This window comes from Pseudomonas sp. zbq_18, assembly GCF_043102245.1.
In the GTDB taxonomy this organism is placed as follows: Bacteria; Pseudomonadota; Gammaproteobacteria; order Pseudomonadales; family Pseudomonadaceae; genus Aquipseudomonas.
Genome location: NZ_JBICIT010000022.1, coordinates 222848 through 278104, shown reverse-complemented (window position 1 = coordinate 278104; position 55257 = coordinate 222848). Strand labels below are relative to the sequence as shown.

The following is a 55257-nucleotide window of genomic DNA, read 5'->3' as shown; positions in this document are numbered from 1 at the left end:
CGTGGCGGTCTTTACCCAGACCGGCGAACTGCAGCGCCGTCGCCGCGTGGGCAAGGTCGCCGAACTGGAGCAGGCCCTGACCGACGAGCCGCTGACCGGTCACCTGGGCATCGCCCACACCCGCTGGGCCACCCACGGCGCACCGAGTGAGCGCAACGCCCATCCGCACTTCTCCGGTGAAGAATTGGCCGTGGTGCACAACGGCATCATCGAGAACCACGAGGAACTGCGCGAGCGTCTCAAGGGCCTGGGCTACGTTTTCACCTCCGACACCGACACCGAGACCATCGTCCACCTGCTGCAGCACAAGCTGCAGCAGCTCGGCGACCTCACCGCCGCGCTCAAGGCCGCCATTCCCGAGTTGCACGGCGCCTATGGCCTGGCCGTGATCAGCGCCAAGCAGCCGGATCGCATCCTCGCCGCCCGCAGCGGCAGCCCGCTGGTGATCGGCCTGGGCCTCGGCGAGAACTTCCTCGCCTCCGACCAGCTCGCGCTGCGCCAAGTCACCGACCGCTTCGTCTATCTGGAAGAGGGCGATATCGCCGAAATTCGCCGCGACAGCCTGCAGATCTGGGACGTCGCCGGACAGGCCGTACAGCGCGAAGCGGTGCAGTACCACGAGGGTGCCGAGGCTGCCGACAAAGGCGAGTACCGCCACTTCATGCTCAAGGAGATCCACGAGCAGCCCAAGGTCGTGCAGCGCACCCTGGAAGGCCGCTTGGGCAGCGATCATGTGCTGGTCCAGGCCTTCGGCCCGCAGGCCGCCGAGCTGTTCGCCAAGGTGCGCAATGTGCAGATCGTCGCCTGCGGCACCAGCTACCACGCCGGCATGGTCGCCCGATACTGGCTGGAGGCGCTGACCGGCATTCCCTGCCAGATCGAAGTCGCCAGCGAGTTCCGCTACCGCAAGGTCGCCGTGCAGCCGGACAGCCTGTTCGTCACCATCTCCCAGTCCGGCGAAACCGCCGACACCCTGGCCGCCCTGCGTAATGCCAAGCAATCCGGCTATCTGGCCAGCCTGACCATCTGCAACGTCGGCACCAGCTCCCTGGTGCGCGAGTCCGACCTCTGCCTGCTGACCCAGGCCGGCCCGGAAATCGGCGTGGCCTCGACCAAGGCTTTCACCACCCAGCTGGTTTCCCTGCTGCTGCTGACCCTGGCCCTCGGCCAGGTACGTGGCACTCTGCAGGCCTGCGTCGCCGCCGAGCTGGTGGAAGAACTGCGCCGCCTGCCGACTCGCCTGGGCGAAGCGCTGGCCATGGACAAGACCGTGGAGAAGGTCGCCGAACTGTTCGCCGAGAAGCACCACACCCTGTTCCTCGGCCGTGGCGCCCAGTTCCCGGTAGCCATGGAGGGTGCGCTCAAGCTCAAGGAAATCTCCTACATCCACGCCGAAGCCTACCCGGCCGGCGAGCTCAAGCACGGCCCACTGGCCCTGGTCGACGCCGACATGCCGGTAGTCACCGTGGCGCCGAACAACGAGCTGCTGGAAAAGCTCAAGTCCAACCTGCAGGAAGTCCGCGCCCGCGGCGGCGAACTGATTGTCTTCGCTGACGAAGCAGCCGGTATGAGCAACGGCGAAGGCACACAGGTGATCAACATGCCGCACATCCACGACGTGCTGGCGCCGATCCTCTACACCGTGCCGCTGCAGCTGCTGTCCTACTACGTGGCCGTGCTCAAGGGGACGGATGTAGACCAGCCGCGCAACCTAGCCAAAAGTGTCACAGTGGAATAAGCCGAGGGTGGAATGAAAAAACGGGCCAATGGCCCGTTTTTCTTTGCCCACTGTTGATGAGTGACCGGCACTATGGATTGATAGAGTACCTTCTCTGTCCATCACTTTCTTGCCATTACTCGCTGCGGGATTCTGGCCTGCTTCTGGTCGTTCACCATTCTCTCGTAGTACTGGTTGTAGGCTTTCCGGGCTTTTTCCTGCTCGCCCATTGCCCAGTACGCATCGGCTAGGTTGAGGTAGGCAACGACTCTGTCTGGATGTTTTTGGGTGATGTGTTTCAGCAGTTCGACTGCCTCCGGATAATGACCAGCCTGTTCGAACAGGAAGCCGAGATCGTTCGACCAGCCTATCTTCTGCGGGAAATAGTATTTCTCGACGATGTAGTTTCCGGGGGCGCAGGTGCCGTCTTCGTCGCCAGAGAGGAAGTAGCTGACAAGGGTCTTCAACTGCTCCTCGTTACCGGCTTTGTAGGCCTTCAGGGCGTTGTCGAAATTGCTGACGGCTACCTCCGGCATCAATTTCTCAGCTGTGGTTGCCGATGTCTGATGTGCGAGGCGCAGCCCTCTCAATGTACTGAAAGCGCGGGTACCGTCGAAGTTGGTGATCGATGTGATGCCAAGGGCTTTCTTGTCGATTACATAGGTGCTCAGCAATGACTGGTCACACTCGGCATTGTTTTCGTTCAGCAGAATCTGGGTCAGATCGAAGGATTTCGAGGTGTTGTCGTATCTGAACTTTAGATTGAAGTTATAGGCACCATTACCCTCTTCTCGGGTGATGAGTAGCAGGTAATCACCCGCCTGGCTGATTGGGAAAAGCAGGGTATGGCGTTCACCTTGCAGATCGGTCACTGCCGATTTTCCCTGACGTTCGGCGACTAGATCCGCCATGTAGCCGTCGTAGCTGTCGGGCGAGTATGCGTTCTCAATGCGTGGCAGGGCCTTGTCCGTATCGACCACCGCCGTCCCTGTGCGGTCGGTAATCAGCAGGCGTTGCGCATGTGCGCCGTCATCGTCTGCAATGCGTAGCTCCTGCAGAGAGGATAGACCTTCGGGGCGTACTGTTCCGGCGTGGGCAGTGATGCTAGACAAGGCTAAGGCGAGTGCAAAATGTCGCTTACTGAGTTTACTCATGCCAATCTCAGTATTCGTAAAATTAGAGAATTACTCGCAATCTAACTATTAGGAAATAGTTAAATTCTTAATATATATGCGTGATGGTGATATTTTCTATGTGTGGTGGATTGTTAATAATGTTAGTCGCAATATTCTATATCCTCACATTTAAGCCAGGCATTAATGTGCTTACCCTTTTTTGTTGTGTAGCGAATTTTGAACCAAAAGTGCGACTCGTCCGAACTGTCGTCAGTAAGAAGCACCTCATCGCCGCTTATCAAATACATTTTAGTGGCATACTTGATAGTTGGTTCGCTGTATAAAACAGCTTTCTTTGTAGTAATGGTTGTTGAAATTGGGGTGCGCAATAAATAGTTAGGATTGTCTGTAACAAGTATATTTTCGGTTTTGGCATCATCTGAATAAACTATTCTTTTGATGTATTCGCATCCTATGCAGCTGTCAGAAAACGCTAGGTGTATACTGTTGTTATCTGTCTTATATATGTCTTCATGCCATTTTGCACCATCCTTGTAAGTGCTAATTAGATTGTTTTCGTTTATGGAGTAGTTGCAAATCTGCTTTTTTAAGGTAGTCAGATTTTGTAGTTTTTTTGATTCGTTATTGTATTGGAATACCTTTGAGCAAATGTTCACATTTCCTTCCGCACTATGCGTAAGAATAATTTCATTTACTCCATCCAATGTAAGATCTTCTAAAGAAATCTGGCTATATCCATCGTCCATTGCATCTAACATTTCTGCAGGTGTTTTAATAGTCTTGCATGAGCTCTCATGGCATAGCTTTATTGAAATGGTAGCTCCGGAGCCATTAACGAAAATGTTCGCAGATTGATCGGCTTTAGTCTCCGCATAAGTTGCTGTAGCTGCAAAAAATAGCGTACTTGCAACGAAATTTAAGATATAGGGTTTAAAAAAATATTTAAGTGATTTTTTTTCTATCATGTCAGATCCCATTCCTTCTTGATGGCGAAAAATATCTTTTTCCGCTCAGCTAATCCGTTATATCCACCATTGACGGCTAAGGTAACCAGTTCGACATTGTTTTTCTCATTTTCGATTAGTACGTTAATGTCACCCTTGGCATTGTATTTTTTGTATATTCCGCCGATGTTTCTCCAGAACCAGCACGATGCGTCTACTGCGTTATACATATCTGTTGCTATTAGGTCCGGAGAGTCTAGAAAATTTATTCCACGATACTTGGAGTAAGCTGCATAGTTGTTCTTCCAAGTAAGTTGAATTAATCCTTTGCCTTTGTATTTTGGTCCATCTCCCATTTCTGTATTTCCTCTGCTTATTGCATCAGGGTGCCGGCCAGGGTTGTATCCTTCTCCTGACGCAAACTCAACTGTTGTCTCAAAGTGTGCCGATTCATGAAAGCACTGAGCTAGGAAATGGGCTTTTTGGTAGCTTGTATTGATTCCGTGTCTTTTCAATGCGGCATTCAATATGTTTACAAACTCTTCCTTATCTATTTTGTAAATGGCAGGGTAGTTTTCTTGGAAGCTCGCTACGAAGTTTCTAGGTCCGCCGCGGCCGGTGAACCAATCACCTGTTTTTTTGAGAATTTTTTCTAGAAAAGGGACTGTGATTTCTTCGGCTGGCTGTGATGATAAGTTTGCCAGAAGCCCCAAAGGCTGCAGATGCCAGGCCTTACCCGCCGCATCGAGCTTCAGACTTCCGGCCACATCGCTCCACCAGCTCAGGGTCTTGATGCGCTTCTTCTCTTCGACCCAGTCCAAGTTAGGGTCATCGGGAGCGTGCCCCATCAGGTCATCGAGTTCGTCCCAGTGCGCGGCATTCCAGAACCACTCGCTTTCATGCCGTGTAACCAGCTGCGAGATGGATTGTGCGTGCCAGGGCTTCTCCAGCGCTGTTCGGATCTCTTCCGAGGTCATCTTGCCGTCGCGGTTGGTATCGATGATGTCGTACAAGCGACTACGTACAGGGCCTTTGTCGGACTGGTCGATGGCGCCCTGATAGCTGGCCTTTTCGTCGTTGGACAAGCGCAGTGCCGCGTTGAGGTAGTAAGCCAAGCTCGAGCTGGGGGTATCGGTATCTTCGAGAAAATCGAAGCCTTCCCATTCCCACGGGCTATGGCGAGTGGTGATGAGTTCTTGCTCCGACAGCCAGCCGTTGATGGGTTGGCCGTCTTTGTCGGCTAACAGATCATCAAGGCGCCACCAGTTGCTCTCGGGTGAGCAGCCGGTTGCCGTATTGCTGGCCGGAATTTTGATCTTGGCTTCGGCGGGCAGTGCATTCAGCAGGTTTTGCGGCAGGATCAGGTCGACACCTATCTGAGCGCCTTCATCACTCAGCTTCGGCGGATTATCGTTTTTGATGTCATCGCGGTGTGGGATCAGCTTGCTGGCCCCTGCGTGAATCTTGAGCAGAGTCTTTTCCTCGGCCGGCCGGTCCTGCGCCCAGGATCGGCTTTCTCTGATGAACGCCGGGACATCCTCACAACTGAATACCTCCAGGTGCAGCAATTCCTGAGGGGAGCTGTCGCTTTGATTCTGATACTTGCCTACATGACCGATCAGATCGCCCGCCTTGATCGGCATGGGTGGATCGATCAGCACCACGGAGCCCGTGGCCTTGGGTTCCGACTGGGCTGTCAGGAAGGGCGAAGCAACATAGCCAGGCAGACTACCGTTTTCCCCCAGGGTTAATGGTGGCTCGTTGTTACCGCTGACTACTTGCTCAAGTTTGAGGAATTCACCTTCGCCCGACGCTCGAACTTGGGCGCCCTTGCTGAGCTTGCCGATGATCGGCGCATTCTTGCGGGCTTCGGATCTGACATTAAGTTCGCCGTTGCGGGTATTAACGATATACACGCCGGAACCCCAGAACGCCGGCCGGGCAAGCTTTTCGTCTCGACGGTAGTCGCTCCAGCACTTGAGGTGCATATACAGGCTGTAAAAAATCAGCGCGGGTGGCTTGGGGGTCGACTCGTCAGCGGTTGTGGGTACCTTGGGCTGCAGTACGTGTCGCACTAGGACGAAGCCAGTGGAGAACGGGGCCCTTATCTGAAGCGGAGGCTTACCGGCGTATGTGCTGACAGGGTGTTCTTCGTCAATCCGATAAGCGACTACTTCGCCGTGGGTCAAGCAGTTAACGCGGCTTTGGTCGAAGGCTTCGGACGTGCCTTTGTCCAGATGAATGCCGCCATGCCACAGGCCGTTTTTGCCTATGGGGTAGAACCCGGCCTTGGCTTTGCTCAAGGAGGTTAGATGCTGCAGAGCATGGCCTGCGGATGGCGTGTAGGGGTAACACCAGTCCCTCTTGGCTGTGTTTCCGTTGCTACTGGCGACGCTCGGTTTTTCCTCGTCCGGGTTGAGGGTGCCGCTGACCATATCTGCGATATAGCGTTTGAAATCACCTTCCGCGAGTTCGGCATGGACGTGGATGGGATAGCTCTGTCCTCCTGATCGGTTTGTTCCAGCCTGCAGACCGATGTGCTGGCCATAGGTGATGGCGTCGCCATCCTTGACCTTGAAGGTGGGATGAAGATGGAGGATTTGACCTATCAACTTGCCATTGATGGGCGCGTCGAAAATCTTCAATGCGCCGTACGAACGGCTGGTTTTGGCATAGCCTGCCAGTGGGCTGGGAACCGGGATGGATTGGTTGCTGCCATCGACCAGAAGTACAAAATCCTTCTTGATCAACGTAGGGCCGTCAGTATGACGAACCTCTTCGAGCTGCCCGCTGATGGTCTCGTAGTCCCGGTCTGGCTCACGCCCTGCGGAAGGATGGTGCTTGGCGAGGTCTTCGTAGCGGTTTACGTCTTCAATGCGGCTTCCAACACTTTCAACGATTTTGTAGCGACGCCTTGTCATGTTCTGTCCTGGTTTTTAATCGTGCTGAGCAGTCAGAGGCCGCAGGCCGCTCCAAAGGTCTTGTAAGTCTTTGCCTTGCCGCTCGACGCAAAGGCAAGATCCACGTGCCGATCATTCGACTCGTTGTACTCCGAGGGATTGAGCTGCTTAACCGTAGTGAGCGTTGCCCTCATGTCGGAGTGGGAATAGACCGCGTGGGTCTCGCTGATATCGGTTTGCTGTAGTTCCCGAACGGCGCCTTCGATTTTGACGAACAGCACTTCATCGATTTCCACGGCGATCGGCTGGGTGTCGCTCAGGGCCTGATATTGCTCGTCGGCAGGAACCAGCGTGCAACGGTAGTTCTCGATACCACCGCTCTCCTGGTACTGGGTTACGGCTTCACGGTAGGTGATAGGTTCGAGCTCCAGGGCGGCGCAACCCGCCAGATACCCGAAGGACAGGATGAACAGCATTGCCTGGCCTGGGCCTCGTTGCGTGGGGCGTTTCTTGATCCTGGTATTCATCGTCTGCTTCATCCCGAAAAGTTCATGGTTCTTTTCACTTGGTTCCTGGTATTGAGCAGGGCACCCGCTTGTGCCTGATCCAACAGATTCCCCGCCCTGTCCTTGTCCGCCATCCCCGGCTGCAACGGCTGTTTGATGGCAATCCCACTACCCGACCCCGGCGCGCCACCGGCGTTGAGTTTGGCCAGGGGGCCGACCAGGGTGATGCCGCCGGGGTCGAGTTTGATGAAGCTGCCGCCGGCCTTGAGGGTGAGCTCGACGCCGGCCTCGATGACCATCTTCTGCCCGGCCTTGAGGTGGATCTCTCGGCCGGCCTTGGTCAGCTGGGCGGTGCCGAGCTTGATGTGCTGGTTCTGGGCGATGGTCAGGTGGTCTTCGGATTTCACCTCCACCTTGCGCTCGGCGTGGGTGGTGTGGTGTTCCTCGGCCTTGAGCTCGGTGTAGCTGTTGGCTTCCACCTTGTCGTGACGTTCGTGGCCGATACGGATCTTCTGGTCGTGCTCGACGTTCTCGTCCCAGTCCTTTTGGGCGTGGATGTAGATCTGCTCCTGGCCTTTCCTGTCCTCGATGCGCAGTTCGTTGTAGCCGCCTCCGCCCGGTGAGCTGAGGGTCTTGAACACCGTGCGGGTCTTGTTCGCCGGCAGGTCGTAGGGCACCACGTGCTCGGCGTGGTACAGGCAGCCGCTGACCAGCGGCTGATCGGGATCACCCTCGAGGAAGGTGACCAGCACCTCCATGCCGATGCGCGGGATGGCGATGCCGCCGTAGCGGTCGCCGGCCCAGCTGGAGGACACGCGCAGCCAGCAGCTGGTGGTGTCGTCGGCCTGGCCTTCGCGGTCCCAGTGGAACTGGACTTTTACCCGGCCGTATTCATCGCAGTGGATCTCTTCGCCTTTCGGGCCGGTGACCACGGCGCTCTGGCTGCCCAGTACCTTGGGTTTAGGATGGCGCAGGGCGGGGCGGTGTAGCACGTCCCAGGGGGTGGCGGTGAAGCGGTTGCGGTAGCCCTGCTGGAAGTTCTCCGAGTGGCCTATCGCACCCTCACCCCCGGCCCCTCTGGACTCGCCACGTCCCTGTGGCTTGGCCTGCGACCAGCTAGCGCTGCCCAAATCGGCTGTCCTGCCGATTTGTCCGGGGGGAGAGGGGAGAGAGCCGCCGAGGAAGCTGGTGACGGACTCTTCCAGCACCTGCGGTTGCTTGCCCTCGTGCAGTACTTCCTGCAGCAGCCACAGGTCGTTCCATTCGTGGCGCGGGTGGTCGGAGATTTCCAGCAGGTGGCCGGTCACCAGGCGCGGTTGGTCGCTTTCACCCTGGGCCAGGCGGTAGTCGGCGCGGTGGCGTTCCAGGCTGCGCTGGCTGAGGTGCTTGCCGCGCGCGCGCTCGGTGAAGCGGCCGGGGTAGTCGTAGTCTTCCAGGCGCGGTTGGAACTCGACTTTGGCGCCTGCCTCCAAGAGCAGGCGTGGCTGTTCGAAGTCGTAATCGCGGCGGCTGACCTGATTGGTGCGGGTGGCCAGACGCAGGGCGAAGCGCTTGATCACTGGCTCGTCGGCGACCAGGCCGCTGTCCTGCACATAGGCGGTGGGCTGGCCGAGTTTGGGGAAGCCGGTCTGGTCGTCACCGAACACCAGTACGTGTTGTTCGGGCGCATGCTCGAAGTGGTAGTGGATGCCTTCTTCCTCGCACAAGCGCTGGATGAAGTGCAGGTCCGTCTCGTCGTACTGCACGCAGTAGTCGCGCTCGGGGTAGACGGTCGAACCGAGCTGGAAGCGGTAGGCGCCGCCGAGGATGCCGTGCTCCTCCAGGACCTGCGCGATGATCTGCGGCACCGTTCGGTGCTGGTAGATGCGCTGGTTAGTGCGATAGCCGAGCCAGGTGAGTTTTGGCATCAGGGTCAGGCGATAGCGGGTCAGGCGCTTGCCGGATTCGCCCTGCCCGGCATCGTGGATCAGGCCGTGGATGCCGCTGCCGTCGGGGGCGAAGGCGAGGAAGGCCGGCTTGCCGAGCAGCTCGGCGAGGTCCAGATCGGGCTGCTCGCTGACCAGTTCGACCTCGAAGCGGTAGGGCTGGTCGAGGGCTTCGCGGCCGTTGAATTCGAGCACCTGCAGGTCGTGTTCGAGGCCGTCGATAGTCAGGCTGAAATGGGTCTGGTTGGCGGGGTTGAACATGACTCGTCCTTGTAGTGTTCAGGCCGGGCGGCGCAGCAGGCGCGCGAGCAGCGAAGTGGCCGGTTGCTGGGCGCGGAAGGCGTGAAGCAGCTCAGTCAGATTGCCGCGCTGGCTTGGCTCGAAGGCCAGGGCGCGGCGCAGTGTCGGCCACAGTGCGCGCGGCAAATCTGTGGGAGCTTCCAGCGGCAGTTCCATTGCCTGCGCCTGTTTAGCACTTTGCCGGCGGAAAGGATGCTGGCCGCTGCACAGTTCGTAGATCACGCAGGCCACCGAGTACAGATCGGCGCCGGCGCTGAGGGCGGCGCCGTCGAGCAGTTCGGGGGCGGCGTAGCGTGGCGTCCAGGCGGCGAAGCGGCTGCGCGCCAGGCGCGGCAGGCCCTTGAGGAAACCCTCGCGGGCCTGGCCGAGGCCGAAGTCGAACAGGCGCAGATCGCTGTCGCCGAGCATCAGGTTGCTTGGCTTGAGGTCGCCATGCAGCACGCCCTGGTCGTGGGCGTAGTGCAGGGCCTCGAGCAGATCGACGGCGATGCGCTGCGCCTCGCTCCAGGGCAGGCCGCTGGGGTACTGGTGCAGTACGTGGTCGAGGGTGTTGCCGGCGAGCAGCTCCATGGTGATGAAGGCGCGCTGGCAGGCCGGGTCCACCTCGAAGCTGTAGAAGCGCACCAGGTTGCGGTGGCTGAGGCGGGCGGTGAGGGCGAATTCGCTGTAGAGCAGGGCGCTGGCATCCGGGTACTCGGCGAAGTCTTCGCTGAGGGTCTTCAGCGCGACCCAGGGTTGCGGCTCGCCGAACTGCTCGCGCAGCAGGTCGCGGGCACGGTACACCGCGCCCATGCCGCCGACGCCGAGCAGGCGTTCGATCTGGTAGCGGCCGCCGAGCAGTTGTGGCAGTCCTTCTGGCAACGGTCGGGCGATGCGCTTCGGGCTGGCCCCGGCCATGACGGTGAGGTCGGCGCTGCAGGCCTGGGCTTCGGCATTCATCGGTTGATCACCACGGCACTGAGGTTGTCGCGGGCCGGACCGGCCAGGGCCAGTTCGAACAGGCGCTGCAGGGCCAGCTGTGGACTCGGACGCAGCAGCGCGGCGGTCAGCAGGTCATGGTCGAGGTCCTGGTAGAGGCCGTCGCTGCACAGCAGGAACACGTCGCCGGGCAGGCTTTCCAGTTCGAGGATATCCAGCTGCAGCTCCTCGGCCGCGCCCACCGCGCGGGTCAAGGCGTGCGCTCCGGGCTGGCATGCGGCTTCCTCCGGCCGCATGCCGCGCTCGGCGACCAGTTGCTGCAGCAACGAATGATCGCGGGTCAGCTGGAACAGCTGGCGCCCGCGCAGCAGATAGCAGCGGCTGTCGCCGGCCCACAGGCAGGCCACCTGGCTGCCCTCGGCAAGCAGCGCCACCACGGTGCTGCCGACCAGCAGGTCCTGGGTTTCGCCGGTCAGGGTCAGGCCCAGGCTGAGGTGGCGGTTGATGCGGTGCAGGCAGTCGCGCACGGCGTCCAGGCGGTCTTCGAAGTCCAGGCCGGTGGGCAACTCGGCCAGGCTCTCGACGATCAGGCGGCTGGCCAGGTCGCCGGCCTGGTGGCCGCCCATGCCGTCCGCGACCACCCACAGGCCCTGCTGTGGCTGGTCGAGGAAGGCATCCTCGTTGCGTGCGCGCACCTTGCCGGTGTCGCTGCGCCCGGCGCTGCTCCAGAGGCGTTGGGCAACCTTCATCAGAGGGTCGCCGGCAGCTTGAACTGGCGCAGCAGGCTGGCATCGAAGGGGTTCGGCGAGCGCTGGCTGTGCAGCAGGTACTTGGCCTGCAGGCCATCCAGGTTGGCCTTGAGCAGCAGCACGTCGCGGCCGCTGTGCTGCTCCACCTGCATCATGTCGATCAGGCGGAACAGGGCCCAGGGCCCACTGTTCTTCTCGATGCCGACACGGCGTCCACCCTGTTCTTCCAGTACCAGGCTGGTGCGCTCGTTGGCACCTTCGGCCGGCCAACGGAAGGCGCTGGCGACGATCGGGCCGTGGCGATATTCCAGTTGCTGGCCGCCGAACTTGAAGTCGGCGCGGTTGAGGCTGTAGTCCAGAGCGAAGGGTTCCAGCTTGAATAGCACGGTCGGTTCGGCCGGATTCTCGGCGAAGAAGCTGCGGCGGATTACCTGGGTGCGGTTCATCTGGCTGAGGAACACCGGCGATAGCGGCAGGCCCTGGCCGTCCATGCGGCGTAGCTGGTACTTGCCGTCGCTGTCGCTGACGAAGGCCTTGAGGTAGCGGTCGACGAAGGCATCGGCCACGCCATCGGCCTTGAAGAACTCGCGGAAGTCGGCGATGGCCACATCGCTCTCGCTCTTGGCGCTGAACGGGTAGCGCTTGAGCAGCGACTCCTTGTAGAAGCCGTACAGCTCGCTGCGGTAGCGCTTGTTCAGGTAGCCGTAGGCGTCGTTCAGCACCAGTTGCCAGCTGTCGTCGGCCACCAGGGTCAGCCAGTTGGCCACCGGTTGCGGCAGGCGGGCGGCGCTGCCGCGCACCTGGTTGATCGCGTCCGGACGGCCCTGCATACGCGCCTTGGCCATCTCGAAGGCGGCCTGTTCTGGCGAACTGGCATGGGCGAGGCTGCTCAGCTGCAGTTGCAGAGCGTCCAGCGCCTGCAGGGTGGCGGCCAGTTCGGGGCCGGCGCCGCTGTTGCTGTCGAGCAGGCGGTGCAGCGGCTCGAAGCGGCGTTGCAGGGCCTTGCGCGCGGTGTCCGGCAGGCTCTTGGCGACGGCGTCCAGGCCCTTGCCGGCGGCAGCCGCGGCCAGCTTGCCCTTTTTGCCTAGCTTGGCTTGGGCCGCCAGGTCGTCCACCTGGTCGGCGGCGGCCGGTAGGTCGAAGCGGGTGTTGTCGCGCACCTCCACCAGCACCTGCAGCAGCGGCGAGTTGGCTGCGGTCAGGGCGGTGAGGGTGACGATACCCTGGGCGGTGTTGCCGATCGGCTCCAGGCCCAGCTGGGCCACGGCCTCGCCCCAGTAGTTGGCGTAGTCGCGGAAGTACAGCTGCTCCAGCTCGACCATCAGGCGCCCGAGGTCGCGGTCGCTGAGCTGGTTGCCTTCGCCCAGTACCCAGTTGTCTTCGAGTATGTCGCGCACCAGGCCGAGGCCCTGGGCGACGAAGTACTGCTGGTAGCCTTTCTGCGTGTACAGGCCGGGGATGGCATAGTCGCTGCCCAGCAGCAGCGGCGCCTGGGCTCCGAGGGCCTGGGCGATGCGGTACTCGGGCAGGCTGCGGGCCTGGTCGCGGAGCATGCGGTAGACCACCTTGGCCAGCGACTCGCTGCGCAGGATCTGCCGCGCCTCGGCCACCAGATTGTCGTTCAGCGGGTAGGCGCTGAACGGCTCGGCCAGCAGGCGCTGGAAGTGCGCGTTGAGGCCTTTCTGGGTCGGCTCGTCGCCGGCGTAGCGCAGCGACCAGTCGGCGGCCAGCCAGTCCTGCATGAACGGCGCTTCGCGGCGCTCCTCCAGGTTGAGCATCAGGTAGGCGCGCAGGCTGCCGAGCAGCAGCTCGCGGTCGTCGCGGTTGGCGCGGATCTGCCCTTCCAGCTGACGAGCCACCCGTGGCAGTAGCTCGCTTTCCAGCTGACGGCGGTAGGCGGCATGCACTTCGGGCTGCACGCTGGGGCCCTGGTATAGGCCGCCGCGCTCCAGCAGGCGGGCGTCGGTGGGGAATACCTGGGTGGCGGCGTAGCTGCTGTCGAGCAGCGGCAGCACCTGCTTGGCCTCGTCCTGGGCGCTCAGGCTTTCGCCGTCGCGGCCCAGCTGCAGGGCCAGTTCGCGCAGCTGCTCCAGGCGACCGTGGTTGGCCGAGTAGCTGGTGCCCCAGAACAGACCGAACAGCAGCAGGCAGCAGGCGGCGCCGGCGTACAGGGCGCGCTGGCGCCAGTCGATGCGGCGGATTTCCTTGTCGTCCAGGCCGGCCAGCTCGGCCTCGGGGAAGATCACCCGGCTCAGCAACTGGTGGATAAAACGCGCGCGGCCGCTGCGGTAGGTCGGCAGGCTGCTGCCGGCCAGGCCGAGGTTGCGGCCGATGCCGGTGGTGCTCGGGTCGAGCAGTTCCTGCAGCTGCGGCGCGCTGGTCAGGTAGAAGCCGCGCAGGTGGCTGGCGCGCTGGTAGCGGTTGCCGCTGAAGGCCAGTTCCACCAGCAGGCACAGGCGCTCGCCGAGCTGGCCGAGCTGGTGCGGGAAGTCGAGGATATGGCCGCGGCGCTGGGTGTCGCGCTCCTGGTGCAGGCGCATGATCACCTGGCTGTTGAGGCGACGCAGCAGCTCCTCGAACTCCTGGCGCACCACGTTGGCGTCGGTGGCCACCTGGCCCTTGCGGAAGCTGGCGCCGAGCACCTGGTCGCTTTCCTCGCGGCTCAGCTGGTCGAAGAACTCGTCGAAGCCCATGACCTTGTCGGCCTTGCTCAGCACCAGGTACACCGGCACCTCGGCGCGCAGCTCGGCGTGCAACTCGTGCAGGCGCTGGCGCAACTGGCGGGCGAAGTTCTCCAGCTCCAGCTCGCTGGCATACAGCAGGGTGTCGACCGGCACAGCCACCAGCACGCCATTCAGTGGGCGGGCGCGGCGCTTGCGCAGCAGGCTGAGCAGGGTGTGCCAGGCGCGGCTGTCCACGGCCACGTCGGGCTGGGTCAGGTAGCGGCCGGCGGTGTCGAGCAGCACGGCGTGGTCGGCGAAGTACCAGTCGCAGTAGCGGGTGCCGCCGACATCCTTGGTCAGGCGGCGCTCGTCACCCTTGTTCAGCGGGAAGTCCAGGCCGGAGAACTCCAGCAGGCTGGTCTTGCCGCTGCCCTCGGCGCCGAGCAGCAGGTACCAGGGCAGCTCGTTGCGCCACTTGTCGCTACGGCCGCGGTACAGGCTGGAAGTCTTCAGGGTGTGCAGGGCCTGCTTGAAGCGGCTCTTCAGCTCGACCTGCTCCTCGCTGATCAGGCCTTCGCGGCGCAGGCGCTCCTGGGCGTCGACGTCGTCCGCCTCGGCCTTCTTGCGCACATTGGCGCGCCAGCTGATGAACACGACGAACAGGCCCCAGGCGAGGAACAGCAGGCTGATGCTGACCAGACGACTGGCGGCCGACTCCCAGAACTTGGAGTCGGCCACCGCCAGCAGCGGGCCGACGAACCAGATCAGCAGGGCCAGCAACAGCACCAGGCACAGGCTCCAGACCCAGGTCTTGCGGAAGAACGCCGCGGTTTTCTTGAGAAAGTCCTTCATCTCAGATCATCCCTGATTGCTTGGTACGGGGGCCGGGGCAACCTCGGCCGCCTGATAGGGTTGCAGCACGGTGCCGCGCTGCTCGTGCAGCACCCAGCTGAAGCCGGCGTAGAGCAGCGCCAGGCCAGCGACGGTGGCCACCGCCACCAGCCAGCCGGGGACGATGCGCACCAGCCGGCGGCGGCCTTCCTTGAGGCCTTCCCAGTGTGGTGACAGCTCGCGCGGGATGTCGCCGCGCAGCTGGCGGATCTGCCGGTACAGGCTGTCGCGGATCGCCTCCAGTTCGAGCATGCCGCGCGGCAGCACGCGGTATTTGCCCTCGAAGCCGAGCGACAGGCAGATGTACATCAGCTCGAGCATGGGCAGGTGCTTGACCGGGTTGCGCGACAGGTGCTCGAGCAGCTGGAAGAACTTCTCGCCGCCGAAGGTCTCGTTGTGGAAGGTCGACAGCAGGCTCATCTGCGACCAGGCACTCTCGTTGCCCCAGGGTGTGGTCACCACCGCCTCGTCGACCACGGTGCACAGCACGTAGCGCGCGGCCATGACCTGGCCGCCGTCGACGCCTTCCTGCAGGGCGCGGTGTTCGAACAGTTTGATCGCCACGTTGAGGCGCTCGTTGAGCGCGTCGAAGTTTTCCGGGTTGGCGTTGGTCTTCAGCCGCACCACTTCCGAGAGCAGCAGCGCGCTGGCCGCCACCAGCGGGTTGAAGCTGATGTTGAAGACTTCTGCCGGGCGCATGCGTGCGGCATAGACCATGCGCTCTTCGAGCTGCTCGAAGCGCGGCGCGTTGAAGTCGGTGAGCGGGCCGCGCGGGGCGGCGCCTTCTCCCTGGCGGCTGAGGACGACGGTGGTGTCCTGTGCTTCCCTGATCATGTTCAGCTCCTGATCGCCCAGAATTTCAGTTCAAGCCCGGCGAAGTCGCCGGACACGTGGAAGGCAAAGCCGCCGGAGCTTTCCAGCTGCGCCAGTTCCTCGGCGCTGAACTCCAGGGCGAAGTAGGTCTTGCCGGCGTGGAACGGGATCTGCCGTGGCGCCACCGGCAGCGGTTTGACCTTGATCCCCGGCAGGTGCAGGTTGACCAGCTGGCGGATGCGTTCCACCGCGCCGATCTTCAGGTGCGCCGGCAGGCGCTTGCGCAGCTCCTCGGACTCGCACTGGGCATTGGCGGCGAGGATGAAGGTGGCGCTGCCGAGCAGCTTGTGATCCTGCAGCGGTGAGACCTGGATGCCGTACTGGCGCTGCTGCAGCGGCAGCTCGATGGCGTGCTGTTCCAGCACCATGGACAGCACCTGGCGCAACGCCTCCATCAGCTTGCGGAAGCTGCCGGCCTGGTCGTTGTGCAGGTAGCGGCCGTCCAGGCGCGGGCGCTTGTGGTCGGCGGCGAAGGTGGCCAGCTCGCCGAGCAGACCGACCAGCTCGCGGTACAGCAACTCGGGGTGCATCTGCTCCAGCGACAGGTAGTGGCGCAGCTGCGGCTCGTAGCGGTTGACCAGCTGCAGCATGAGGAAATCGCCCACCTCGGTATTGCCCAGCTTGCCGGCGGCGCGCACCCGTTCGGCGAGGATGTCGCCACGATGGCCGAGCAGGCTGATCACTTCCTTGAGGCAGGACAGCAGATAGCTCGACGCCTGGGTGTGCAGAAAGGTCGGCGTGAAATCCTGGTCGAGGCTGATCACTCCGTCCGGGCTGGTGTCGAAGATTTCCGCGACCTTGAGGCTGACGAAGGCCTGGTCGTTCTGTTGCTCGCCGAGCAGCAGGCGGAAGTCCGGACGACCGCAGCTGACCTGGCTGACGGTGGCGTCGCCGGCGTTGGAGTCGGCCACTTCCAGATCATGGGCGCGGTAGCGCGCCAGCACGTCCTGCTGCTCGCTGCGGCGGCTCTCGATATGGTTGCCGGTGACCAGCGGCAGGGCCAGGTACACCGGGGTGGCCGCGGTGTTCGGCGGCACGTCCAGGGCCAGCGGTTCGCGGCTGGCGTCCAGCTCGAACAGGCTGCCGTCGGGCAGCACGCCGCTGGCCTGGCTGAGCACCAGCTTGCCCATGCCGAGGAACTGGCGGTCGATCTCCAGGCTGAAGAAGCCCCAGGGATAGATGTCCTGCAGGCGCGAGCGCGACTTGAGCTGGTGCTCGAAGTAGCGATCGTTCTGCTGGAAGTGCTGCGGGCGCAGGAGCATCCCTTCCTGCCAGACAACCTTGAGCATTTCCATTGCTCAGTCCTCTTGCTTGAGCGGCGCGATGCCGTGTTTGTCCAGGCGCAGGCCGGCCCGGTTGATTTCGCTGGGTTGCAGGCTGACGACGAAGCGCCAGCTGGCTTCCGGCAGGTCGCGGTAGGCGGCGATGACGCCGACGTAGCGGCTGCCCGGCTGCACCGAGAGCTTCAGCTCGCGCTCCTCGCCGGGGCGTACTTCCAGCTCCTCGAAGCTGACCAGATCCGGCATCAGCGATTCCTTGGGGCGCTGGTAGAGGGAAAAGAAGTCGCTGTTGCTGAACGACGAGGGGTTCTTCAGCTCCAGCAGGCGCACCACGATGGGCGAGGGGCGGCCGTGCAGGTCCGGATTGAGGTCTTCGCTGGCCTGCAGTTTCAGGTCGAGCTTGGTGGTGTCGGAGTAGGGCGACAGGCTGGAGCAGCCGCCGAGTACGGCGAGCAAACTGAGCAGGCTAAGGCTGATAAGACGGCGCATGGCATTCATCCTTGCTTCTTAGGAAGGCTGGTAATCGGTGTTGAGGGTGGCGATCAGGCGTACCTGTTCTTCGTAGGTCTTGGCGAAGTCGCGGGCGAACAGGCGCTGGCTCCAGTCGTCGTCCTTCTCCAGCGCGCGGAAATGGCGCTGGTAGGCGCGCCAGCGGCTACCGGCAGTGGCCAGCAGTGGCTTGCGATCCTGTTCGAAGCGCAGGGTCAGCTGCTCGGGGGCGAACTGCTCGAACAGGCCTTGCACTGCCGTGCGGCTGGCGGCGTACAGCGCCACCTGGTGCGCCTGCAGGTCGCGGAAGGCGCGGCCGACGGCCTGCTCGGCCGGCAGCTGGCCGGGCTTGTTGCCGCGCAGCAGGGCGCCGAGGGTTTCGCCGGCATCGCCGACCTGCTTGAGCGGGTTGTTGCCGGCGCTCTGCACGGTGGTCAGGGCCAGGCGCAGTTCGTTCTTCAGCTCGCTGCGGGTGCGCAGGCTCTGCTGCAGGCCGGCCACGCTCTGCTTGAGCAGGCGCGCGGCCTGCACGGCAAGGGCCTCGCGGGCCTCGGCGTCGAGGTCGTCGACCTTCACCCCCAGGGCTTCGCCGAAGCGTTGCCAGAAGCCCTCGGCCAGCGGCTCGGCGGGCGGGGTGGCGGGGCGCGCTTGCGGGCGCGGCGGCGCCACCGGTTCCGGCGCTGCTTCGGCGATCAGTTCCGGCACCAGCAGGCTTTCCATGTCGATGCGCGCGTACTGGGTGCGCGCCTGCTCTTCCTCGGGCGCCTGCACCAGGCCGGCGAACTCGTCCAGCTGGCTGTAGCCGCGCGGGCGCTGTTCCAGGGCGGCGATGGGGTCGAGGTCGAGGAAGGCGTCGTCGGGGATGATGCTGCCGGCGTGCTGGCGCTGGCCGATGCTGTCCTCGAACTGCGCCGGGTCCTGCAGCACGCGGGCGCGGATCTCCAGCTCGCCCAGGCAGTACACGCTGCCGTGCTCGATGCGCTGCGGCTCGCCCTTGGGCAGGCGTGCGCCGCTGTCCTTGAGGGTCACGCCGTTGCTGCTGGTGTCGGTCAGGTAGAAGTGACCGTCGGCGTAGCTGACCTGGGCATGGCGGTTGGAGAGGATGCGCTTGCTGTCCGGGATGGCCCAGTCGCAGTCCTCGCCCCGGCCGATCACCCCGCCGGCCTTGAGGAAGCTCTTGCTGGTCAGCAGGCCCGGGGCGTACTGCTGGGCGCTGACGATGTCGAATACCAGTTCCATGGTAGGGCTCCTTGCGCTCAGTCGTCGCGCTGTTGCACTTGCGAGTCGCCCAGCGGGCGATAGTCGTCGTCGCTGGACTTGTAGTTGCCGTTGCAGCCGGCCAGGCCGAGCAGGGCGGCGAGCAGGGTGGCGGTCAGAAGGCGGTGGGACATCGCGGGTTCTCCACAGGCTGTGATTGGGGAAATAAGGTTCAAGCGGTCGCCGGCGATAACCGGGGGCCGTAGCGGTTGTTTCTGGGCTGCCCCGGCCAAAGCAGCAGCAACGGCCAGATGATGCCTACGAGCACCACCAGTACCCCGCTGGTGCCCATGTCGTGCAGGCGGCGGATGCCCAGGCAGAGGGCTGTGGCGAAGATGTAGAACAGAGCCGCAGCGGCAAGTAGCTCGCCGCCGATGTCCGTCCAGGACTGTGGAAGAAGCTGGGCGAGTAGGATTGCGAAAACCAGTGCCCACCAGCTCCAGATCGAGAGCAGCAGATACTTGAGGCGGCCAATGCGCCCACTGGAAACCAGCGGCTCCAGGGTCAGCAGAAACAGAATGTCCTTGGCTTTGTTCATGGTGTTCTTCCTTAAACATCGGCCGGGCTGATGTTCAGCCGGTCCATGCGGTACAGCAGGGTGCGGCGCGGCAGGCCCAGCTCGCGGGCGGCCTGGCTCTGGTTGCCGCGGTTCTTGCGCAGGCAGTCGAGCAGCAGGTTGCGTTCGACCTGTTCGAGGCGTTCGCGCAGGTTCATGCCGCTGTCCTCGAGCTGATGGTTCGGCTGCAGGTTGAAGTGCTCGGGCAGCAGCTCGCCGCCTTCGCACAGCAGTACGGCGCGGGCGATCAGCCCCTTCAGCTCGCGTACGTTGCCGGGGAAGGCGTAGCCGGCCAGGTGATCCAGCGCCGCCTCGGACCAGCGATAGGGATCGCGCTGCAGGAAACAGGCGGCTTCGGTGGCGAAGTGCCGGGCCAGTTGCAGGATGTCCTCGGCGCGGGCGCGCAGCGGCGGCAGCTCGATGGGAAAGTGCGACAGGCGATAGAACAGGTCCTCGCGGAAGCGGCCTTCTTCGACCAGGGCGCGCAGGTCGCGGTGGGTGGCGGCGATGATGCGCACGTCGACCTTGTGCGTCTGCGTGCTGCCGAGCGGGCGGACTTCGCCTTCCTGCAGCACGCGCAGCAGCTTGGCCTGCAGGGCCAGCGGCATGTCGCCGATTTCGTCGAGGAACAGGGTGCCACCGTCGGCGGCGTCGAACAGACCCTTGCGGTCGCGGTCGGCGCCGGTGAAGGCGCCCTTGCGGTAGCCAAACAGCTCGCTCTCCAGCAGGTTCTCCGGCAGCGAGGCGCAGTTCTGCACGATGAATGCCTGGCTGCGGCGGAAGCCGCAGTCATGGATGGCACGGGCGACCAGTTCCTTGCCGGTGCCGGTCTCACCGGTCAGCAGCACGCTGGTGGGGTTGTGCAACACCTTGCTGATCAGCTGATACACGCCGCGCATGGCCGGGCTGCTGCCGATCAGGCCGTAGTCGCTGGGCAGCGCCGGGCTCGGTTCTGGCTGGCTCGCCTGGGGCGCGCGCAGGCGCTGCAGCAGCTGGTGCTGGGCCAGGGCGAAGGTGCCCAGATTGGCCAGCGAGGCGGCGAAACCTTCCAGGTCGCGGGTGCCGCTGCTGGCCACCAGCAGCAGCCCGGCGACCCGAGCCTGCTCATCCTGCAGCGGCAGGCACAGCAGGCTGCGCCAGGGTTTGTCGATCACCGGTAGGAAGCTGCTCTCGTGCAGGCTGGGGTCGAGGCTGGCCAGGCTCAGCGGGCGGTTCTGGCACAGGCAGTATTGCAGCAGCTGCTCGCCGTCGTAGTCGCTGGGCAGGCTGGCTTCGTGCTCGGCGAGCTGGCCGTCCAGCCACTCGGCGGCCAGGGTCAGGCGCGTGTGGGTGCTGTCGAGCAGGTACAGCTGGGCCAGGCGGCAGCCGCTGAGCTGCGCCGCCGCTTCGGTCAGGACTGCCGGCAGCCGCTCGGCGCTGGCCAGCCGGGCCAGGCGGGTGAACTGTTGCAGCAGCTGCTCGGCATAGGCCAGCGGCTGGGAGATCTGCCCCAGCAGCGGCGCGGCCTCGGGGATGCGTTCAGGCAAACTCACAGCTCAGCGCTCCTTCGCCGTCCAGGGTGGCGTGCACGCGGGTGATGTGGCTGCCGCTGGCCATGGCGTCCAGCAGGCGGTCGGCGATCTGCGGCAGCAGGCTCTGCTCCAGCAGCTGGTCGATCAGCCGCGCGCCGCTGTCGCTGCGGGTGCAGCGCTCGGCCAGGTGCTCGATCAGCGCCGGGCTGTGGCTGAACTCCAGGCGACGTTTGCCCAGGCGCTGGCCGAGGCGCTGCAGCTTGAGCTCGATCAGCTCGCGCAGCACCGCACCGGCCACCGGGTAGTAGGGCACCACGCGCATGCGTGCCAGCAGCGCCGGCTTGAAGTGGCGGCTGAGGGTCGGGCGGATCGCCTCTTCCAGCTGCTCGACCGGCGGCCGTTGCTCGCCGGCGCAGTGCGCCTCGATCTGCTCGCTGGCCAGATTGGAGGTGAGCAGGATCAGGCAGTTGCGGAAGTTGATCTCGCGGCCCTCGCCGTCGTTGGCCACGCCCTTGTCGAAGATCTGATAGAAGACGTTCATCACGTCCGGGTCGGCCTTCTCCACCTCGTCGAGGAGGATCACCGAGTAGGGTTTCTGCCGCACCGCCTCGGTGAGCATGCCGCCCTCGCCGTAGCCGACGTAGCCGGGCGGCGCGCCGATCAGGCGCGACACGGTGTGCTTCTCCTGGAACTCGGACATGTTGATGGTAGTGAGGAAGCGCTCGCCGCCATACAGCAGGTCGGCCAGGGCCAGGGCCGTCTCGGTCTTGCCCACGCCGCTGGGGCCGACCAGGAGGAACACGCCGGCCGGCGCGTCTTCCTTGTTCAGCCCGGCGGCGCTGGCGCGCATGGCGCGGTCGAGCACCTGCACCGCCTGCTCCTGGCCGCGCACGCGGGCACGCAGGTCGCTGGCGAAGCTGGCCACCTTGGCATTGTGCTCGCGGGCCAGCTGGCTCAGTGGCACGCCGGTCCAGTGGCTGATCACCTCGGCCACCAGGCGCGGGCAGACTTCGAAGCTGACCAGGCGTTCGGCGGTCTGGGCATCGCCGAGTTCGGCCTGCACGTCGCGCAGCTCGCACTCCAGGGCGGTCAGCTCGTCCTGGTTGTCGCTCGCGCGTGCTTCGGCGCATTGCTGGCGCAGTTCGAGCAGACGCTCGGCCAACTGGCGCTGGGCACTCCAGCGCGCGTCGATCTGCTCCAGCTCCACGGAGGCTTCGGCCAGGCGTTGTTCCAGCGCGGCCAGCGCCGCTTCGTCGATATTCAGGCCGGCCTGCAGGTCGCGACGCAGGGCCAGGCGCTGGCGCTCGCCTTCGGCCAGCTCGCCGCGCAGACGCTCCAGGGCCTGCGGCGCGGCGGCCAGGCTGATGCGTACACGGGCGCAGGCGGTGTCCAGCACATCTACTGCCTTGTCCGGCAGCTGGCGCCCGGCCAGGTAACGGGCGGACAGCTCGGCGGCGGCCACCACCGCATCGTCGCGCAGGTAGATACCGTGGCTCTTCTCGTACACGGGAGCCAGGCCACGCAGGATGGTCACCGCTTCCTCGACCGTCGGCTCGTGCAGCTGCACCGGCTGGAAACGCCGGGCCAGGGCCGGGTCCTTCTCGAAGTATTTCTTGTACTCGCTCCAGGTGGTGGCGGCGATGGTGCGCAGCTCGCCGCGGGCCAGGGCCGGTTTGAGCAGGTTGGCGGCGTCCGAGGCGCCGGCCTGGGCGCCGGCGCCGATCAGGGTGTGGGCCTCGTCGATAAACAGAATTGTCGGCTTGGCCGCGCCCTTCACTTCGTCGATCACCCCCTGCAGGCGGCGTTCGAACTCGCCCTTCACGCTGGCGCCGGCCTGCAGCAGGCCCATGTCCAGGCACAGCAGCTCGACGCCCTTGAGCACGTCCGGCACTTCGCCGGCGGCGATGCGCAGGGCCAGGCCTTCGACGATGGCGCTTTTACCGACGCCCGCCTCGCCGACCACGATCGGGTTGTTCTTTCGGCGGCGAGCGAGGATGTCGATCATCTGGCGGATCGCGTCGTCGCGGCATAGCACCGGGTCGAGCTTGCCGTCGCGGGCGCGCTGGGTGAAGTTGTGGGTGAAGCGCTGCAGATTGGATTCGCCCGGCGCCACCGGCTTGCCGGCGGCGGCCTGCGGTTGCTGGCTGAGGGCGAAGTCGCGCAGGCGCTCGGCGTCAATCTTCGCCAGCAGCGGTTGGTAGCGCGTGCCGGCATAGCGCATGGGGTTGCGCAGCAGGGCCAGGAGCAGCGCCGCCTGTTCGATCTGGCTCTGGCCCAGCTCCAGGTTGGCCACCAGAAGGGCGTCCTGCAGCCACTGCACCAGTTCGGCGGAGAACACCGGGTTGCGCGACTCGCTGGCCTCGCCGCGTGGCTGCAGGGTGGCAGCCAGTTCGCCGGCGTCCACCTCGGCGTCCTGTAGGGCACGGGCCAGCAGGCCGTCGCGACGTTCGAGCAGGCCGAGCAGCAGGTCTTCGACCAGGATCTTGCTGCCACCGCGCTGCAGGCAGCGTTCGGCGGCGGCTTCCAGTTCGCGGCGGGTCTCGGCGTCCAGTGCCTGGACCAGCTGTTGAAGGTCGACGTTGATCATCGTTCTCTCTTTCCCTAGTGAGTCTTGCTGCCGATGGTGACGACACCATCGGCCTGTTCGTGGCCCAGCCAGCTGGTCCAGCCCAGGTGGCAGGGGTTGTCTGCGCCGATGCGCAGCTCGCGGATTTCCTCGTGGCGCAGGGCCAGGCGGATGTCGTAGTCGAGCGGGTCGCGCAGGGTGAAGCGCACCAGCGCGCAGAGCGGCTGGTAACCGCTGCCGATGGGCAGGAATTCGTGGAAGCGCTCCCAGCTCAGCTGGCGGATGTGGATGCGGAACTTGCCGCCGCGGTCGCGCACCGCTTCACCCAGCACCAGGCTCTCGCCCAGCTGGCTGTTGGCCAGGCCGAGGCGGTTGCGCTGCTCATTGATGATCTCGACGCGGCGCTCGACGCACTGTTCGATGCGCAGGTCGGCGTGCTTGAAGTAGTAGCGCAGCACCGACTCGACCAGCGCCGCCGAGTGGGCGCGCAGGCTGAGCAGGCCGAGGTAGGGCAGCAGGCGCCGCCAGTTGAGGTCCTCGGCGGCGCGCAGGCGCTCACCGCCGAGGCCGATCAGGGCGAACAGCCTGGCAGAGAAGGCGTCGCGGGCGCCGGCTTCGTAGTGCGCGTGATAGCGGTATTTGCGCCAGATCGGCAGGAGCAGGCGCTGCAAACGGTCATTGAACAGGTCGAGGAAGTCGCGGGTGGTGTTGCCGTCCGGACCGTCACCGAGCGCCTGCTCGCTGTAGAAGGCGGGCAGCGGCGAGCCGGCACCGAACAGGCCGACCAGGTTGATGCGCAGGCGCGCGCGCAGCTCGCCGTGCTCCTCGAAGAACTCCAGGCGATCGCTGTCGCTGCCGGGGAAGCCCAGGCTGGGGTTGGCCTGGAACTCCAGGCGCTCGTACAGCGCCTCCTCATCCAGTTCGGGATGAGCGGCGCGCAGGCGTTCCAGTACCCGCAATACGCCTTGAAAGAGGCTGTATTCGCGGATGCCGGAGCTGAACTTGGTCAGAGCAGGGGCTGTTGCCCCATGCGCGGCGTCCATTGGTACACCTCTCCCTGTGTGCTCTGTACGCGCAGCTCGTGGTAGCTGTTGAGGCTGGCGTAGAGGGCGAAAAACTCATTGAGTACCGAGGCGAACAGGAACAGGTCCCCTTCTCCCAGGTAGCCATCCGGATCCATGGTCAGTTCGGTGCGCACGCCGCGAATCGGCAGGCCGCGATGCAGGCGGTCGACGTGCTGATGGGCGATCTTCTTCAGGCCGCCGAGCATGCGCTGGCTGACCTTGAGCGCGTGCTGGTCGTAGTGGCGCGGCAGGTCGTAGGTCTCCAGGATGACCTTGAGCGCCTCGACGTCGGCCAGCGACAGGTAGTTCAGCGACATGTTGGAGATCAGCTTCCACAGGTAGTCGCGGTGCAGCGGCGGCGCATAGCTCGGGGTGACGGCGCCGATATTGCGGAAGGTGAGGAACTCCGGTGTGTCCTCGCTGGGCAGGCAGATATCACCCGGCTTGAGCTGGCGCGCCAGGCTCTGGTTGGTACAGGTCAGCTCGATGGACAGGGTCTCCTGCACTTCGCCGTTGCGCGCGCCGAAGCTCAGCCAGGTTTCCAGGCCGTCGCCGAGCAGCGAGGGCTGCTGGCGCACGCTGTAGTGCGGGCGGGCGCGCGGCTGATCGAAGCTGGTGTCGTGCTCGAACGACTCGAACGGCACGTATTCCTCGTAGCCCATGCCGCCGGGTTTCCAGCCGGTCACCCGGTCCACCGAGAACACCCCGCAGTGCTGCGGGTCGAGCTCGGCCGGCAGCAGCAGGTACTGGTCCTGCTTGCCGTCCAGGCGGATCGGGATGGCGTCGTGGGCAAACAGGTTGACCACCGGGGTGCAGTACAGACGTACGTTGTCCAGGCTCGGGCGGATGCGCTGCAAGCCGCTCTTGCGGATATCGAAGCGCAGCTCCAGGCCGCGGGCGCGCTCCAGCACTTCTTCTGGCTGGCGGGCAATGGCTTCCAGGCCCTTGAGGTCGACGAACAGGAACTTGTCCTGGAAGGCGAAGTATTCCTGCAGGTGGCGATAGCCGCGGAAGGTGTTGTGCGGGTAGGGGATCAGTGCCTGATCTTCGTGAAAGCCCACCGCTTCGATCTGATTGGCCGCCAGGCCGATGCTCGGCAGCGGCAGGCCATAGCTGTCGGTCAGCGCCTGACCCTGTTCGTCCAGCAACACCAATTGAATGCCGCCCAGGTGGCGCAGCAGACCGAGGTAGAGCAGCTGGGCGATATAGCGCTCACCGGCCAGATGCAGGCGCAGCTGTTTCAGACCGATCTCACCCAAGTGGCCATCGGTGCTCATCGCCAGACGCAGGCTGAGCAGGGCGCCGTCACCTTTTACCGAATAATCCAGCGCGTTCAGTGCCAGCGGCAGTACTTCGGTCGCATAGGCGGTGCGAAAACGACAGGTCACGCCTTCGACGGCCTTGGCTTCCACCGGCGTATGCCGTGGCACCTGCAGCGCCGGGCCGGGGCGCTTGAGCGGGTCGAACTGCAACATGCTGAAGGCAGGCAGCGGGCGCATGTAGTTGGGCCAAAGCAGGTGCATCAGCGAATGGGTCAGCTCCGGCAGTTCGTCGTCGAGCTTCTGCCGCAGGCGCCCGGTGAGAAAGGCGAAGCCTTCCAGCAGGCGCTCCACATCCGGATCGCGCCCGGCCTGGCCAAGAAACGGCGCCAGCGCCGGGCTGCGCTCGGAGAAGCGCTTACCCAGTTGGCGCAGGGCGGAGAGTTCGCTCTGGTAGTGGTGGTTGAAGGACATGGATAAAACCTCGGCGAACCCTAGAAAATCTCGCTGAACACCCAGCTGTTGAAGCTGATCAGTGCACAGAGTGGAAACACTGCAAACAGCAGCAGCGCCCAGAGCGTCGAGGCTTTACGTGTCTTGAGAAAAGACACGCCGTAGCGGATCAGCATCACCACGCTGATCCCTAGCAGGGGTATGAAGGCCACTAGGCAGACCGTAAAAAGCCAGCCAAAGACATTGCCTTGGAGCGAGTAGCCGAACAGCTGCAGATCTATGGGCCAGTCGCTGCCGGGCTCATTGAATGTGATCGCGAGCATCAGCACGGAGAGGGTGAGGGCTATGTAACGCAACATGTTCAACGAAGCCCCTTTTCATACAGCGAGTTGGCAAGCTGGCGGCGGCGTGCCCGTCCAGCAGGGTTATCGCCCGAGTAATAGAAATGCCCTTCGGCGGTGGGCATTTGGTTGGCCAGCTTTAGAGCTGAATCAACGATCTGTTGGTCGCTCATGCCCGCAAAAATTGGATCACCGTGACTCATCAAGTCGACGATGTGGGTGTTGAGGATCCGGGGGTGGATACTGACCGCTTCTTTCAGGCTGGCGTTGATGGGGGCTCCGATCAGGACCAGATGGTTCACAGTGACCCCTTGGCGAGCATGGAAGATCGCAGTACGTGCAGCGATCACTGCACCCCATGAATAGCCAATGATGTTGAACTGCCCTATTGAAGGTAGGGACTTGCTGATACCGATGTTGGCAAGAGAAAAATCAGTGCTCTTTATGGCCTTCAGATCCCGGCCGAGTTTGATTGCTAGTAGATCGCTGGTGGGGGTGCACTCGACCTTGTTGTATTCGCGGACGGTTATGAGTCCGAACAGGTATTTCTTCTCGACATATTCATTGCCATAGCGACATTTCTGAAGCTCTCCATACTCGAATACCACTGGGTCGGTTTCGTCCTGGTTATAGAGGGCGACTGCAGAAGCATCGCCCAGCATGTCGACGATGGAAGGTACGTAGCTATCTAACCCGGTGATAAGGGATGAGTAGTTCCCATAGACAGGATTGGCTATCCCGACTTCCTTGAGTGCGGAAACCATATCTTCGTTGTAGGAGCCAACCATGCCAGCACCGCCAAGAAAGATGGTTAGTCCGCGTTCGACAACCAGTGCTTTAGGCGTCGCATCTGATGCAGGAGTACTTTGCCGCGATGCAATCTTCTTGTACGTGCCGGACTGATGGTTGATTACTTCCTGGGTCATGGGGATCAGCCTTCCGTGGCTACATATATGTCGATCTTTTCCGCTTTAGCGTGATGAGCTATGCGGTGTGTCTGGCCCTGGGCGTCAGTAATGCCAGACTCTTGGCCACCGCTTTCCCGAATGAGCAAATAGGGTTGATTGGCTATGGGTGAGCCCTGCTCATCCGTGAGCACGAATTGCTCGTCGAATCCGGGGATACTCACGGGGGTGGGCGATACAAACGAAGCGCCACCCCCACTGGCCCCAATCAACACAGTCCCCGACCCCGCCACCACCACATTGCCGTGGCTGCCCACTGTGCCGATGGTGGTCGCCGGCTTGCCGTTGATCAGCACGGTCGGGATCACATTGCCGGACAGCGCACCGCCGCAGGCGGAGGCGTCGCCCTGGCGGGCGGCCGGCAGGCTGTCGAACAGCACATTGGGCGAGCCGACGGCGATGGGGTTGGTGCCGTGGCCGGGAACCGGGCAGGCGGTGGGGTCGCCCAGGCGGGCGGCGGGTTTACCGGACATCCATGCTCTCCTTTGAACAGGCCCTTACCTGACCTTCACTTGCCCGCTGCCATCCAGCTGCGCGGCGAAACTGACCTGGCGCTTGATGCCCTCGACCTGCAGCAGCCCTTCGATGGCGAAGTTGAGGCTGAGGGGGTCGTGCTCGCGCGGCAGGGAAATGACCCGCACCTGTTTCAGGCGCGGCTCGTATTGTTCAATGAAGCGTTCGATCGCCATGCGCGCCTGCTGCAACGCGTCGTGCAGCGACAGGCGCATGTCGTTGAGATCGGGCAACCCGTAGTCGGGCAGCGTCTGCACGCTGCCCGCCCGGGTGCTGAGCATCTTGGCCAGATGGGCAGCCACCGAGGCCATCACGGCCACCTCGTGGTCGAGGCGGGCGCGACTGGCGGTATCCCCACCAAGGCGCTCGAACAGGCTGCCGTAGGCCACGTGCTTACTCCTTGTCCAGCTTGCCGACCAAGGACAGGGTGAAGTCGGCACCCATGTACTTGAAGTGCGGGCGCACGTTGAGGCTAACGCGGTACCAGCCCGGCTCGCCTTCCACGTCGCTGACGATCACCTGCGCAGCGCGCAGCGGACGACGGCTGCGGACTTCGGAGCTGGGGTTCTCCTGGTCGGCGACGAACTGGCGGATCCACTTGTTCAGTTCCAGCTCCAGGTCGGTGCGCTCCTTCCAGGCGCCGATCTGCTCGCGCTGCAGCACCTTCAGGTAGTGCGCCAGGCGGTTGACGATGAACAGGTAGGGCAGCTGGGTGCCGAGCTTGTAGTTCAGCTCGGCGGTCTTGCCTTCCTCGCTGATGCCAAAGAACTTCGGCTTCTGGGTGGAGTTGGCGGAGAAGAACGCGGCGTTGTCGCTGCCCTTGCGCATGGTCAGGGCGATGAAGCCTTCCTCGGCCAGTTCATACTCGCGACGGTCGGAGACCAGCACCTCGGTGGGGATCTTGGTCTCGATCTCGCCCATGCTCTCGAAGTGGTGCAGCGGCAGGTCTTCCACCGCGCCACCGCTCTGCGGGCCGATGATGTTCGGGCACCAGCGGAACTTGGCGAAGCTGTCGGTCAGCTTGGAGGCGAAGGTGTAGGCGGTGTTGCCCCACAGGTAGTGCTCGTGGCTGGCCGACACGCTCTCCTTGTAGACGAATGTCTTCACCGGGTTTTCTTCCGGATCGTAGGGGTTGCGCAGCAGGAAGCGCGGCAGGGTCAGGCCGACATAGCGCGCGTCTTCGCGCTCGCGGAAGCTCTGCCACTTGGCGAACTGCGGGCCCTCGAAGTGATCCTTGAGATCCTTCAGGTTGGGCAGGCCGGTGAAGCTTTCCAGACCGAAGAACTTCGGGCCGGCGGCGGCGATGAAGGGCGCGTGCGACATGCAGGCCACCGAGGCGACGTGCTGCATGCACTTGATGTCCGGCGAGCTGGGGTCGAAGAAGTAGTTGGCGACGATGGCGCCGACCGGCTGGCCGCCGAACTGGCCGTACTCGGCGGTGTAGATGTGCTTGTACAGGCCGGACTGGGTGATTTCCGGGCTGTCCTCGAAGTCGTCCAGCAGGTCCTGCTTGGAGGCGTTGAGGATTTCCAGCTTGGTGTTTTCGCGGAAGTCGGTGCGATCGACCAGCAGCTTGAGGCCGCGCCAGGCCGACTCCAGCGACTGGAACTGCGGGTTATGGAGGATCTCGTCCATCTGCCGGCTGAGCTTGGCGTCGATCTCCGCGATCATGCGGTCGACCATGGCCTTCTTCACCGGCTCGTTCTGGTTGTGCGGCTTCAGCAGCTCTTCGATAAAGGCGGACACGCCACGCTTGGCGATGTCGTAGGCCTCGTCGTCCGGGGTCAGGCGGGTTTCCGCGATGATGCGGTCGAGAATGCCGGCGTCGGCGACATTCCGGGTACTTTCCATTACTGCACTGGTGCTCATGCTCGGGCTTCCTTGTCGAGAAATCAGGCGTCTTGCGGGGCTTGGGCGGCGAGACCCAGCTCACCCAGTACGCGGTCGCGGGAGTCGTCGTCGGAGAGGACGCTTTCGATGGCCTTGCGGAAGGCCGGGGCGTTGCCCAGCGGGCCTTTCAGGGCGACCAGGGCGTCGCGCAGCTCCATCAGTTTCTTCAGCTCCGGCACCTGCTCGACCACGGCGGCCGGGTTGAAGTCCTTCAGCGAGTTGATCTTCAGCTCGACCGGCAGTTCGTCGTCGGTTTCTTCGTCCTGCAGGCGGTTGGGCACGGCGAAGGTCAGGCTCAGCTCCTGCTTGCCCAGCACTTCGTCGAAGTTGTTCTTGTCGATGCTGATCGGCTTGCGATCCTCGATCTTGCGCTCGTCGGCGCGCTGGGTGAAATCGCCCAGCACCATCAGCTTCAGCGGCAGTTCGATCTCTTCCTGAGCGTTGCCGGTCGCCGGTTTGAAGGTGACGTTGATGCGTTCCTTGGGTGCTACCGAGCCTTCTTTGGCCATGGTTGTTCTCCTTTACGTTCGGAGGCCTGGCGGCCTCAATCCAGCACCACTTCGAGATCGAGGTGGCACAGCCTGCGGTGGATCTCTTCCTTGCGCTCGCGGATCGCATGGTTCTGCGGCAGCAGCTCGTAGCAGTTGTGCAGCAGACGCAGCACTTCCAGGGCGAGATCGGGTTCCCACTCGCCGAGGCCGGAGGCCTGCAGCGTCTGGTCGAGGGATTCGAGTTGGGTCTTGGCCAGTTCGTGCTTCTTCGCCGCACTGCACAGGCGCGCCAGAGCCAGCTGCCAGAAGAAGCGTGCCCGCCCGCCCTGGGCCTGGGCCATGCCCTGCTTGAGCTGCTGCACGGCGGGTTTCAGGCCGTCCTTGCGCAGGCGCGGCAGGGCGGCCTGCAGGGCCAGTTCCCAGGCCGGCAGTTCGCCGCCTGCGCCGGTCTGCACCGCCGGTTCGGCGCTGGGCGCCTGCAGGTGGGGCATGACCTGGCCACCGATCCAGGCACGGGTTTCGGCGTCGGCGAAGGGCGCGCCGTCGTGAAAGCGCAGCTCATCCAGGCCCGGTACGCGCTGGAGGAACAGCGCCAGCTGCATCTCCACTTCGCACATGGCGGCCTCGGCGCCCAGTTCCTGCAGGCATTCCCAGGCCAGGCGCTGGCCGTCCAGCCAGAACGGTGCGCGGGCGATACTGGCTTCCAGCTCCACCAGCAGGTCGGCGTACTGGCCGGCGGCGAAGCGTTCGGCGAAGCTGGCCAGCTTGTCCGCTGGCAGGCCACGCAGGGTGGTGATGTGTTCGGCATTGGCCTGCGGCAGGCCGTCGATCGGCAGCCACAGCAGGGTACGGGACAGGCGCAGGGCGCGCAGGTCGCTGGCCTTCTGCTTCAGCCACCAGGCGCACAGCGGTCGGGCGCCGTCCTGCAGGGCGCGCAGCGACTTGTGCGCGTCGCGCTCGTTGTCCAGCGGGGTGGCCGGGTTGAACACCTGGGCGGCGGCCTGCTTGACCTGGGCCAGAGCGGCGCCGACCGCACCGGGTTCACTGTGGCCCTGGGCGGCGCGGGCAATCTGCTCGTCCAGGCGCCGGCACAGCGGCAACAGCAGCGGGGCGTCTTCGCCGAGGCGTTCGCCCAGGCAGCTTTCCAGGCCACGCAGCAGCTCGGCCAGGTTGCGGAACAACGGCAGTTGCGCGGCGACCGGGATGTCTTCGCCGAGCACTTTCTCCACGCGCGGCATGAGCCAGGTGAGGGCGGCGGCGCGGGTGCGGTCCTTGCGCGGGTGCAGGTCGTTCCAGCGCTGCTGGCACAGTTCCAGCAGCAGGCCCAGGCCAGCCTGCAGGCCATGCAGGCCCTCGCGCTGGTGCAGGCTCCAGACCAGCCAGCAGGCGGCACGCAGATCCTTGGACTGGTGGCGCAGCAGGGCCTCGCTCAGGTCGCGGATTTTTTGCCAGTCGATGGCCTCGGTCTGGTGCAGCGCGCCGGCCTTTTCCAGTTCGCTTTCGAGGGCTTCGTATTCACTGGAATAACGCATATCGGCACCGGCGAAGTTACCCTCTTCAACAGGGTTTTTCGCCAATTGCAGATAATGTTCGGCCAGTGGGGTAGAGGCAGTCATTCCTTGACTCTATATAGGCAGAGAGCAACTTGCGGACGCTTTCATATATATGAGGAGTGCCGCTGGCTCATTTGCTATGCGCAACTTCTTGCGCAGTTTCCATGCGCAACAAATTGCGCAAAGTCCTTATGGGGTGGGCATCCTAGTCCCGGAGGAAGGGATCGACAAGGCAAGAAATGTGATGAGTTCGGCAAGCGGAGCGATTAGCAAGATGCAATGTCGCGAATGGCAAGTTGCAATTATGGCGTCAATAAAAAGTGTACTAGTTTGGCGTGGTAAAGCTCGTCGATATATGTAAGTAATGACTTACCACTTAGTAAGTTGCAGTTCACAAAAGTGTGACGACGAATACCTTGTAGTGTGAACCTGTAGTGATTCTGGTGTGCGCGGCCGAACATTCCGGGCGGCCTCTTCGTCGGCGCCCTTGCAGTCGCTCGGCCTGCGGGCGCCTTTGCTACCATGCCGGCTCTGCGTCGGTGCGAGCCCCTGCATGTCTTCCGTCCTTCCACGTCATCGCCTTTGGGTCGTCATCGGCATCCTTGCCGGACTGGCGCTGTGTGTCTGGCTGGCCGGTCTGCTGGCAGAGCGGCGGGCCTGGAGCCAGCGCAGCGAGGAGGCGGCCGCCCAGCTGGAGCTGTATGCGCAGTCGGTGCACACCCTGGTCGAGCGCTTTCGCTCGGTGCCGGCGCTGCTGGCGCAGGATGGGGCGATTCGCGACCTGCTGAACGCACCCGGCGACCCTTTGCTGCGCCAGGCGATCAATCGTCGCCTGGAGTCGCTCAATGGAGCTGCCGGCTCCGCGGTGCTGTACCTGCTGGACAGTTCCGGCGAAGCCATCGCCGCCAGCAACTGGCGCGAGTGGAGCAGCTTCGTCGGTAACAACTATGCGTTTCGCCCCTATTTTCAGGACGCCTTGCGCGAGGATTCTGGTCGCTACTTTGCCGTCGGCGTGACCACCGGGGTTCCCGGCTATTTCCTTTCCCATGCGGTCAAGGACGGCAACGGCCAGGTGCTCGGCGTGCTGGTGGTCAAGCTGGAACTGGAAGAACTGCAGCGTGAGTGGGTCGGCCAGACCGATGTGCTGCTGGTCAGTGACCGGCATGGCGTGGTGATTCTCAGCAACCGACCGGCCTGGCGCTTTCGCCAGCTGCGGCCGCTGGCCGAGGCGCAGCGGCTTGAGCTGGAGCAGGCGCGCAAGTTCGCCCGGCAAAACCTGCAGCCGCTGCCCAGCACCACCTTGCGACAGATCTCGGCACTGGCCGAGCAGCGCCGCGTCGAAGGTCCGGACGGGCGCCGCGACTATCTCTGGCAGCGCCGCGATCTGAACGACGAGGGCTGGACCCTGCACCTGCTGGTCGAGCCCGCTGCCGTGGCCGGCGTGGTGCGCAGCTACCGCCTGGCCGCCGCCGGGCTGTGGACCACCGCGGTGTTCCTGCTGCTCTGGCTGCTGCAGCGGCGCAAGACCCAGCGCCTGCAGCAGCGCAGCCGCGAGGAGCTGGAGCGCCTGGTGGAAGAGCGCACCGCCGCCCTGCGCACGGCCCAGGATGAGCTGGTGCAGGCAGCCAAGCTGGCGGCGCTGGGGCAGATGTCGGCGGCCCTGGCCCATGAGCTGAACCAGCCGCTGACGGCCATGCAGATGCAGCTGGGCAGCTTGCGCCTGCTGCTGGAGCAGGACCGCGTGGAACCGGCGCGGGTGGGGCTGCAGCGCATCGACGGCCTGCTGCAGCGCATGGCCGCGCTGACCGGCCATCTCAAGACCTTCGCCCGCAAGAGCCCGGGCGGCCTGCGCGAACGCCTGGAGCTGGGCCAGGTGCTGGAGCAGGCCCTGCAACTGCTGGCGCCGCGCATGCGCGCCGAGGGCGTGGAGATCACCCGCGATCAGGCCGAGCCGGCCTGGGTGCTGGGCGATGCGATCCGCCTGGAGCAGGTGCTGCTCAACCTGCTGCACAACGCCCTGGATGCCATGGCGGGCAGCCCGCGCCGGCAACTCGACCTGCGGATTCGCCGCGAGGGCGAGGCCTGGCGCCTGGACGTGGAAGACAGTGGCGCGGGCATTGCCGAGGAGAACCTGGCGCACCTGTTCGAGCCGTTCTTCACCACCAAGCCGGTGGGCGAGGGGCTCGGCCTGGGGCTGGCGGTGTCCTACGGCATCGTCCACGAGCTGGGCGGCAGCCTGACGGCGCGCAATGGTGATGCCGGGGCGATCTTCAGCCTGCGGCTGGCGGCGGCCTAGGTCATCCGGGCTACACTGCGGCCCTTCGCAACGGGAGGTGGCATGAACGGCCAGGTGATCTTTGTCGACGACGAGGCGGCGATCCGCGAGGCGGTGCAGCAGTGGCTGGAGCTGTCCGGCCTCGAGGTGCGCACCTGCGATTCGGCGGCCGCGGCGCTGGCGCTGGTCGAGGCGGACTTTGCCGGCGTCGTCGTCAGCGACGTGCGCATGCCCGGTCAGGACGGCCTGCAACTGCTCGACGCGCTGCTGCAACGCGACCGCGACCTGCCGGTGATCATGGTCACCGGCCACGGCGATGTGCCCATGGCGGTGCAGGCGCTGCGCCAGGGTGCCTACGACTTCATCGAGAAACCCTTTACCCCCGAGCGTCTGCTGGACAGCCTGCGCCGCGCCCTGGACAAGCGCCGCCTGGTGCTGGAGAACCGCCAGCTGCGTGCCCAGGTCGCCGCTACCGGGCGCATCGAAGCGGAACTGCTCGGCGTGTCGCCGGCCATGCAGACCCTGCGCAAGCAGGTGCTGGAGCTGGCGCAGACCTCGGTCAACGTGCTGATCCGCGGCGACACCGGCAGCGGCAAGGAACGGGTGGCGCGCTGCCTGCATCAGTTCGGCCCGCGCGCGGCCAAGCCTTTCGTCGCCCTCAACTGCGCGGCGATTCCCGAGACCATTTTCGAGAGCGAGCTGTTCGGCCATGAGAGCGGAGCCTTTACCGGCGCCCAGGCCAAGCGCATCGGCCGCATCGAGCACGCCGATGGCGGCTCGCTGTTTCTCGACGAGATCGAAAGCATGCCGCTGGCGCAGCAGGTCAAGCTGCTGCGGGTGATCCAGGAGCGCAGCCTGGAGCGCCTGGGCTCGAACAAGAGCATCGCCGTCGACCTGCGGGTGATCAGCGCGGCCAAGCCGGATCTGCGCGAGGAGGTGCGTGGTGGGCGCTTCCGCGAGGACCTGCTCTATCGCCTCAACGTCGCCGAGCTGCACATCCCGCCGCTGCGCGAGCGGCGCGAGGACATTCCCCTGCTGTTCGAGCACTTCGCCGCCGAGGCAGCCCAGCGTCATGGCCGCGAGGCGCCGCCGCTGGCGTCGGGCGAGCTGGCGCGGCTGCTGGCCCACGACTGGCCGGGCAACGTACGTGAGCTGATCAACGCTGCCGAGCGCCATGCGCTCGGTCTTTCGGCTCCGGCGGTGGAGGCGGCGGGTGGGCAGTCGCTGGCCGAGCAGATGGAGGCGTTCGAGGCACAATGCCTGCGCCAGGCGCTGCAGCGCTGCCAGGGCAATATCGCCGAGGTGATGGCGCTGCTGCAGCTGCCGCGGCGCACCCTCAACGAGAAGATGCAGCGCCATGGCCTGAGCCGTGCGGACTTCCTCGGTGAAGGTGGGGTGGGCGAGGACTAGGCGGATTCTTGCTGATGCTCGGCGGGTGATCGGCGGATTTCCGCTTATGGCTGCCCGGGTTTTGTCGGCAAACCCCTCTAGATCGGCGTTTTCAGCCTCTGGCACGCTGGCTGCTATGGTTTCTGCCATGCCCTCGCGAGGGTGAGAACAAGAACGACCGAGTGAGCATTGCCTGCCTGGAGTCTGCGGACTCCTGATCCAGCCCGGCCCGCCGGGGGACGCTCGCCGTTCTTGTTGCCAGGTTGCCGCCCAGCTCCACGGGCGTGACCCACCGACAACAACAATGGAGACATCCGCATGACCCTGACCAAGCGTCTCAGCCTGTTCGCCGCCGCCGCGGCGTTCACAGCCAGCACCGCGGCCATTGCCGCCCCGACCTTCATCAACATCCTCACCGGTGGCACCAGCGGCGTGTACTACCCGATCGGTGTTGCCCTGTCGCAGCTGTACGGCAATGGCATCGAAGGCTCGAAGACCTCGGTGCAGGCCACCAAGGCCTCGGTGGAAAACCTCAACCTGCTGCAGGCCGGTCGCGGTGAGCTGGCCTTCGCCCTCGGCGACTCGGTGGCCGATGCCTGGAACGGCGTGGAAGAGGCCGGTTTCAAGGCGCCGCTGAAGAAGCTGCGCGCCATCGCTGGCACCTACCCGAACTACATCCAGATCGTGGCCAACGCCGATGCCAACATCCAGACCCTGGCCGACCTCAAGGGCAAGCGCATCTCCGTCGGTGCGCCGAAGTCCGGCACCGAGCTGAACGCCCGCGCCATCTTCAAGGCGGCCGGCCTGAGCTACGAGGACATGGGTGAAGTGCAGTTCCTGCCGTACGCCGAGTCGGTCGAGCTGATCAAGAACCGCCAGCTGGACGCCACCCTGCAGTCCTCCGGCCTGGGCATGGCCGCCATCCGCGACCTGGCCTCGACCATGAAGGTCAGCTTCGTCGCCATCCCGGCCGACGTGGTGGGCAAGATCGGCAACGCCGCCTACCAGGCCGCCACCATCCCGGCCAACACCTACGACGGCCAGACCGCCGACGTGCCGACCGTGGCCATCACCAACATCCTGGTCAGCCATGAAGGCGTGTCCGACGAGGTGGCCTACCAGATGACCAAGCTGATGTTCGACAACCTCGAGCGCCTGGGCAATGCCCACTCTGCGGCCAAGGACATCAAGCTGGAAGGCGCGGCGAAGAACCTGCCAATTCCGCTGCATCCGGGTGCCGAACGCTTCTACAAGGAAGCCGGCGCACTCTGATCCCCACGCGCGCCGGGCGGGCCGTTCAGCGGCCTCCCCGGCGTGCCACCGTCGGCCCGCCAAGGGCGGCCAGAACTATTCTGCTTAGAGACACCGGCAAAGGCTGAACCCACGTTTGCCCTTTGCCGGCAGCTCTAGTCCCATGGTCATTGAGGTACTAGGTTCATGAGCGAGCACCACGAAGGGCTCTCGGCCAGTCCGAGCAGTTGGCCCAAGGCGCTTTTCGCCGTGGCACTGCTGTTTTCCATCTTTCAGATCGTCACCGCCGCCTTTCACCCGGTTTCCACCCAGGTGTTGCGGGCGGTGCACGTCGGTTTCCTGCTGCTGGTGGTGTTCATCAGCATCCCGGCCTTCGGCAGGGGCCGCCCGTTCCAGCCGCTGGGCTGGCTGCTGGGCCTGGCCGGCATGGCCACGGCGGCGTACCAGTGGTACTTCGAGGCCGACCTGATCCAGCGCTCGGGCGACCTGACCAGCAGCGACATGGTCATCGGCCTGATCCTCATCGTGCTGGTGTTCGAGGCCGCGCGGCGGGTCATGGGTATCGCCCTGCCGATCATCTGCGCGCTGTTCCTGGTCTACGGCCTGTTCGGCCAGTACCTGCCGGGTGACCTGATGCACCGCGGCTATGACATCGACCAGCTGGTCAACCAGCTGTCGTTCGGCACCGAGGGCCTGTACGGCACGCCGACCTATGTTTCGGCGACCTACATCTTCCTGTTCATCCTGTTCGGCGCCTTCCTCGAACAGGCCGGCATGATCAGGCTGTTCACCGACTTCGCCATGGGCCTGTTCGGCCACAAGGTCGGCGGCCCGGCCAAGGTGTCGGTGGTGTCGTCGGCGCTGATGGGCACCATCACCGGTTCGGGTGTGGCCAACGTGGTCACCACCGGCCAGTTCACCATCCCGCTGATGAAGCGCTTCGGCTACCGCGCCGGGTTCGCCGGCGGGGTGGAGGCCACCTCGTCGATGGGCAGCCAGATCATGCCGCCGATCATGGGCGCCGTGGCCTTCATCATGGCCGAGACCATCAACGTGCCGTTCTACGAAGTGGCCAAGGCCGCGCTGATCCCGGCGCTGCTGTATTTCGGCTCGGTGTTCTGGATGGTCCACCTGGAAGCCAAGCGCGCCAACCTGATGGGCCTGCCCAAGGACGAGTGCCCGAACCCGTGGAAGTCGGTGCGCGAGCGCTGGTTCCTGCTGATCCCGCTGGCCATCCTCATCTACCTGCTGTTCTCCGGGCGCACGCCGCTGTTCTCCGGCACCGTCGGCCTGGCCCTGACCGCCATCGTCATCATCGGTTCGGCGATCATCCTGCGGGTGTCGTCCAAGGCCATGCGCTTCGCCTTCTGGATCGCCCTGGGCGTGCTCTGCGCCGGCTTCTTCCAGCTCGGCATCGGCGTGGTATTCGGCGTGATCGCGGCGCTGGTGGCGGTCTGCTGGTTCATCAAGGGCGGCCGCGAGACCCTGACCCTGTGCCTGCACGCGCTGGTCGAAGGCGCGCGCCATGCGGTGCCGGTGGGCATCGCCTGCGCCCTGGTCGGGGTGATCATCGGCGTGGTCTCGCTGACCGGGGTGGCCTCGACCTTCGCCGGCTACATCCTCGCCATCGGCCAGGACAACCTGTTCCTCTCGCTGGTGCTGACCATGCTCACCTGCCTGGTGCTGGGCATGGGCATCCCGACCATTCCCAACTACATCATCACCAGCTCGATTGCCGCGCCGGCGCTGCTCGATCTCGGCGTGCCGCTGATCGTTTCGCACATGTTCGTCTTCTACTTCGGCATCATGGCCGACCTCACGCCGCCGGTGGCGCTGGCCTGCTTCGCCGCCGCGCCGATCGCCAAGGAGAAGGGTTTGAAGATCAGCCTGTGGGCGGTCCGCATCGCCGTAGCCGGCTTCATCGTGCCGTACATGGCGGTGTATTCGCCGGGCCTGATGCTGCAGGGCGACAGCCTGCTGGCCACCGCCTACGTGGTGCTCAAGGCGGTGCTGGCCATCGGTATCTGGGGCGCGGTGTTCACCGGCTACCTGCAGCGCGGGCTGGGCTGGTGGGAGCGCATCCTCGGCTTCGCCGCTGGTGCGGCGCTGATCATTGCCGCGCCGATCACCGATGAAATCGGCTTTGCCCTGGCGGCGCTGTTCCTTGCCCAGCACTTCTGGCGGGCACGGCGCGCGAACCTGGCCGCCGCGTGATCGGCTTGTGCATGGGCCTGGCCGGAGCGGTCTGGGCCCAGGTGGCGGTGCCGGAGGCCGGGTTCACCCTGGCCTGGAACCACAGCATCGAGAAGATCCGCTGGGAAGAAGACTACCGCGTCACCGCCGAGGGCTTGTTGCTCGGCGAGGCGCGGGTACGCGGGACAGGCGCCGGCATGGAGATCCCGGACGGTGCCGAACTGCGTGACGGCAGCTGGCACTACCGCCGGCAGATGCCGCCACTGCAACCGCTGCGTGTCGGGCGTACGCCCGAGGCCGGCGATTATCAACTGTGTTTCGACCAGCGCTGCCATACCCTTGGCGAGTGGCTGGGGCCGCCACGAGCGGACCGGCCGGCACTGGAACTCTGGAGCTGTACGCTCCATCGCTGATCCCGGCGCCACAAGCGCCAGGATGGACCCGACCCCCGCCAGGCGATGCCTCTCGGGGGTTTTGTTCGTCTGGGGATTACTCCCCTCTCCCGCTTGCGGGAGAGGGGCCGGGGGAGAGGGGCGAGGGAATCAGGCTCTGCAGCGGCTAAGCTGCTAGAACCCTGCCTAGGAGGAAAGCCGTCATGCGCGTTCTCGTCGCCCTGCTGTTCACCCTGCCAGCCCTCGCCTGCGCCGAGCCCCGCGCCGGGCTGTGGGAGTTCACCAGCCAGATGCAGCATGGTGGCCAGGCCATGCCGGACATGCAGCAGATGCTCGACCAGTTGCAGAACCTGCCGCCCGAGCAGCGCCAGATGATGGAGGGGATGCTGGCCCAGCAGGGCATCAAGCTCGGTGGCAGCGGCGTGCAGCTGTGTCTCAGTGCCGAACGCCTCAAGGCCGGCGACATCCCCCTGCAGAACGAAGACTCCGGTTGCAGCCATGAGATCACCGAGCGCAGCGCCGAGGTGTGGAAGTTCCACTTCAAGTGCCCGAACGGCGAGGGTGAGGGCGAGACCCGCTTCGACGGCGACACTGCCTTCACCACCACGGTCAACGGCGTCTACGACGGCCAGCCCAGCAGCATGCAGAGCCAGGCGAAATGGCTGGGTGAGGACTGTGGCGGGCTGCCCAGTCAGTGAGCCTGGCCGGCCAGGTTCAGGGCATGCGCCCCTCCGCACGCAGCCGCTCGACCAGCTCGGCCAGCGGCAGGCTGCCGAGGTTGTCGCCGGAGCGGCTGCGCAGGGTGACGCGGCCCTCGGCCTTCTCCTGCTCGCCGATCACCAGCAGGTAGGGCACTTTCTGCAGGGTGGCTTCGCGGATCTTGTAGCCGATCTTCTCGTTGCGCAGGTCGGCGGCCGCACGCAAACCGGCGCGCTTGAGGCGGGCCAGCACCTGGCGGGCGTAGTCGTTCTGCCCCTCGCTGATGGTCAGCACGGCCGCCTGCTGCGGGGCCAGCCACAGCGGGAACAGCCCGCTGTAGTGCTCGATGAGAATGCCGGTGAAGCGTTCCAGCGAGCCGAACAGAGCGCGGTGCAGCATCACCGGGCGTTCGCGCTCGCCTTGCTCGTTGATGTAGCCGATATCGAAGCGCTCCGGCAGGTTGAGGTCCACCTGCAGGGTGCCGCACTGCCAGTCGCGGCCGATGGCATCGCGCAGGACGAACTCCAGCTTGGGCCCGTAGAACGCGCCTTCGCCGGGGTTGAGCTGGTAGTCGATGCCCATCCGTTGCAGCGCGCCGGACAGCGCGCCTTCCAGCTGGTCCCAGGTGGCGTCGCTGCCGATGCGGTTGGCCGGGCGGGTGGAGAGTTTGACTGCCACCTCGTTGAAACCGAAGTCGCGGTAGATGGCGAACACCAGGGCGATGGTGTCGGCGCACTCCTGTTCCATTTGTGCGGCGGTGCAGAAGATGTGCGCGTCGTCCTGGGTGAAGTGGCGCACGCGCAGCAGGCCGTGCAGCGCACCGGACGGCTCGTAGCGGTGCACCTTGCCGAACTCGGCCATGCGCAGCGGCAGGTCGCGGTAGCTCTTCAGGCCGCGGGCGAACAGCGCCACGGCGCCGGGGCAGTTCATCGGCTTGAGGGCGAACACGCGCTCGTCCTCGGTGCTGGTGGTGAACATGGCGTCGCGGTAGTTGAACCAGTGCCCGGAGGTTTCCCACAGGCTGCGGTCCATCACGTCCGGGGTGTTGACCTCGACATAGCCGGCGGCGTCCTGCTGCTGGCGCATGTAGCCGATCAACTGCTGGAACAGGGTCCAGCCCTTGGGGTGCCAGAACACCGAGCCGGGCGCGCAGTCGTCGAAGTGGAACAGGTCGAGCTGCGGGCCAAGCTTGCGGTGGTCGCGCTTGCCGGCTTCTTCCAGGCGGGTGAGATGGGCCTTGAGCTCTTTGCTGTTGGCCCAGCAGGTGCCGTAGATGCGTTGCAGCGCGGCGTTCTTCGCATCGCCGCGCCAGTAGGCGCCGGCCACCTTGGTCAACTTGAACGCCTGCAGATGGCCGGTGCGCGGAATATGCGGGCCGCGGCAGAGGTCTTCGAAGTCGCCCTGGCGGTACAGCGACAGCACTTCGCCGGCCGGAATGTCGCGAATCAGCTCGGCCTTGTAGTGCTCGCCCTGTGATTCGAAATGGGTGATGGCTTCATCACGTGGCAGCTCGCGGCGGCTGACGGGCAGGTCGGCGGCGGCCAGCTCACTCATGCGCGCCTCGATCAGCGCCAGGTCATCCGGGGTGAAGGGTCGCTCAAAGGCGAAGTCGTAGTAGAAGCCGTCCTCGATCACCGGGCCGATGGTCACCTGGGCGCTGGGGTACAGCTGCTTGACCGCCATGGCCAGCAGGTGTGCGCAGGAGTGGCGCAGCAGCTCCAGGCCCTCGGGGTCGCGGGCGGTGATCAGGCTGAGCTGGGCGTCGTGGTCGACCAAGGCGCTGGTGTCCACCAGGCGGCCATTCAGGCGCCCGGCCAGGGCGGCCTTGGCCAGGCCGGGGCCGATGTCGGCGGCGACTTCGGCCACGCTCAGGGGTTGGGCATAGTGACGCTGGCTGCCATCGGGCAGGGTGATGCTGGGCATGTCGGTTCTCTGATCAGGTCGGTTAACGGAGCGCTCAGCCACGCTGGTAGCGCAGTGGCAGCCCCTGGCAATCGTGTTGCAGCTGGCCCTCATGCCAGGCCAGCTGGCCGGAGACGACGGTGCTGCGCACGGCATGGCGGAAGGCGCGGCCCTGGAAGGGCGTCCAGCCGCAGTGGGCGAGGATCGGGTCGGCGGCGACCGGGCGCGGCTCGGCCAGGCGTTCGATCAGCGTCAGGTCGGCCCAGTAGCCTTCGCGCAGGTAGCCGCGCTGCTCGATGGCAAAGCGCTGCGCCACCGCATGGCTGGTTTTCTCCACCAGGGTGGTGAGGGGCAGCAGGCCGTCGGCGACCAGTTCCAGCAGGGACGGCAGGGCGTGCTGCACCAGCGGCAGGCCGGACGGCGCCTGCAGGTAGGGGCGATGCTTCTCGTCCAGGGTGTGCGGCGCGTGGTCGGTGCCGATGATGTCCAGCCGCCCGCACAGCAGGGCCTGGCGCAGCGCGTCGCGATCGGCCTGGGTCTTGATCGCCGGGTTGCACTTGATCAGGTGGCCGAGCGCCGCGTAGTCGCGGTCATCGAAATACAGGTGGTGCGCGCAGACCTCGGCGGTGATCTGCTTGCCGGCCAGCGGGCCTGGCTGGAACAGGCTCAGCTCGCGGGCGGTGGTGATGTGCAGCACGTGCAGCTGGGTATCGAAGCGGCGTGCCAGGCTCACGGCCAGGCTGGAGGACTGGTAGCAGGCCTCGGCATCGCGGATCAGCGGGTGCTGGTCGGCCGGGATTTGCTCACCGTACTGCGCCTGCCACTGCTGTTCACGTTCGCGGATGCGCGGCGTGTGTTCGCAGTGGGTGAGGATGATGGTCGGGCAGTCGCGGAACAGGCGCTCTAGTGAGGGGAGGTCGTCGACCAGCATATTGCCGGTGCTGGCGCCCATGAACACCTTCACTGCGGCCACCCGGGCGGGGTCGAGCGCCGCGACGATGTCGAGGTTTTCGTGGCTGACGCCGAAATGGAAGCCGAAGTTGACCCCGGAGCAGCTGGCGGCGCGCCTTTCCTTGGCCTCTAGCGCGTCCAGGGTCAGGGTCGGCGGGTGGGTGTTGGGCATGTCCATCACGCTGGTGATGCCGCCGGCCACGGCCGCGCGGGATTCCGTGGCGAAGCTGCCCTTGTGCGGCGCGCCGGGGTCGCGGAAGTGCACCTGGTCGTCGATCATGCCCGGCAGCAGGTACTGCCCGGCGGCGTCGATCTCCACCTCGGCGCTGCGCCCGCTGATGCTGCTGGCGATCTTCTCGATGCGGCCGTGGCGTACCAGCAGGTCAGCCTCGAACTCGCGGCCCTCGTTGATCAGGCGGGCGTTGCGGATCAGCAGATCAGTCATGGGGATGTTCCCGATTGCAGCGATGGATGGGCGGCACGGGGTCATAACCGCCCGCATGCCAGGGATGGCAGCGGCCCAGGCGCCGCACGGCCAGCCAGCCGCCACGCAGCGCGCCGTGGCGTTCAATGGCCTCGATGGCGTAGTGCGAGCAACTGGGATGGAAGCGGCAGCGTGGCCCGAGCAGGGGGCTGATCAGGTACTGGTAGAGCCGTACCAGGCTGAGCAGCAGGCGTTTCATTGCGGCACGCTGATCACGCACACCCGTTCATTGCGGATGGCGTTGTAGAAGCAGTTGGGGCGACCGGTGTGGCAGGCCGCGCCCTGTTGCTCGACCAGTAGCAGCACGGCGTCGCCGTCGCAGTCCAGGCGGGCCTCGACCAGCCGTTGGCGGTGGCCGCTGGTTTCGCCTTTGCGCCATAGCTGCTGGCGCGAGCGCGACCAGTAGCAGACCTGGCCGCTGGCAAGGGTTTCCTCCAATGCCGCGCGGTTCATCCAGGCCAGCATCAGCACCTCGCCTGATCCGTGCTGCTGGGCGATGGCGGCGATCAGGCCGTCGGCATTCCAGGGGATGGCCGCCAGCACCTCGGCCAGCGGGCGGCTGTCGCCCAGCCCGGCCTGCTCCAGTTGCAGCCACAGGTTCATGGTTTGAGCGCGGCCAACAGGGTGTCGAGGTTGTGCTGGAACATGCCCAGGTAGGTGCTGGCCGGCCCCTCGCTGGCCAGGGCATCGGAATACAGGGTGCCGCCGACGCGGGCGCCGGCTTCCTCGGCGATCTGCTCGATCAGGCGCGGATCCTGAATGTTGTCGACGAATACGGCGCGCGCGCCTTCCGTGCGCAGCTGGCGGATCAGTGCAGCCACTTCGGCGGCCGAAGGCTCGTCGGTGGTGGACAGACCGACCGGGGCGAGAAATTCGAGTTGCCAGGCCTGGCCCAGGTAGCCGAAGGCGTCATGGCTGGTGACCACCTTGCGCTGGCTGGCCGGCAGGGTGGCCATGCGCTGGTTGGCCGTCTTCAGCAGGGCGTGCAGCTTGGTCAGGTAGGCGTCGCGGTTGCTGGCATAGGTCTTGGCGTTGGCCGGGTCCACCTCGCTGAGCGCCTTGGCGATGTTGCGCACGTACAGCTCGGCGTTGCTCAGGCTCTGCCAGGCGTGCGGGTCGGAGACAGTCTCGCCGTCTTCTTGCACCTGCAGCGGCACTACGCCCTGACTGGCGTTGATGCGTTTGCCGCGTGCCTCGCTGCTGGCCAGCAGGCGCTCCAGCCAGGGTTCGAAGCCCAGGCCGTTGGCGACGACCAGGTCGGCTTCGAGCAGGCTGCGTACATGGTCTGGGCTGGGTTCGAAGTGGTGGGCGTCCTCTTCCGGGCCGACCAGGTTGGTCAGGACGATGTGCTCGCCGCCGATCTCCTGGGTGAGGTCGGCGAGAATGCTGAAGCTGGTGACCACCCGTGGCTTGTCCGCGGCAGGCAGTGACAGTGGCAAAAACAGGGCGAGAGCGGCGAGCAGGACGCGCATGACGAGACTTTCCTCAGGTTGCAGTGGGCAGTGGGGCGGTACGCAGCAGGCCGTGAACCGGGCCGGCGATGACGGAAATCAGGTAGATGGCACCTGCCAGCAGCACGATGCAGGGCCCGCTGGGCAGGCTGGCGTAGAAGGACAACAACAGACCGAGCCAGACGCTGCTGGCGCCGATCAGTGCGGCCAGCGCCAGCAGCAGCGGCAGGCGGCGAGTCCAGAAGCGTGCGGCGGCTGCCGGCAGCATCATCAGGCCGACGACCATCAAGGCGCCGATGGCCTGGAAGCCGACTACCAGATTGAGTATCACCAGGCCGAGGAACAGGCCATGCACAAGCGGGCCGATGCGACTGCGGCCGCGCAGGAACAGCGGGTCTAGGCTGTCTAGGGTCAGCGTCCGGTAGATCGCAAGCAGCACCAGCAGGCTGAAGGTGGCGACGCCGAGCATGGCCTGCAGGGTGATGGCGTCAACGGCCAGCGCCGAGCCGAACAGCAGGTGCAACAGGTCCAGCTTGCGTCCGGCCAGGCCGAGCAGCAGCACGCCGCTGGCCAGCGAGATGGGATAAAGGGCAGCCAGGCTGGTGTCCTCCCGCAGCCCGGTGCGGCGCGACACCCAGGCGGCCAGGGCGGCCATGCCGAGGCCGGCGCCGAGGCCGCCCAGAGTCAGCGCCGGCAGGCTCAGGCCGAACAGCCAGAAGCCCAGTGCAGCGCCTGGCAGGATACCGTGGGCGATGGCGTCGCCGATCAGGCTCATGCGCCGTAGCATGAGAAATACCCCCAGCGGCGCGGCACTGCAGGCCAGTGCCATACCGCCGAACAGGGCCCGGCGCATGAAGGCAAATTCCACGAAGGGTTGCCACAGCGCTGCAAACATCAGGCGACCCGCTCCAGGGATTTCCCCATCAACTGGGCAAGGGGGGCGAGGATGCAACCCTGCGGCGAGACCAGCAGGGCATTGTCCAGACGGCTGCTGAGGTGGCCGATGGCATGGCTGACCACCAGCAAGGTGCGGCCCTCGCTTTGCCACTGCCTGGCGCGCTCCCAGAACAGCGCTTGCGAGGCTTGATCCAGCGCCGCCTCCGGCTCGTCCAGCAGCAGTACGGCGGCATCGGTCAGGTCCAGGCGGGCCAGCAGGGCGCGCTGTAGCTGTCCGCCGGACAGCGCCTCCAGCGGCAGACGTTGCAGCGCGCAGAGTTGCCAGCGGCGCAGGGCCTGATCCAGGCGTTCCTGGCGCTGGCGGTGGTTGCCGGTGCTATGCCACAGCCCAGTACCCACCAGTTCGCGCAGGTTGATCGGAAACTGTCGGTCGAACGCCTGTTGCTGTTGCAGAAAACCGATGCCGCCCTGACGTGGCGCATCGACTCGCACCAGGCCTGCCAGTGGGGTCTGCAGGCCTGCGATAACTTTAAGCAGGCTGCTTTTGCCGCAGCCGTTAAGGCCGATGATGCCGGTCAGGCTGCCGGCCGCCAGGTGCAGATCCAGCGGCGGCGTCAGTGGCCGTCCGGGCGCTCCCCATTGCAGGCCCTGGCAGTCGATCATGACGGCCGCCTCCAGCTGGCGCGGGCCACCGCATCGTGGGCGTGCAGGCTCTCGGCATGCACCACTTCCAGGCTGAAACCGAGCAGGCCGCCGTGCTCGCGCAGGCACTGGTGCAGGCGCCGCGCGGCGTCTTCGCAGAACATCAGGTTCTGTCCGTTGGCCAGGGCAAAGGCCTGCTCGTCGGCACGTTTGACCGCGGTTTGCAGGGCAGTGCCGAGGGCTGCCTCGGCGCTGTCCAGCAGCTGGCGAACGGGCAGGCTCTGCTGGTCAGGATCCAGGCGTAGCTGCAGGCGGGCTTCGCTGCGCTGGCTGTGCGGGGTGGCGAGAATGCCGCTGGGGCTGCCGATCCACGCGATGATGTCGGCATGATCGAGCTTTTTATCAGCAAATTCCGCCACGAACTGTTGCTGGATCAGCTGCCGGGCCAATGCCGCCGAGCACGGGCAGGTGGAGGAATAGCCGAGGGTCAGCTGCAGTTCCACGTGAAACCCCTGGTCATCCAGGCGGGTATTCAGCGCCAGCGGGTAGCCTTTCCAGCCGGCCAGTGGGCTGACCAGCGCCGGGCGCTTGAGCAGCAGCTCGCCACGCAGGTTGAGATGGGCCTGGCGCGACAGCCCCTCATGACTCTGCAGAAACTGGGTCAATACCGCCTGGATCGCGGGTAGAGACAGCTCGCGCTGCTCCAGAGCCTCCAGGGCCAGGTACAGACGCGACATATGAATGCCGCGTGCGTTGGGATCATCCAGGCTGACGCCGGCGTCCACCCGACAGTCCAGCGGCTTGCCGTCGAGCAACACGGGCAAGGCGATCTGCTGCATGCCCACGAAGTCCAGGCTGGGCTGGGCTTGTGTGTTGGCCTGTGCGGCGATATCGGGGAGTGTCAGGGCAGTCATCGGATTTCCAGGGCACGTTGTGAGCCTTTAATGTTATGTTATAACAAAAAATAGAAACAACCCTGACGAGACCGCCCTGTGATCAGCGAAGCCGACCTGCTTGCCATGCCTGCCGACACCTACATGAACGAGGTGCAGCAGGCGTTCTTCCGTCAGCGCCTTCTGGAGCAGCGTGCCGAGCTGCAGCAGCGTATCGACGAGGAGTTCGGCCAGCTGCGCGAGCAGGAGCCGGCCAGCGATCCCGTCGACCTCGGTAGCGCCGAAGAACAGCGCCAGTGGCAGCTACGCCTGCTGGAGCGCGAAAAGAAGCTGCTGGACAAGATCGACGAGGCGCTGGAGCGCCTGGCCCGTGGCGAATACGGCTGGTGCAGCGAAACCGGCGAGCCGATCGGCCTGCGCCGTCTGCTGCTGCGCCCCACCGCCAGCCTGTGCATCGAGGCCAAGGAACGTCAGGAGCAACGCGAACGCCATATCCGTGATGTGCGAGGAACCCCCAATGGATAACCGCTTACCCGTTACCGTGCTGTCCGGCTTTCTCGGCGCCGGCAAGAGCACCCTGCTCAACCATGTGCTGAAGAACCGCGACGGCCTGCGCGTGGCGCTGATCGTCAACGACATGAGCGAGATCAATATCGACGGCAACGAAGTGCAGCGTGATGTCAGCCTCAACCGCGCCGACGAGAAGCTGGTGGAGATGAGCAACGGCTGCATCTGCTGCACCCTGCGCGAAGACCTGCTGGAGGAAGTGGCGCGGCTGGCCCGCGACGGCCGCTTCGACTACCTGCTGATCGAGTCCACCGGCATCAGCGAGCCGCTGCCGGTGGCCGAGACCTTCACCTTCCGCGACGAACAGGGCCAGAGCCTGGCCGATCTGGCGCGCCTGGATACCCTGGTGACGGTGGTGGACGGGGTGAACTTCCTGCGCGATTTCCACGCCGCCGAAAGCCTGGCCAGCCGAGGCGAGACTCTGGGTGAAGAAGACGAGCGCTCGATCACCGACCTGCTGATCGAGCAGGTGGAGTTCGCCGACGTGATTCTGATCAGCAAGACCGACCTGATCTCCAGCGCCGAGCGCGAGGAGCTGACCGCCATCCTGCGTGGCCTGAACACCGAGGCCGAGATCGTGCCGATGGTGATGGGCCAGGCGCCGCTGGCGAAGATCCTCAACACCGGCCGCTTCGATTTCGACCGCGCTGCCCAGGCCCCCGGCTGGCTCAAGGAACTGCGCGGCGAGCACGTGCCGGAGACCGAGGAGTACGGCATTGCCTCGACCGCCTACCAGGCACGCCGGCCCTTCCACCCGGAGCGCTTCTTCGCCTTCCTCAACCGCGAATGGGTCAACGGCCGCCTGCTGCGCTCCAAGGGCTACTTCTGGCTGGCCAGCAAGTACCAGGAAGCCGGCAGCTGGTCGCAGGCCGGCGGGCTGATGCGCCATGGCTATGCCGGGCGCTGGTGGCGCTTCGTGCCCAAGACGCAGTGGCCCGAGGACGAGGACGGCCTGCGCACCGTCATGAGCAAATGGAGCACCGAGGTTGGCGACTGCCGCCAGGAGCTGGTGTTCATCGGCCAGAACATCGACTTCGCGCGCCTGCGCGCCGAACTGGACGCCTGCCTGCTGACCGACGCCGAAATGGCCGCCGGCCCCGAGGCCTGGCAACGCCTGCCGGACCCCTTCGGCCCCTGGACCGAGGAGGCGGCCTGATGCACGCCCTGCAGCTGCGTCCGCCGCCGCGCCAGGCGCTGGGTGAGCATCACGAGGTGCTCGGCAAGGCATTGCTCGATGGGGTCAACCTGGCGGTATGGCAGCGCCGTCTGCCGCCACAGGTGGAGGACTTCACCCATCTGCTGCTGGCTCAGCCGCAGGAGGTGGCGGAGACCCTGCACATCGAGGTGGGCGAGGACGAGTCACTGCGCATGCCGGCGCTGCTCCCCGCGCTGGCCGATTTTCACGGGCACGCGGCCTTTGTCGCCGATGTCCGCTGGCTGGTCGGGGCCTTTGCCTGCCTGCTCGACGCGCGCCGCGTCGGCCTGCGCTTGCGCAGCCTGAGCAAGCCAATGTGCCCGCGTTTTCATGTCGACCATGTGCCGTTGCGCCTGATCAGCACCTACGCCGGGGTGGCCAGCGAGTGGCTGGAGGAGGGTGGTATGGATAGGCGTCGCCTCGGCGAGGCCCAGGCTGAGCCGTGCGATAGCGAACGTATCCAGCGCCTGGAAGCGGGCTGGGTGGCACTGGCCAAGGGCGAGAAGTGGGCGGGTAACGAAGGCGCCGGGCTGATTCACCGCTCGCCGACACCGCCGCCGGGCGAACGTCGTCTGCTGTTGACCCTGGACTGGCTGGCCTAGCAGACCGTTGCAAGCTACCCGCTAGCGCGCCATCCACACGCCCTTGCTCTGCTGCTCGCAGGCGGGCTTGAGGTAGCGCGCGTCACTGGCTACGCCGTAGTAGAAGATGTCCTGCTGATAGGGCGTGCCCTGTACCTTGGCGTTACGGCATTCACCGAAGGCGCCGCTTGGGCATTGGGCGACGAAGCTGACGTCGACTTTCTGCCCCTTGAGTTGCGGGGCGCAGAAACCCTCGCGGAACAGGTTGGCGGGTATGCTGCGATTCTGCTGGCACAGCTTCACCTCCAGTTGCTGGCCGGCGCTGTGGATCACGCAGGCTTCGGCCCAGGCCTGGCCGCTCAGGCCCGCCAGCAGCCACAGGGCAACGATCGCACGCATTGTCTATCTCCTCGGAGCAAAGCGGCGACTCTAGCCTTTTCCACCCATCGTTAAAACCGCACCATAGCGCCATGCTTACCCAGATCCCCACCCATCTGATCGGCGGCCCGCTGGGCGCCGGCAAGACCAGCCTGATTCGCCACCTGCTGGCGCACAAGCCCGCGCACGAGCGCTGGGCGGTGCTGGTCAACGAGTTCGGCCAGATCGGCCTGGACGCTGCGCTGCTGGCGACCCATGAGAACGGCATCGGCATCGCCGAGATTCCCGGCGGCTGCCTGTGCTGCGTGGCCGGCGCGCCCTTCCAGGTCGGCCTGACCCGCCTGCTGCGCAAGGCGCGGCCGGATCGTTTGCTGATCGAGCCGTCCGGCCTCGGCCATCCGCTAGAGCTGCTGCGCCAGTTGGGAGCAGCACCCTGGGCCGGTGTGCTGGACCTGCAGCCGCTGGTACTGGTGCTGGACGCGCCGTCGCTGGCGGCCGGTCAGCCCCTGCCTCCCAGTCAGCAGACGGCGTTGCAAGCGGCTGCATTGCTGGTGCTGAACAAGGCTGATGGCCTGGATGACGCGGCGCGCCAGCGGGTGCGCGAGCGTTTGCCGCAGCGGGCGCTGCACTGGACCAGCCAGGGTGCGCTGGATTTCGCCGAGTTGCCACGCAGTGCAGGACATGGCGGCGCGGCGGCGGCCCTGCCGCCGATTCCCACCGAGGGTGCGCCGCTGGTGCAGATCTGGCGCGACCCCGGCGAGCCGATCTGCCAGGTACAGGATCAGGCTGAAGGCTGGAGCATCGGCTGGCGTTTCCACCCCAGCCAGCAGTTCGACCTGCAGCGGGTCCAGGCGTGGCTGGCGGCCGTGCCGTGGCGCCGCGCCAAGCTGGTGCTGCACGGCGAGGCGGGTTGGCGCTCGGCCAACGCGCTGGACGGGGCGCCACTGCAGTGGCGCGCCAGCGAGTGGCGCAAGGATTCGCGACTGGAGCTGATTTGTGGGGCGCCGCAGGCGGTCGGTGAGCTGCAGTCGGCACTGCTGGCCTGCCGCATCGGCTAGGGGTTACCCCCGAGTCACGCTGCATTCACCCGTACAACGGTCCAGGCCATTCTTGGCCAGCTCCGTCGCCTGCAGGCGGCCTGGCGCTGGCCGGTGCCAGACCGACCTAGAACCCTTTGCGCGCAGCTGTATCAGCAGCCTGTTTCACTCCGCCGGGGCGACCACTTGCTGAAACGGATAGTGCGAGGCTGCATGCTCGTGCTCGCTTGGCGCTGCCTTGAGGGTCAGCCAGGCGTTTGGCGCGTCGCCGTCGTGGGGCAGGAGCAGCGCATAGCGATGGCCACTGGCGTCTTCCCCCAGGTCACAGGCGATGGCCTCGATGCCCTGATCGTGCAGGCGGTCGCGCAGAAAGTCGATGTAGCAGCCGTTGTCGGAGGTGCGCAGGTTCTGCACGGAGGTTCTCGGTTGGTGAAGGCGGCGGCGATAGTAGCAGAAGGCCACTTCCGCTGACCTGCACAGGCTGTCTTATCGGTTAAACGCGCTCTGCATAGCTCTTATCGCCGCCCATTCGGCACTTTTGTCGACCTGACCAGCTGCTGCCGGCTCGCTAAACTGGCGGCATTTTTCTTGGCGGCTATTCATCATGCATCTGCTTCCCTGGTCCCATCCCACCTCTGCCGGTTTCACCCTGACCGGTTGGCACAGCGCGCCGTCCGGCAAGCCGCTGCTGCACTTCCTGCATGGCAACGGTTTTTGCGGGCGTACCTACGAGCCGATGCTGGCGCTGTTGGCCGAGCATTTTGACCTGTGGCTGTGCGACGCCCAGGGCCATGGCGAAACCGAGCATGGTGGCCGCTTCCACGGCTGGAACCGCAGCGCCGAGCTGGCAATTGAGGCCTTCGAGGCAGGGCGCGGCCTGTTCGGCGAGGTGCCGCGCTATGTCCTCGGCCACAGTTTCGGTGGTGTATTGACCAGCCTGATCCTGGCGCGCCACCCCGACCTGTTCCGCCGCGCGGTCATGCTCGACCCGGTATTGTTCAGCAAGTCGATGATTGGCGTGATGGCGCTGTCCGAGCTGCTCGGCCTGCATCGGCGCAACGTGATGGCGAAGAAGTCAGCGGCGCGCCGCCGCCACTGGCCGGATCGGGCCACGGCATTCTCGCTGCTGCAGGGGCGCGGCATCTTCCGTGGCTGGACCGATGCGGCGCTGCAGGCCTATGTCGATCATGCGCTGAAGGACGCCGAGGACGGCGGTGTCGAACTGAAGTGCCGGCCCAGCCGCGAGGTGGATATCTTCAGTTCCTTCCCCAAGCGCCTGTGGCCGTCACTGAGCAGAATCACCACGCCGAGCCTGTTGCTCTATGGTGCCAAGACCTACCCCTTCGTTGGCCAGTCGGCGCGGCGCCTGACGGCGTTGAGCCCGAGCGTGGCTATCGCCGAGGTTGAGGGCGGGCACTGCTTCATGCAGGAACACCCAGCAGAGACTGCCGAGCGTGTACGGGCCTTTCTGCTGGCGCAGGACTGACATGCGCGCCAGTCGCGAGGATGTGTGGCTGGCGCTGTCCGACCTGTGGCTGGATGTGGAGCCGGACGCCGCCGGGCGCCAGCACATCGTCCGCGTATTGCGCGCCAGCGGCCTGCCATTGGCCGAGCTGGAGCGGATCTTCTACACCGAAGTGGCGCCGGTGGTCTGGCTCAATGGCTGGAGCGTGGCCGGGGTATGGACTGGGTTCGATGCGCAGTGGCTGGCCGAAGCCTGCCGGCGCAACCAGACTCGCGGCCGTTGGCACCGGGCCAAGTGCCGGCTGCTGCGTTGGCCGATGACCTATATGTGTATCGAGGAATGGCGACTGATAGCCGCTGATCTGGCGCAGGGCTGAGTGGCCGCTCGAATCAGCATGTAGGTTGAGCGCGTAGGTTGGGTCGGGCCGCGTAGGTTGAGCGCAGCGAAGCCCAACTTGATGTACTGTTGGGCTTCGGCGCTTCGCGCCTCAACCTACGCGGCCCGACCCAACCTACGGCCTCTCACAAAAACGCGAACAAACCAGTTGTCCCTACAAGCGTATTCCTACTTTTCTGGGAGCATTAGCCGCCCATCCGGGCCTAATCGGCGCGGCGCTGTTCGTCCGGCTTGGGGTGGGTGCGGCGCCAGTCGTCCAGCTGGATCACCTTGCCGTCCGCCGGCTCCGGCGCGTGGAAGGGATGGGCGTCCAGGGTGATGGCGCCGGGACGCTGGCCGAACATCTGCACGCTGCCGCACAGGCGCTGCTCGCCAGTAACGGTGAATTCGAAGTCGTAGAGGCGCGCCAGGCGTCTGCGCCCCTGATTGTCGCGAACCAGGGCGAGGCGGCGGAAAGCGACGTTGCCGTCGAGCAGCTCGACATCCAGGCGGGCGCAGTGTTGCTTGGCCAGCAGCAGGGCGCGCTCGCGGATACCGTGGCCGCGCCACAGCCAGGCGCAGCAGGTGGCGAACAGCATCAGCAGCAGTACATCGAGCAGGTCGATCATCACAAATCCTCGGCGTGTGCCTGAAGCTTAACCGATTCGCCACAGCGCGCTTGAGCCGTTCGACCAAGTTGGCTAGGGTCGCGGTCGGCATCTCTTCCACGAAAAGGACTTTCTCATGCATTGCCCCGCCTGCCGCACGTCTACCCTGAAACCCACCAAGCTCGATGACGGCCTGCTGGCCCACGGCTGCGAGCGCTGTTCCGGCGCCCTGGTGGCGCTGCTCTACTACCGCGACTGGGCCGAGCGCGCCGCACCGTCTGCCGAGAGCGACGCGCCGCTGCAGGCCGAACCGGCCAGCGACACCCAGCAGGCACTGACCTGCCCCAAGTGCGCCAAGTTGATGAGCAAGTTCCAGATCAGCGGCACCCACGGCAATCGCCTCGACCTGTGCACCTCCTGCGACGAGGCCTGGCTGGACGGTGGCGAATGGCAGCTGCTCAAGGCTCTGGAACTGAGCCAGCGCATGCCGGCGATCTTCAGCGAAGCCTGGCAGCGTCGGGTCCGCCAGGAGGCTGCCGAACAGGCGCGCCGCGAGCGTTTCACCCGCATCGCCGGCGCCGAGGCGATCACCCGTGCCGACGAAGTGCGCGCCTGGCTCAAGGATCATCCGCAGCGCCGCGAGCTGTTGCACTACATCGGCCACGAGTGAGGTGCCCATGAGGCTCTGGCCGATCATCCTGCTTGGCAGCCTGGCAGCCTGGCGGCGCTGGGCGCCGGTGCCTGGCTGTGGGCACAGGATGAGCCACCGCCGCCGCGATAACGGCTATGCTTGCCGGCGGGGCGCGTTGGCGCCCCTTTCTTGAGCGAATCGGATAGCCGTCCTTGCCGTCGACCCGCCACCTACAAAGCACCGCGCGCCTGGCCCTATTGGCCATGTTCCTGCTGCTGGCTGCGCCGCTGTTGTCCCAGGGCCTGGCCCGGGCGCAGACGGACGGGCTGCCGTCCTGGCTGGACGAGCTGGCCTGCGGCGATGCGGCGCCGGCCCACCACGGCAGTCAGCCGCTGTGGGCCAAGTGCGGCTACTGCACCCTGCTGCTGTCCAGCCCGGCCGTGCCCGGTGCCCTGGTCGATCTTGGTGGCGTCGCGGATGCCCTGGCTGTCGGCATTCCGCTATCCCTGGCCGGCACTTTCATGCGCCGGCTGGCCCCTCACGATGCGCCACCGCGCGCCCCGCCCCACTCCCACGTCTGATCCGTTAGCACAGGGGCCGCAGAGCCCCCTCGATCCGACCATTGCGGGGTATTCACCGTGAGCAAGCCCAAGGTGTCCTTCTACAACCTGGCCTGGCGCTGGCACTTCTATGCCGGCCTGTTCGTCATCCCCTTCATGATCATGCTGGCGCTGACCGGCATCGTTTACCTGTTCAAGCCGCAGCTGGACCAGCTGATGTACCCCGAGCTGCTCAGGGTGCAGCCGGCGGGCACGCCACTGTCCGCCGATCAGCAACTGGCTCATCTGCAGCAGGTGCTGCCGCAGGCCGAGGTGAGCAAATACCTACCACCGCTCGACGCCGAGCGCAGCGCGCAGTTCGTCGCCAGCGTCGATGGCCGAACAACCAACCTGTTCCTCGACCCCTACAGCGGCGCACTGCTGGGCCAGCAGGATGCCGAGGACAACCTGCAGGCCATCGCCCGCGCCCTGCACGGCGAGCTGCTGATCGGCACCGTCGGCGACCGCCTGATCGAGCTGGCCGCCGGTTGGGGCATCGTCCTGGTGGTGTCCGGCCTGTACCTCTGGTGGCCGCGCGGGCAGGGTGGCGCCGGGGTGCTGTGGCCGCGCCTGGGCGCACGCGGGCGCCTGTTGTGGCGCGACCTGCATGCGGTGAGCGGCTTCTGGGGCAGTGCCCTGCTGCTGTTCATGCTGCTCACCGGCATGACCTGGACCGGTTTCTGGGGCGCGCA

General features: G+C 65.2%; 52 protein-coding genes (2 of these 52 only partly in view). 16 read left to right on the top strand and 36 right to left on the bottom strand.

The window, feature by feature from the left end; all coding sequences use genetic code 11:
* On the top strand, positions 1–1738 hold the 3' portion of the coding sequence (gene glmS / locus ACF8C6_RS17890) for a glutamine--fructose-6-phosphate transaminase (isomerizing) (RefSeq protein WP_392500516.1). 98 nt of this gene lie to the left of the window's left edge; the window shows 1738 of its 1836 coding nt (coding positions 99–1836); its start codon lies off the left edge, out of view; the stop codon is at positions 1736–1738.
* A gap of 101 nt (positions 1739–1839) precedes the next feature.
* Here the strand turns inward: glmS and ACF8C6_RS17885 are convergent, their stop codons facing one another.
* The 25 genes from ACF8C6_RS17885 to tssA all read right to left on the bottom strand — a co-directional run bounded on the left by ACF8C6_RS17885 (position 1840) and on the right by tssA (position 31773).
* Positions 1840–2871 (bottom strand): tetratricopeptide repeat protein, encoded by a 1032-nt coding sequence (locus tag ACF8C6_RS17885; RefSeq protein WP_392500515.1) that lies wholly within the window; start codon positions 2869–2871, stop codon positions 1840–1842.
* A 122-nt stretch (positions 2872–2993) separates the two neighbouring features.
* Positions 2994–3818, bottom strand: coding sequence for an XAC2610-related protein (locus ACF8C6_RS17880; protein WP_392500514.1), 825 nt, complete (start codon positions 3816–3818; stop codon positions 2994–2996).
* Positions 3815–6718 (bottom strand): glycoside hydrolase family 19 protein, encoded by a 2904-nt coding sequence (locus ACF8C6_RS17875; protein WP_392500513.1) that lies wholly within the window; start codon positions 6716–6718, stop codon positions 3815–3817. Before ACF8C6_RS17875 ends, ACF8C6_RS17880 begins: the two co-directional genes overlap by 4 nt.
* Before the next feature lie 32 nt (positions 6719–6750).
* Positions 6751–7173 (bottom strand): hypothetical protein, encoded by a 423-nt coding sequence (locus ACF8C6_RS17870; protein WP_392500512.1) that lies wholly within the window; start codon positions 7171–7173, stop codon positions 6751–6753.
* A 59-nt stretch (positions 7174–7232) separates the two neighbouring features.
* Positions 7233–9389 (bottom strand): type VI secretion system tip protein TssI/VgrG, encoded by a 2157-nt coding sequence (tssI, locus tag ACF8C6_RS17865; protein WP_392500511.1) that lies wholly within the window; start codon positions 9387–9389, stop codon positions 7233–7235.
* 18 nt (positions 9390–9407) lie between these two features.
* The gene (locus ACF8C6_RS17860) at positions 9408–10367 is read right to left on the bottom strand and encodes a serine/threonine-protein kinase (protein WP_392500510.1); all 960 of its coding nucleotides are present in this window, start codon (positions 10365–10367) and stop codon (positions 9408–9410) included.
* Entirely contained in the window at positions 10364–11095 is a 732-nt protein-coding gene (locus tag ACF8C6_RS17855) for a PP2C family protein-serine/threonine phosphatase (RefSeq protein WP_392500509.1), read from the bottom strand. The genes ACF8C6_RS17860 and ACF8C6_RS17855 overlap by 4 nt, the downstream gene beginning before the upstream one ends.
* Positions 11095–14610, bottom strand: a complete 3516-nt coding sequence (gene tssM, locus ACF8C6_RS17850) for a type VI secretion system membrane subunit TssM (RefSeq protein WP_392500508.1) — start codon at positions 14608–14610, stop codon at positions 11095–11097. Before tssM ends, ACF8C6_RS17855 begins: the two co-directional genes overlap by 1 nt.
* A gap of 6 nt (positions 14611–14616) precedes the next feature.
* Positions 14617–15483, bottom strand: a complete 867-nt coding sequence (gene icmH, locus ACF8C6_RS17845) for a type IVB secretion system protein IcmH/DotU (RefSeq protein ID WP_392500507.1) — start codon at positions 15481–15483, stop codon at positions 14617–14619.
* A gap of 2 nt (positions 15484–15485) precedes the next feature.
* Positions 15486–16817, bottom strand: coding sequence for a type VI secretion system baseplate subunit TssK (tssK, locus tag ACF8C6_RS17840; protein ID WP_392500506.1), 1332 nt, complete (start codon positions 16815–16817; stop codon positions 15486–15488).
* Between the two features lie 3 nt (positions 16818–16820).
* Complete coding sequence (tssJ, locus tag ACF8C6_RS17835; protein WP_392500505.1) at positions 16821–17291, bottom strand: type VI secretion system lipoprotein TssJ; 471 nt, start codon at positions 17289–17291, stop codon at positions 16821–16823.
* Between the two features lie 18 nt (positions 17292–17309).
* Complete coding sequence (gene tagH / locus ACF8C6_RS17830) at positions 17310–18530, bottom strand: type VI secretion system-associated FHA domain protein TagH (RefSeq protein WP_392500504.1); 1221 nt, start codon at positions 18528–18530, stop codon at positions 17310–17312.
* A 17-nt stretch (positions 18531–18547) separates the two neighbouring features.
* Positions 18548–18682: a type VI secretion protein gene (locus ACF8C6_RS17825; RefSeq protein ID WP_392500503.1), complete on the bottom strand. Its 135-nt coding sequence runs from the start codon at positions 18680–18682 to the stop codon at positions 18548–18550.
* Positions 18683–18720: 38 nt separating this feature from the next.
* Positions 18721–19086 carry a DUF805 domain-containing protein gene (locus ACF8C6_RS17820; RefSeq protein ID WP_392500502.1) on the bottom strand — a complete coding sequence of 122 codons (366 nt, stop codon included), beginning with the start codon at positions 19084–19086 and terminating at the stop codon, positions 18721–18723.
* 11 nt (positions 19087–19097) lie between these two features.
* Positions 19098–20600 carry a sigma 54-interacting transcriptional regulator gene (locus tag ACF8C6_RS17815; protein WP_392500614.1) on the bottom strand — a complete coding sequence of 501 codons (1503 nt, stop codon included), beginning with the start codon at positions 20598–20600 and terminating at the stop codon, positions 19098–19100.
* Between the two features lie 22 nt (positions 20601–20622).
* Positions 20623–23202 carry a type VI secretion system ATPase TssH gene (gene tssH, locus ACF8C6_RS17810; RefSeq protein ID WP_392500501.1) on the bottom strand — a complete coding sequence of 860 codons (2580 nt, stop codon included), beginning with the start codon at positions 23200–23202 and terminating at the stop codon, positions 20623–20625.
* A 14-nt stretch (positions 23203–23216) separates the two neighbouring features.
* The gene (gene tssG / locus ACF8C6_RS17805) at positions 23217–24224 is read right to left on the bottom strand and encodes a type VI secretion system baseplate subunit TssG (protein ID WP_392500500.1); all 1008 of its coding nucleotides are present in this window, start codon (positions 24222–24224) and stop codon (positions 23217–23219) included.
* On the bottom strand, positions 24188–25978 hold the full coding sequence (gene tssF, locus ACF8C6_RS17800) for a type VI secretion system baseplate subunit TssF (RefSeq protein WP_392500499.1): 1791 nt from the start codon (positions 25976–25978) through the stop codon (positions 24188–24190). Before tssF ends, tssG begins: the two co-directional genes overlap by 37 nt.
* A gap of 20 nt (positions 25979–25998) precedes the next feature.
* Positions 25999–26316, bottom strand: coding sequence for a hypothetical protein (locus ACF8C6_RS17795; RefSeq protein ID WP_392500498.1), 318 nt, complete (start codon positions 26314–26316; stop codon positions 25999–26001).
* 2 nt (positions 26317–26318) lie between these two features.
* Positions 26319–27224, bottom strand: a complete 906-nt coding sequence (locus ACF8C6_RS17790) for an alpha/beta fold hydrolase (RefSeq protein WP_392500497.1) — start codon at positions 27222–27224, stop codon at positions 26319–26321.
* Between the two features lie 5 nt (positions 27225–27229).
* Complete coding sequence (locus tag ACF8C6_RS17785; protein WP_392500496.1) at positions 27230–27736, bottom strand: PAAR domain-containing protein; 507 nt, start codon at positions 27734–27736, stop codon at positions 27230–27232.
* Between the two features lie 24 nt (positions 27737–27760).
* Complete coding sequence (gene tssE / locus ACF8C6_RS17780; RefSeq protein ID WP_392500495.1) at positions 27761–28165, bottom strand: type VI secretion system baseplate subunit TssE; 405 nt, start codon at positions 28163–28165, stop codon at positions 27761–27763.
* A 4-nt stretch (positions 28166–28169) separates the two neighbouring features.
* A complete protein-coding gene (gene tssC, locus ACF8C6_RS17775) occupies positions 28170–29645 on the bottom strand; it encodes a type VI secretion system contractile sheath large subunit (RefSeq protein ID WP_392500494.1) in 1476 nt (491 codons plus the stop codon).
* A gap of 23 nt (positions 29646–29668) precedes the next feature.
* A complete protein-coding gene (gene tssB, locus ACF8C6_RS17770; protein WP_277691994.1) occupies positions 29669–30175 on the bottom strand; it encodes a type VI secretion system contractile sheath small subunit in 507 nt (168 codons plus the stop codon).
* Between the two features lie 35 nt (positions 30176–30210).
* The gene (tssA, locus tag ACF8C6_RS17765) at positions 30211–31773 is read right to left on the bottom strand and encodes a type VI secretion system protein TssA (RefSeq protein WP_392500493.1); all 1563 of its coding nucleotides are present in this window, start codon (positions 31771–31773) and stop codon (positions 30211–30213) included.
* A gap of 490 nt (positions 31774–32263) precedes the next feature.
* On the opposite strand from tssA, the gene ACF8C6_RS17760 reads away from it, so the two are divergent.
* The 6 genes from ACF8C6_RS17760 (at position 32264) to ACF8C6_RS17735 (ending at position 39908) form a co-directional block, all read left to right on the top strand.
* The gene (locus ACF8C6_RS17760) at positions 32264–34006 is read left to right on the top strand and encodes an ATP-binding protein (protein WP_392500492.1); all 1743 of its coding nucleotides are present in this window, start codon (positions 32264–32266) and stop codon (positions 34004–34006) included.
* A 42-nt stretch (positions 34007–34048) separates the two neighbouring features.
* Positions 34049–35395: a sigma-54-dependent transcriptional regulator gene (locus tag ACF8C6_RS17755; protein WP_392500491.1), complete on the top strand. Its 1347-nt coding sequence runs from the start codon at positions 34049–34051 to the stop codon at positions 35393–35395.
* A 297-nt stretch (positions 35396–35692) separates the two neighbouring features.
* Positions 35693–36646: a TAXI family TRAP transporter solute-binding subunit gene (locus ACF8C6_RS17750; RefSeq protein ID WP_392500490.1), complete on the top strand. Its 954-nt coding sequence runs from the start codon at positions 35693–35695 to the stop codon at positions 36644–36646.
* Positions 36647–36811: 165 nt separating this feature from the next.
* The gene (locus tag ACF8C6_RS17745; protein ID WP_392500489.1) at positions 36812–38839 is read left to right on the top strand and encodes a TRAP transporter permease; all 2028 of its coding nucleotides are present in this window, start codon (positions 36812–36814) and stop codon (positions 38837–38839) included.
* Positions 38836–39231, top strand: coding sequence for a DUF1850 domain-containing protein (locus tag ACF8C6_RS17740; protein WP_392500488.1), 396 nt, complete (start codon positions 38836–38838; stop codon positions 39229–39231). Before ACF8C6_RS17745 ends, ACF8C6_RS17740 begins: the two co-directional genes overlap by 4 nt.
* A 182-nt stretch (positions 39232–39413) precedes the next feature.
* Positions 39414–39908 (top strand): DUF3617 domain-containing protein, encoded by a 495-nt coding sequence (locus ACF8C6_RS17735; protein WP_392500487.1) that lies wholly within the window; start codon positions 39414–39416, stop codon positions 39906–39908.
* A gap of 16 nt (positions 39909–39924) precedes the next feature.
* On the opposite strand, the gene thrS is transcribed toward ACF8C6_RS17735, so the two are convergent.
* The 8 genes from thrS to folE2 are packed head-to-tail and all read right to left on the bottom strand — an operon-like array spanning position 39925 to position 47150.
* Complete coding sequence (gene thrS / locus ACF8C6_RS17730; protein ID WP_392500486.1) at positions 39925–41832, bottom strand: threonine--tRNA ligase; 1908 nt, start codon at positions 41830–41832, stop codon at positions 39925–39927.
* A gap of 34 nt (positions 41833–41866) precedes the next feature.
* Complete coding sequence (locus tag ACF8C6_RS17725) at positions 41867–43207, bottom strand: dihydroorotase (protein WP_392500485.1); 1341 nt, start codon at positions 43205–43207, stop codon at positions 41867–41869.
* Complete coding sequence (gene yidD / locus ACF8C6_RS17720; protein ID WP_392500484.1) at positions 43200–43445, bottom strand: membrane protein insertion efficiency factor YidD; 246 nt, start codon at positions 43443–43445, stop codon at positions 43200–43202. The genes ACF8C6_RS17725 and yidD overlap by 8 nt, the downstream gene beginning before the upstream one ends.
* Positions 43442–43849 (bottom strand): phosphoribosyl-AMP cyclohydrolase, encoded by a 408-nt coding sequence (hisI, locus tag ACF8C6_RS17715; RefSeq protein WP_277692016.1) that lies wholly within the window; start codon positions 43847–43849, stop codon positions 43442–43444. The genes yidD and hisI overlap by 4 nt, the downstream gene beginning before the upstream one ends.
* Positions 43846–44718 (bottom strand): metal ABC transporter substrate-binding protein, encoded by an 873-nt coding sequence (locus ACF8C6_RS17710; protein ID WP_392500483.1) that lies wholly within the window; start codon positions 44716–44718, stop codon positions 43846–43848. The genes hisI and ACF8C6_RS17710 overlap by 4 nt, the downstream gene beginning before the upstream one ends.
* A 13-nt stretch (positions 44719–44731) precedes the next feature.
* Complete coding sequence (locus ACF8C6_RS17705; RefSeq protein WP_277692019.1) at positions 44732–45592, bottom strand: metal ABC transporter permease; 861 nt, start codon at positions 45590–45592, stop codon at positions 44732–44734.
* Positions 45592–46257: a metal ABC transporter ATP-binding protein gene (locus tag ACF8C6_RS17700; protein WP_392500482.1), complete on the bottom strand. Its 666-nt coding sequence runs from the start codon at positions 46255–46257 to the stop codon at positions 45592–45594. The genes ACF8C6_RS17705 and ACF8C6_RS17700 overlap by 1 nt, the downstream gene beginning before the upstream one ends.
* Positions 46254–47150, bottom strand: coding sequence for a GTP cyclohydrolase FolE2 (folE2, locus tag ACF8C6_RS17695; RefSeq protein WP_392500481.1), 897 nt, complete (start codon positions 47148–47150; stop codon positions 46254–46256). Before folE2 ends, ACF8C6_RS17700 begins: the two co-directional genes overlap by 4 nt.
* A gap of 81 nt (positions 47151–47231) precedes the next feature.
* Here folE2 and dksA point away from each other — a divergent pair, with 81 nt between their 5' ends.
* From dksA to ACF8C6_RS17680, 3 genes are read left to right on the top strand one after another with little or no spacing between them, the layout of a single operon-like run.
* Positions 47232–47654 carry an RNA polymerase-binding protein DksA gene (gene dksA / locus ACF8C6_RS17690; RefSeq protein WP_392500612.1) on the top strand — a complete coding sequence of 141 codons (423 nt, stop codon included), beginning with the start codon at positions 47232–47234 and terminating at the stop codon, positions 47652–47654.
* Entirely contained in the window at positions 47647–48852 is a 1206-nt protein-coding gene (gene zigA / locus ACF8C6_RS17685) for a zinc metallochaperone GTPase ZigA (RefSeq protein WP_392500480.1), read from the top strand. The genes dksA and zigA overlap by 8 nt, the downstream gene beginning before the upstream one ends.
* On the top strand, positions 48852–49493 hold the full coding sequence (locus ACF8C6_RS17680; protein WP_392500479.1) for a DUF1826 domain-containing protein: 642 nt from the start codon (positions 48852–48854) through the stop codon (positions 49491–49493). Before zigA ends, ACF8C6_RS17680 begins: the two co-directional genes overlap by 1 nt.
* Before the next feature lie 21 nt (positions 49494–49514).
* Here the strand turns inward: ACF8C6_RS17680 and ACF8C6_RS17675 are convergent, their stop codons facing one another.
* Positions 49515–49871 carry an NADH:ubiquinone oxidoreductase gene (locus tag ACF8C6_RS17675; protein ID WP_392500478.1) on the bottom strand — a complete coding sequence of 119 codons (357 nt, stop codon included), beginning with the start codon at positions 49869–49871 and terminating at the stop codon, positions 49515–49517.
* A 71-nt stretch (positions 49872–49942) separates the two neighbouring features.
* Here ACF8C6_RS17675 and ACF8C6_RS17670 point away from each other — a divergent pair, with 71 nt between their 5' ends.
* A complete protein-coding gene (locus ACF8C6_RS17670) occupies positions 49943–50908 on the top strand; it encodes a CobW family GTP-binding protein (protein ID WP_392500477.1) in 966 nt (321 codons plus the stop codon).
* Positions 50909–51052: 144 nt separating this feature from the next.
* Here ACF8C6_RS17670 and ACF8C6_RS17665 read toward each other — a convergent pair whose 3' ends face one another.
* Positions 51053–51301, bottom strand: coding sequence for a hypothetical protein (locus tag ACF8C6_RS17665; RefSeq protein ID WP_392500476.1), 249 nt, complete (start codon positions 51299–51301; stop codon positions 51053–51055).
* A gap of 190 nt (positions 51302–51491) precedes the next feature.
* On the opposite strand from ACF8C6_RS17665, the gene ACF8C6_RS17660 reads away from it, so the two are divergent.
* Both ACF8C6_RS17660 and ACF8C6_RS17655 read left to right on the top strand, forming a co-directional pair.
* Positions 51492–52373: an alpha/beta fold hydrolase gene (locus tag ACF8C6_RS17660; protein ID WP_392500475.1), complete on the top strand. Its 882-nt coding sequence runs from the start codon at positions 51492–51494 to the stop codon at positions 52371–52373.
* A gap of 1 nt (position 52374) precedes the next feature.
* Complete coding sequence (locus ACF8C6_RS17655; RefSeq protein WP_392500474.1) at positions 52375–52728, top strand: hypothetical protein; 354 nt, start codon at positions 52375–52377, stop codon at positions 52726–52728.
* 223 nt (positions 52729–52951) lie between these two features.
* Here the strand turns inward: ACF8C6_RS17655 and ACF8C6_RS17650 are convergent, their stop codons facing one another.
* Positions 52952–53356 carry a DUF3301 domain-containing protein gene (locus ACF8C6_RS17650; protein WP_392500473.1) on the bottom strand — a complete coding sequence of 135 codons (405 nt, stop codon included), beginning with the start codon at positions 53354–53356 and terminating at the stop codon, positions 52952–52954.
* Positions 53357–53471: 115 nt separating this feature from the next.
* Between ACF8C6_RS17650 and ACF8C6_RS17645 the strand changes: the two genes are divergently transcribed.
* The 3 genes from ACF8C6_RS17645 to ACF8C6_RS17635 form a co-directional block, all read left to right on the top strand.
* Entirely contained in the window at positions 53472–54005 is a 534-nt protein-coding gene (locus ACF8C6_RS17645) for a zf-TFIIB domain-containing protein (RefSeq protein ID WP_392500472.1), read from the top strand.
* Between the two features lie 173 nt (positions 54006–54178).
* Positions 54179–54547, top strand: a complete 369-nt coding sequence (locus ACF8C6_RS17640) for a DUF2946 family protein (RefSeq protein WP_392500471.1) — start codon at positions 54179–54181, stop codon at positions 54545–54547.
* Positions 54548–54604: 57 nt separating this feature from the next.
* Positions 54605–55257, top strand: partial view of a PepSY-associated TM helix domain-containing protein gene (locus ACF8C6_RS17635; protein ID WP_392500470.1) — the start only. It continues 724 nt past the right edge of the window; only the first 653 of its 1377 coding nucleotides appear in the window; the start codon lies at positions 54605–54607; its stop codon lies beyond the right edge, outside the window.

Bases quoted from the DNA above. Each gene is read 5' to 3' on its own strand.
- ACF8C6_RS17885 (WP_392500515.1), bottom strand. From the start codon at position 2,871: ATGAGTAAACTCAGTAAGCGACATTTTGCACTCGCCTTAGCCTTGTCT.
- ACF8C6_RS17880 (WP_392500514.1), bottom strand. From the start codon at position 3,818: ATGATAGAAAAAAAATCACTTAAATATTTTTTTAAACCCTATATCTTA.
- ACF8C6_RS17875 (WP_392500513.1), bottom strand. From the start codon at position 6,718: ATGACAAGGCGTCGCTACAAAATCGTTGAAAGTGTTGGAAGCCGCATT.
- ACF8C6_RS17870 (WP_392500512.1), bottom strand. From the start codon at position 7,173: ATGCTGTTCATCCTGTCCTTCGGGTATCTGGCGGGTTGCGCCGCCCTG.
- tssI (WP_392500511.1), bottom strand. From the start codon at position 9,389: ATGTTCAACCCCGCCAACCAGACCCATTTCAGCCTGACTATCGACGGC.
- ACF8C6_RS17860 (WP_392500510.1), bottom strand. From the start codon at position 10,367: ATGAATGCCGAAGCCCAGGCCTGCAGCGCCGACCTCACCGTCATGGCC.
- ACF8C6_RS17855 (WP_392500509.1), bottom strand. From the start codon at position 11,095: ATGAAGGTTGCCCAACGCCTCTGGAGCAGCGCCGGGCGCAGCGACACC.
- tssM (WP_392500508.1), bottom strand. From the start codon at position 14,610: ATGAAGGACTTTCTCAAGAAAACCGCGGCGTTCTTCCGCAAGACCTGG.
- icmH (WP_392500507.1), bottom strand. From the start codon at position 15,483: ATGATCAGGGAAGCACAGGACACCACCGTCGTCCTCAGCCGCCAGGGA.
- tssK (WP_392500506.1), bottom strand. From the start codon at position 16,817: ATGGAAATGCTCAAGGTTGTCTGGCAGGAAGGGATGCTCCTGCGCCCG.
- tssJ (WP_392500505.1), bottom strand. From the start codon at position 17,291: ATGCGCCGTCTTATCAGCCTTAGCCTGCTCAGTTTGCTCGCCGTACTC.
- tagH (WP_392500504.1), bottom strand. From the start codon at position 18,530: ATGGAACTGGTATTCGACATCGTCAGCGCCCAGCAGTACGCCCCGGGC.
- ACF8C6_RS17825 (WP_392500503.1), bottom strand. From the start codon at position 18,682: ATGTCCCACCGCCTTCTGACCGCCACCCTGCTCGCCGCCCTGCTCGGC.
- ACF8C6_RS17820 (WP_392500502.1), bottom strand. From the start codon at position 19,086: ATGAACAAAGCCAAGGACATTCTGTTTCTGCTGACCCTGGAGCCGCTG.
- tssH (WP_392500501.1), bottom strand. From the start codon at position 23,202: ATGATCAACGTCGACCTTCAACAGCTGGTCCAGGCACTGGACGCCGAG.
- tssG (WP_392500500.1), bottom strand. From the start codon at position 24,224: ATGGACGCCGCGCATGGGGCAACAGCCCCTGCTCTGACCAAGTTCAGC.
- tssF (WP_392500499.1), bottom strand. From the start codon at position 25,978: ATGTCCTTCAACCACCACTACCAGAGCGAACTCTCCGCCCTGCGCCAA.
- ACF8C6_RS17795 (WP_392500498.1), bottom strand. From the start codon at position 26,316: ATGTTGCGTTACATAGCCCTCACCCTCTCCGTGCTGATGCTCGCGATC.
- ACF8C6_RS17790 (WP_392500497.1), bottom strand. From the start codon at position 27,224: ATGACCCAGGAAGTAATCAACCATCAGTCCGGCACGTACAAGAAGATT.
- ACF8C6_RS17785 (WP_392500496.1), bottom strand. From the start codon at position 27,736: ATGTCCGGTAAACCCGCCGCCCGCCTGGGCGACCCCACCGCCTGCCCG.
- tssC (WP_392500494.1), bottom strand. From the start codon at position 29,645: ATGAGCACCAGTGCAGTAATGGAAAGTACCCGGAATGTCGCCGACGCC.
- tssB (WP_277691994.1), bottom strand. From the start codon at position 30,175: ATGGCCAAAGAAGGCTCGGTAGCACCCAAGGAACGCATCAACGTCACC.
- tssA (WP_392500493.1), bottom strand. From the start codon at position 31,773: ATGACTGCCTCTACCCCACTGGCCGAACATTATCTGCAATTGGCGAAA.
- ACF8C6_RS17760 (WP_392500492.1), top strand. From the start codon at position 32,264: ATGTCTTCCGTCCTTCCACGTCATCGCCTTTGGGTCGTCATCGGCATC.
- ACF8C6_RS17755 (WP_392500491.1), top strand. From the start codon at position 34,049: ATGAACGGCCAGGTGATCTTTGTCGACGACGAGGCGGCGATCCGCGAG.
- ACF8C6_RS17750 (WP_392500490.1), top strand. From the start codon at position 35,693: ATGACCCTGACCAAGCGTCTCAGCCTGTTCGCCGCCGCCGCGGCGTTC.
- ACF8C6_RS17745 (WP_392500489.1), top strand. From the start codon at position 36,812: ATGAGCGAGCACCACGAAGGGCTCTCGGCCAGTCCGAGCAGTTGGCCC.
- ACF8C6_RS17735 (WP_392500487.1), top strand. From the start codon at position 39,414: ATGCGCGTTCTCGTCGCCCTGCTGTTCACCCTGCCAGCCCTCGCCTGC.
- thrS (WP_392500486.1), bottom strand. From the start codon at position 41,832: ATGCCCAGCATCACCCTGCCCGATGGCAGCCAGCGTCACTATGCCCAA.
- ACF8C6_RS17725 (WP_392500485.1), bottom strand. From the start codon at position 43,207: ATGACTGATCTGCTGATCCGCAACGCCCGCCTGATCAACGAGGGCCGC.
- yidD (WP_392500484.1), bottom strand. From the start codon at position 43,445: ATGAAACGCCTGCTGCTCAGCCTGGTACGGCTCTACCAGTACCTGATC.
- hisI (WP_277692016.1), bottom strand. From the start codon at position 43,849: ATGAACCTGTGGCTGCAACTGGAGCAGGCCGGGCTGGGCGACAGCCGC.
- ACF8C6_RS17710 (WP_392500483.1), bottom strand. From the start codon at position 44,718: ATGCGCGTCCTGCTCGCCGCTCTCGCCCTGTTTTTGCCACTGTCACTG.
- ACF8C6_RS17705 (WP_277692019.1), bottom strand. From the start codon at position 45,592: ATGTTTGCAGCGCTGTGGCAACCCTTCGTGGAATTTGCCTTCATGCGC.
- ACF8C6_RS17700 (WP_392500482.1), bottom strand. From the start codon at position 46,257: ATGATCGACTGCCAGGGCCTGCAATGGGGAGCGCCCGGACGGCCACTG.
- folE2 (WP_392500481.1), bottom strand. From the start codon at position 47,150: ATGACTGCCCTGACACTCCCCGATATCGCCGCACAGGCCAACACACAA.
- zigA (WP_392500480.1), top strand. From the start codon at position 47,647: ATGGATAACCGCTTACCCGTTACCGTGCTGTCCGGCTTTCTCGGCGCC.
- ACF8C6_RS17680 (WP_392500479.1), top strand. From the start codon at position 48,852: ATGCACGCCCTGCAGCTGCGTCCGCCGCCGCGCCAGGCGCTGGGTGAG.
- ACF8C6_RS17675 (WP_392500478.1), bottom strand. From the start codon at position 49,871: ATGCGTGCGATCGTTGCCCTGTGGCTGCTGGCGGGCCTGAGCGGCCAG.
- ACF8C6_RS17670 (WP_392500477.1), top strand. From the start codon at position 49,943: ATGCTTACCCAGATCCCCACCCATCTGATCGGCGGCCCGCTGGGCGCC.
- ACF8C6_RS17660 (WP_392500475.1), top strand. From the start codon at position 51,492: ATGCATCTGCTTCCCTGGTCCCATCCCACCTCTGCCGGTTTCACCCTG.
- ACF8C6_RS17655 (WP_392500474.1), top strand. From the start codon at position 52,375: ATGCGCGCCAGTCGCGAGGATGTGTGGCTGGCGCTGTCCGACCTGTGG.
- ACF8C6_RS17650 (WP_392500473.1), bottom strand. From the start codon at position 53,356: ATGATCGACCTGCTCGATGTACTGCTGCTGATGCTGTTCGCCACCTGC.
- ACF8C6_RS17645 (WP_392500472.1), top strand. From the start codon at position 53,472: ATGCATTGCCCCGCCTGCCGCACGTCTACCCTGAAACCCACCAAGCTC.